Here is a 57,671-nt window from a genome sequence, read left to right as displayed (position 1 = left end):
ACCAGGACAATCTGGTAAGTTTTCCCTACACCGAAGGTGCGATCCGCATCGCAGAGCAGGGGAGGGAAGTGACCAAGCTCCCTGCCAAAATCAACCACCACTGGACCAAGGCGATGACGGCCAGCCCGGACGGTTCGAAGCTCTATGTCGGCATCGGCTCCAACAGCAACGTGGGCGAGCGCGGGATGGATGTCGAAGAAGACCGCGCCGTCATCTGGGAAATCGACCGCGAAACGGGTGCGAGCCGCATTTTCGCCTCTGGTCTGCGCAATCCAACAGCGCTTGCATGCGACCCTTGGAACGAGCGTCTTTGGGCCGTCGTCAATGAACGCGACGAATTGGGACCACAACTCGTTCCGGACTACCTCACTTCGGTGCGCGAGGGAGGCTTCTACGGCTGGCCATACAGTTATTATGGTCGGAACGTCGATCCGCGGATCAAGCCGGCCCGTCCGGACTTGGTAAGGCAAGCGATTATACCAGACTACGCGCTTGGGTCACATGTCGCGGCTCTGGGCGTCGATTTCACGAATGGTGGCGGTCTGGGTGGACAATTTAGCGAAGGCGCGTTTGTCGGGCAGCACGGAAGCTGGAACCGTGCAGACCCTTCTGGTTACAAGGTTGTCTTCGTTCCATTCGCTGGAGGGAGCCCCCGAGGCGAACCAGTAGACCTTGTCACGGGCTTTCTCAAAGATGGCCATGCGCGCGGCCGCCCGGTAGGCGTCACATACGATGCGGCACGCCGAGTGCTCCTGGTTGCTGACGACGTTTCGAACACGGTTTGGCGGATTGCTCCTCGAGCCCAGCTACGTGGGGTTCCAACGCGAGCTAGGCAGGTTCCGGGCCCGGCTCCAACTGAATCCTCCACCGTGCCGAGGAATTAAAGGGGGTGGATCTATTCAAGCGGGCTCCTCCGGCAAGGTCTCTCGTCCGCGCCCTGACTTTGTTCGGGAAGCCTGATTTATCCGGGCTCAACGAACTCATTTTGCCGTGAGGTAGGGACAGGAACAGAGCGATCGATCTTAGTACGGTTCTACTCCTAGCGTTGCTGCCCGTGCTCGGCAGTATGATCGGCGTGGGCTTGGCCGAATGGCGTGAACCGCCCTCTTGGCTGGTAGGCGGAGCGATGCATGCCGCAGCGGGCTTGGCCACTGCGGTGGCGGCAGTTGAACTCGTCCCACGCTCAATCGAGCGAGTGGAAATATGGATCTTGGCGCTGTCGTTAGTCGCAGGCTCCTTGGTCTCTGTCGCCATCGGGCGTAGTTCTCGCTGGCTCGGCAGGCGACTGTCCCGAAAATCGATGCGCGGAACTACGGTTGGTGCGTATGTAGCAATTGGGCTCGATCTATTGAGCGACGGTCTGATGACGGGCAGTGGGGCAGCCGTCGAGGCAAGTTTAGGTATGCTGCTGGCGATGTCACAAATTATCGGCAACCTACCTGGAGGCTTCGCCATCGCTGCTAATTTCCGGACTGCCAGTATTCCACGTGTACAGCGGTTGATAATGCTCTCTTTCTACCCTTTTCTGCCGCCGCTAGGCGCGGCATTGGGGTATTTGGCATTGCGTGGCTCTGGAGATATCACAGTGGGTATAGCTCTAGCTGTCCTTGCCGGCTTGCTGCTAACCGCGACGGTGGAGGAAATCGTACCTGAGGCAGACGAATCTGGCGCTCCCCGCCGCATTTCCAGTCCTGCGTTTGCGGGTGGTTTTGCTCTGTTGCTTCTGATGTCAGCGTACTTGTGAGTTTTTTCTAGGAAAACTCATCTGGGGTCGGCCACGATGCAAAGGCAGACACAGACTATCCGGTTGCTACCGTTAGGAAATCGCGAACCGACGTTTCCGGGCTTGTTCGCGGATAATCGAGCCATACATTGGGTGGAACGGCAAGCCGGCTTTCACAAGCTCTCTACAGCGCAGGGTCGCAAAACGCTGATTGCTTGCCGCTCCACCTGCCGCATAAAAGCAATCGTTTATTGTTGCCCTTAGTAATCGGCGAACGTCTCATTATGGGCCGCGAACTATTGTCGCTCGATTGGGACTAGGAACTTCGACCGCCCTGAGAATTTCATATAACTGCTCCCACCTGCTTAGGCACATCTCCCATACTTGCCTAATTGTCAGACTGTGCTTGTTCCGCTTCCACAGCACTCGCCTTGGCGTTGTTAGCCGACCGGTAGCTTTCGTGTGAAATGTCTGGTCAGCGGTTGGTTAGGTTTCGGGAAGCAGTGTACTGACTTACGAATTTGGTGGAAAGCGGCCACGAACCAACCGCATCCGGCCATTGTGTCTTGCTAGGCTTTTTCCCTGTTCGCTCCGACCGATTTAACCATTTCCTCGCATCTGAAGTAACGTCGCACGCGATTGATGCTAGAAAACGCTCTTCGATTGATCCATGGTAAGGTCATGGATTTTAAGGAAAGTGAGGCGGCTGAGCGGCTGCGGCGGCAGCAAGACGCGCGCTTGCGGGACTAAACAGAGGTAAATTATGAAGAAAACGACCACTCTCGCGGTGCTGGGTTGTGCCGTCATCGCCACGCCTGCGCTTGCCCAGGAAGAAAAGGCTTTTGACGGTCCGCGCGCCGAAGTACTCGCTGGCTACGACCGCTTTGACCTTGACGTCGAGGGCATCGAAGTCGACGGAAACTCGGAAGACGTGTTCTACGGTGCGGCCATCGGCTACGATTTTCAGAGCACCGGCCTGCTCTTCGGCGCCGAAGCCGAAATCGCCAGCTCGGGCAATGGCGGAGAAATCGACATCAACGAGACAGTGGACGGCTCGGTCTATGACGGCACCGTCAGTCTTGAAGATGGGGTCAACTGGTACGTCGGCGGCCGGGTGGGCTCCGTACTCGGCTCGAACCTGTTCTACTTCAAGGCAGGGTTCGCCCATACGACTCTCGATCTTGACGTCGAGGGAACCGTTGATGGCGAGCCGGGCTCTGAAAGCGCCGACTTCAATTTCAGCGGCCTGCGTCTCGGCGGCGGTGTAGAGCGCTCGTTCGGCAACGCATACGGCAAGATCGAGTATCGTTACACCGCGTATTCGGATGGCGACGTTGAGTTCGAAGGCGAGAGCCTCGACCTTGTTGAACTCGGCGAATACGATCTCAATCGTCACCAGATCGTCGCTGGCGTCGGCTTCCGGTTCTAATCGCAATAGCGGGGCGCCCGAATTGGGGCTCCGCAACTGCTACCGGTGACGGGCCGGAATCTGACTGGTCCGTCACCGGACGATTGCAATATGCAGTCCCCGGCCGCGGGGTCCATTAGCTGTCACCGCAAACAGCAGGTGGCCTGCGCCGTCACCTCCGGTTTCGCACAACAAACACCCGGTTTCCGCTGGTATAGTATCACATCTCCCTCCAGTTTACCCTTGGAAGTTGGCAAATAGCCGCTGCGGACCTTGTTCATTGAATTCGGCTTAAATGTCCGGGCATGCGCGATAAAGCCACTTGTCAGGCGAGGTGCACCGCGAGCCACGTCGATTAGCTTCGCGCGGACACACACAACGTGGTATCTCTCCAGATGGGACGGCAGTCTACAGGCGCCCGCGACCCGCGCCGATCTTCCGATAGGGGGAGCGCAGTCTGTCGTCCCACCCAAGCCATCACCGAATTCCGAGCCTCATTTGCCGCTATTCGCAAAGAGAGCGCCGTCCCTATTTCGGTCGATTCTGCTTGGATGCAATCCATCGGAAGGTGTATATTGCGCTACGGAACGGCAGGCTCGCTCGGCGCATCGAGACCCCTTGCGCCCCGTAGCTGTCCCAAGCATGCGCCTGCCGTTCTACGGGGGCAATGAGCGTCACCCGGCGAACCGCTAGATTGCTCTAATGCAATTGGAGTCTGGTTGGGTGATCGCTGGGAACAAGCCGATTGAGCACCCGATCTCTGCTTGGCGGATAGGTCGAGTCAGCTGAGTTATCACGATGGAAATTGGCCTTGGATACGGCGCTTCAGCCTTGGCTTCCTCAAGAATTCTTAAGATTTTTCCGTCACATCCCTTGCATCACCGTACTCAAGCCTTTAGGCACGGCATCAAGGTTATCCCAAGGATATGATTCATGCGTAAATCCCATCTTCTTTCACTGGCTGCGGCACTCTCGCTGGCTTTCGTCTCGATCGGTTTTGCCGATACGGCACTGGCTCAGGAGCGTGGTACCGAGTCGGTTGAAACTACTAGCGAGATGGGTGGCAGCTCAACTCTTCTTATGATCGGCGCGCTGGTTGCAGTTGTGCTGATCGCGGTAGCCGTAGGCGGCGGTGGCGACGATGAAGATCGTCCCGTTAGCCCCTAATTGCCTCTGACTAACGTATTATTCTCCTATGACTTCGAAGCGCCCGGGTTTCCCGGGCGCTTTTTTATTGTCGGTTCCAGATGTGGTCTGCGCCGCTGAGGGCAGTTGCCATCAAAGCCCGCGCAAGGGCGCTTGTAAAATTCCCCGGACAATCGAAGATAACGGTCGCTCTGGGCCAGAGCGACCACATCAAACGGTGGAAGAGTAGAGAAACTCAATTTGAGCGTGGTTAGTGGCCCCCGTCGTGATTTACCAATCCGCTCGCAAGGCTCTTCGGATTAGGATTATGACCAACAAACTTCACTGGAAGGGGCAGGAGCGTCTCGAGAGAGCGGGCCGGTTTAAGCATAAGACAGGCTTCGAGTTGATTAAGCGAAGCTGATTTTCCCAGCTTAGCACGCACCGATTTCTGGATCCGGAGTAGGTCTGACTGTTGTAGTTACCCCCAGTCGCTCGGCAGAAGCTGGTTATCTACCAAAACGGTTGTGGCTGCCTCTTTGCGGCTTGCGGGTTTTCGGATTCAGCATGCAAGGCGTCATCGGTTGAAAACCTTACGGAAACTTCAAGCAGGCCAATTACCAAGCGGAATTAAACATAAAACTCTCGCAGGAATTTCCTGACACGCGTGGGCGTTGTCGTATCAAGCCATTATCCCATTAAGCCGCCCTTTTTTTCTAATCTGATCGGTGCTGACGAAGCTACCTGAGCCGAGCATCGAGCGGAGGCCGAGCAAAACGGCGCCCAGCAGTTCTTTTTCGCGTTGCAAAGAAGGCCCAAGATTGCCGTCCTCGAAGTAGCTCGTCGGATGGTCGCCCAGGTAGCAGCCATTAGGTCGCCGCCAATCCGGTTATGGATAAGTCAGACGAGAGGAGTGGAGTGCGCCGGTTCGTGCTTGCATCTCGAATCGCATTGAATCATGGTAGCGGTATCGAGACCGCGACAGGGTACCACGGCAGGGTGCCACGCGGTGTTGACTCGCAGGGAAACCTGAAGGATTTCAGGTGCTTGGGCTATGTCGAAAAGTGGCTGGGGTGGCAGGGATCGAACCTGCGAATGGCGATACCAAAAACCGCTGCCTTACCACTTGGCTACACCCCAGCAGGTGGGCGCTCCTATAACGCGCCCAGCCACAATGTGAAGAGGGCGCCTACAGCTTTTTACCCTCGAAATCCGCCGCAGAGTGACGTTCGAGCAGCTGCCTATCCTCGTCCCCCCAGGTCTTGTTGACGATCCGTCCGCGTTTCACCGCGGGTCGCGCACCGATTTGCCGAGCCCATCGGCCGACATGCTCGTAATCGTCGATCGAGAGGAAGGTCTTGGCCTCTTCGTATATCGTCCCTTCGACAAAGGGGGCCATCCAGGGCCAGGTGGCAATATCGGCGACGGTATAGTTGTTGCCCCCGAGATATTCGCTCTGCGCCAGCCGCTGGTCTGCGACATCGAACAAGCGTTTCGCTTCCATGGCGTAACGGTTGATCGGATATTCGTATTTTTCCGGGGCGTAGGCGTAGAAATGGCCGAACCCGCCACCGATGAAGGGCGCGCTACCGATCTGCCAGAACAGCCAGCTGAGGACTTCGGCACGGTTATGGTCGGTGGGGAGAAAGGCGCCGAATTTCTCTGCCAGGTGAAGCAGGATTGCGCCGCTTTCGAAAACCCGTACCGGGGCATCGCCGCTGCGGTCCAGTAGGGCAGGGATCTTGCTGTTGGGGTTCACGTCGACAAAGCCGCTGCCGAACTGGTCGCCATCACCGATATTGATGGTGAAGGCATCGTATTCCGCACCCGAATGGCCCGCTTCTAGCAATTCCTCGAACATCACCGTCGCCTTGACGCCGTTGGGCGTGGCGAGCGAATAGAGCTGAAAGTCGTGTTCGCCGGTCGGCAGTTCCTTTTGCTCGCGTGCACCAGCGGTGGGGCGATTGATATTGGCGAACTTCCCCCCGCTGACGGTATCGGCACTCCAGACTTCGGGCGGGGTGTAGGTCGGATCGGGCAATTCTTGTCTCCTGATCGAAAGTGGCCATTGCACACTTCGGTTCGTCGCAAGGTGGGGAACGCAGTTCGCCCTGCCAAGGTTCTTGCCTTCGCAATGACCAAGCTCATCTATGTCGACGACCAGTTGCCCGGAATCACCCGCAAGGGTGCAGGGAAGGGATGGGCCTATTATGATCCCACGGGGAAGCTGATCACCGATCGCTCGGAGAAACAGCGCCTCAGCGCCGTTGCGCTGCCGCCCGCCTATGTCGATGCATGGTTCTGCCCCGCGCCGAATGGCCACATCCTCGCCACCGGGATAGACGCGAAAGGGCGGAAACAATATCGCTATCACCCTGATTTCCGCGCGGAGCGGGAGAGTGAGAAGTTCGATAAATGCCTCGCTTTCGGAACCCTGCTCCCGCTGGTTCGCAAGAAGGTCGAAGAAGATCTGAAGGGACGCAAGCTGACCCGAGAACGCGCTGTTGCCAGCGTGGTGCGGTTGCTGGATCTCGGCGCGGTGCGCGTCGGAAACGAAGGGTATGCGGAACGCAACAAGAGCTACGGTGCCACCACGCTCCGCCGCCGTCACGCCGAGGTGACCGGCAAGACCTTGAAGCTGCGCTACAAGGGCAAATCCGGCCAGATGCGCGAAGTGACACTGACCGATGGCGCCCTGGCACGTCTTGTGCGCAGCATGCAGGATCTGCCCGGGCAGAACGTCTTCAAATACGTCGATGACGATGGCGATGTTCAGGCGGTCGATTCCGGCGATGTGAACGAATATCTTGAAAACTGTATGGGAGAGCGATTTACCGCGAAGAACTTCCGCACATGGCACGCCAGCGTGATGGGCTTCGAATGCCTTCGGGCGGCGGAGGGACGGATGCCGATGAAGGCCCTCCTTGAATGTGTGGCCGGGCAATTGGGCAATACTCCTGCCGTCACGCGCAAGAGCTACATCCATCCGGCGGTGATAAACCTGCTGGAAGAACAGGAAGAATGGCGAGGCTCGCTCCAATTGCCTCGGGCAACGCGCTGGCTCACCCGCGAGGAGCGGGGCTTGCTTGAGATGTTGAAGGATTGTCCGGGCGCGAGAAATTTGCTCGCAGCATGAGAATGGTAAATAAACTAGGCAATACACGCCTTTAGTCCTATGTCGGCCACGGACTGGCTATTCCTGCCCTCCTCAGTGCACGCTCGACGGGGGCTGCCCTGGTCGGATTTTCCGTCGGAATGCGGCCTGATAAATGCAGAGACTTGCGAATTATGATGTCAGCCGCCAGTTCGTCTCGCCAAGCGGCAGGCTAGCGGCGCAGCTTATCTTCGGTTTCCTGTGCGGCGCTGCTATGGTCGGACTTCGCACCATTTTCAACTTGTGGGCCCCGGTGTCTGGTCCGTTCGCGCTCATTTACCCAACCGTTCTGCTCGCCACACTGTATGGCCACTGGCAGGCAGGCATTGTCGCCCTTCTCACCACATTCCTTTGGGCGTGGTTTTTCGTGCTCCCGGAACAACAGTCATTCTTCTTTTCCGATCCTACTGACCCGGCGCGGGTTGTGCTCAACGCATTCAGCGCGATCATCGTCCTGATTTTCGCCGAAGCTTTCCGCCGTGCGGCCCGAAACACGGTAGACCAGATTACGGAATCCGCCGATCGCAGGCTGACCCTGCTGGCCGATCTGGAGCATCGCACGAAGAACAACTTTGCGCTGGTGGCAAGCATGCTGGAAATCCAGAAGCGTCGTATCCCTCAAGTGGAATTGCACGGGCTGCTGGATGATGCCGTCGGAAGGGTCCGCACTTTCGCCGAAGCCTATTCCGCGCTGGCGAGCGAGCAGGACAACGACCAAGGTGTGGCGATGAAGCCCTATCTGGAACAACTTTTGACGAGGCTCGAAAACTCGGCCCTTCCGCGCTCGATCCGATTGGCGCGAGAAGTCGACAAAGCCATTCTTCCCCGTGAGGCCGCAGTCGCCATGGGTCTTTACCTCAACGAGGCAATCGTGAACGCAGCGAAATACGCCTTTCCTAATGGGCGAGCGGGGACGATTTCCGTCTTCTTTCATGCGCGCGACGGAAAATGGCGCCTGACGATCGAAGACGACGGTGTAGGAGCGGATGCGGTGTCGCATTCCCCAGGCGGGATCGGCAGCAAGCTACTCAATGCCTTTGCGCATCAGGCAGGGGCAACGCATCACGCCGGCCCCGTACTCAACGGCTTCCGCACGGAGATGCGGATGAAGGAAGAGGAACTGGCATAGGTTTTTCCGGTTGGTCTGTGACCCTGTTAATTGCTTTGCGCGAACCGACCCATGACCGACACCATTGATCCTATCCTTCCCGAAAATGTTTCGAACCTCGCGGTAGAGGTCTTGAACCTCGCAAAGAAACGGGATGTACAACTGGCGGCCGCAGAGAGTTGCACGGGGGGATTGCTCGCCGCCCTGCTCACTGATGTCACCGGCCTGTCGCACGTCTTCGAACGGGGTTTCGTGACCTATTCGGACCGGGCAAAATGCGAAATGCTGGGCTGCGACAGCGGGGAAATCGAAAACTGTGGCGCGGTCAGCCGGGAAGTCGCCATTGCGATGGCCAAAGGGGGGCTCGCGAAATCCGACGCCGATCTGATCGTTTCGATCACAGGCTTTGCCGGACCCGGCCGCCCGCAGGATGAAGAAGGCCTGGTTCATTTCGCCTGCGTGAGCGAGAAGGGATTGATGAAGCACGAAGAACGGCATTTCGGGCACATTGGGAGGGACGGCGTTCGCCTCGCGGCACTTGAAGTCGCGCTCAGTATGATGAAGGACGCGCTTGAACATGACTGATACTGCCGCGCACCCTTTCTTCGACATGCACTCACACGGCTTTGTCCGGGTGGCAACGGCCACACCGCGCGTGCGAACCGCCGATGTCGCCTATAACGCCGAGGGAATACTGGAACAGGCGCGTAAAGCCGAAGAGGCTGGCGTCGATCTGCTGCTCTATCCCGAACTCTGCCTGTCCTCCTACGCGATCGACGATCTTCACCTTCAGTCCGCCTTGCTCGATGCGGTCGAACGTCATCTGACGGAGATTTGCGAGGCTTCGCAGGCGCTTTCGCCGGTGCTCGTCATCGGTGCCCCGCTTCGACACAACGGGCGGATCTACAATTGCGCACTCGCCATCGCGAGAGGCGAGATTCTCGGTGTGGTCCCGAAGAGCTACCTGCCGAATTACCGCGAATTCTACGAGAAGCGTTGGTTTGCCCACGGCCGGAACATCCAGGGAATGCAACTGGAACTCGGCGGCAAGCCTGTTCCCTTCGGTACGGATATCCTGTTCGAAGCAGCGAACCTGTCGGGTTTCATTTTCGGGATCGAAATCTGCGAGGATTTCTGGGCCCCCCAGCCGCCAGGAACGCTGGCCGCGATGGCGGGGGCGACCATCATCCTGAATCTTTCGGCATCGAACATCACCATCGGCAAGTCCGACGAGCGTCATCTGCTGTGCCGGGCCAGTTCGAACCGGTCACTGTGCGCCTATGCTTATTCCGCCAGCGGTCATGGCGAAAGCACGACCGATCTGGCGTGGGACGGTCAGGGAATGATCTACGAGCTTGGCGATCTTCTCGCTGAAAGCGTGCGCTTCGATCTCGAGCCGGAGCTTTCAGTGGCGGATATCGACACCCGGCGCGTACTGAACGACCGGATGCGGATGCAGACCTTCAACGATGCCGCCGAGGCCGCCGGACGTCCGGAGGATCGATATCGACGGATCAGGTTCGAGCATGAATATCACGCAGGCGATATCGGCCTGATCCGTCCGATCCGCCGCTTCCCATTCGTGCCCAATCGGCGCGAGAAGCTGGACGAGGATTGCTACGAGGCCTTCAACATCCAGGTCGATGCGCTTATGCGGCGGATCGAGGCCACGCGGTCGAAATGTCTTGTGATCGGTATTTCGGGCGGCCTCGACAGCACCCATGCCTTGCTCGTGGCTGCCAAGGCCATGGACCGGCTCGGGCGTCCGCGCAGCGACATTCGCGGTTATACCATGCCTGGCTTCGGGACTTCGGAGGGCACGAAGTCCAACGCCTGGAAGCTGATGGAAGCCATCCACGTCACTGCGGAAGAGATCGACATCAAGCCGACCGCGACGATGATGCTGGAGAACATCGGGCATGCCTTCGCCGACGGCCATCCGGTCTACGACACGACCTTCGAGAACGTGCAAGCGGGGCTGCGGACCGATTACCTGTTCCGGCTGGCGGGACAACATGGGGGCTGGGTCGTCGGGACGGGCGACTTGTCCGAACTTGCGCTAGGGTGGTGCACCTATGGCGTCGGCGACCAGATGAGCCATTACGCCGTAAACGCGGGCGTTCCAAAAACGCTCATTCAGTATTTGATCCGCTGGACGACGACGACCAGCCAGTTCGACGAAGGTGTGGATTCGGTACTCCAGGCCATCCTCGATACTGAAATCAGTCCCGAACTCGTCCCTGCCGGTGAAGATGGCAAAATCCAGAGCACGGAATCGATCATCGGGCCTTACGAACTCAACGACTTCTTCCTCCACCACATCATCCGCTTCGGACAAAGCCCCAGCCATGTCGCCTTTCTGGCGTGGCATGCATGGAAGGACCTGGAAACAGGCCTATGGCCGATCGATTTCCCGCAAGAGATGCGCAATCGGTACGACCTCCCGACCATCGCCAAGTGGTTGGAAAATTTCCTCAAGCGCTTCTTCGGGTTCAGCCAGTTCAAGCGGAGCGCAATTCCGAATGGGCCTAAGGTAAGTGCGGGCGGGGCTCTTTCCCCTCGCGGGGACTGGCGCGCACCCAGCGATGCGGTGGCCGATGTCTGGCTGGGCGAGCTGAAACGCAATCTGCCGGCGAACACCCTTTAGGGCCCCGCCGCAGTGACGCTGCGTGCCATATTCATCCTCCTCGCCTGCAATATCGTGTGGGCGCTCAATGTCGCGGTCAGCAAGATCGCGGTCGACGATCTCTCGGTCCCGCCGCTGTTCTATGCCGCACTGCGCTCGTTCCTGGTGATGGCGGCGCTTTTTCCGATGCTGCGCAAGGTCCCTGCGGACCTCTGGCGGGTCATGCTCGTGGGTCTCGCGATAAGCGGCGGGTCGTTCGGTCTGCTGTTCGTCGGCTTGAAAACGGCCAGCCCTTCGGCGGCTGGCGTCGTCAGTCTGGCGGGCGCGCCGCTCACCGTCCTTTTCGCGATCCTCTTCCTGCGCGAGCAGGTTCGCTGGCGGCGCGCGCTCGGCATCGCGCTGACGCTCGTTGGCGTGGCGATTGCGGTGGGCTCGCCCGCCGGTATGGAAGCGGGGGCGGGGATCGGCTTCGTTTTCGCCTCGGCAGTGGTCGGCGCTCTGGGATCCATATTCTTCAAGCGTATGGAGATCGGCGCGGTCCAGATGCAGGCATGGGCGGGCCTCGCCTCGGTAATCGTGCTTCTCCCGCTGTCGTTCATGCTGGAAACGGATCAGCTGCCGGCCCTTGCCAGCGCTCCGTGGGCGATCGCCGGGTGCCTGCTCTTCGCGTCGATCGTCGTTTCGGTGGGCGCCCATTCGGCCTACTACCGGATGCTGCAGACCCATGATGCCAATGTGGTCGTGCCTTTCACGCTGCTCACGCCGCTGATGACCATCGCGCTCGGCGCGTGGCTGACTGGGGACGAGATCGGTTGGAGGCTACTGCTCGGCGCGGGTATCGCAGTTACGGGTGTCGCGATCATCGTGCTGCGCCCAACGCATAATGTCTTCAAGCCGCTTCTGGTCCGTCCACGCCTCTAACGTACAAGCAAAAGGGTGGCCCGCATGCGCAGACCGCCCCGAGATGGTCCCGGAAAATTATCAGGCAGCCAGCTTTTCCACTTCCTGATGGGCTTCGGCAATTTTCTCCTCGCCGCCTTCGCCCATGATGCCGTCGGCAGCCACCAGTTCGACGTCGGTCATGCCGAGGAAGCCGAGGAAGAACTTGAGCCAAGGCGTCATGAAATCGATTTCGCTACCGATCGGCATCCCCCCTGACGCGATCGTCAGGTAAACCTTCTTGCCCGTCAGCAGGCCTTCCGAACCGTTCTCGGCATAGCGGAACGTCGTTCCCGCCCGAGCAACCAGATCGGCCCATGCCTTAAGCGTTGCAGGTACTGCAAAGTTGTACACCGGCAGGCTGAAGACGATGGTCTCGGCCTCCTGCAATTCGCCGATCAGCTCGTCGGATATCTTTGCCAGTTCGTGCTGCTCGGGCGAGCGTTCGGCGTAGGGTGCAAGATTGGCAGCGAAACGCTCTACATCGATGTAGGGGAGGTCGTTCTTGGCCAGATCGCGCGTGACGACTATTGCTCCCTGATTCTCGGCAAGACGCTCGACCAGCCTGTTACCCAAACTGCGCGAGACGGACTCGTCATTACGAATGCTGGCGGTGATGTGAAGAATGGTGCTCATGTCTGGTCTCCTGTTCAGGCCGCGTCGACGAGGACGAGTTCACTGTCCTCGAGCGCGGTGACGGTGATGCTGTCTTCCTTGGTGATGGCCAGGCCATCGCGGGCTTTCGCCTCGATATTGCCCACGCGGATGCTGCCGGTGGCGGGCACGAGGTAAAGGTGACGATCGGCCTGCGCAGGCGTGTAGGTCACGCTTTCGCCTGCCTTGATCGTCGCGCCCAGCACGCGCGCATCGGTGCGGATCGGCAAAGCCCCCTCATCGCTGGAAGCGTCGTCATTTGCCGCGCCGCTGGCGAGGGTCACGAACTGGCCTGCACGGTCACCCTTGGGGAATTTACGTGCGCCCCAGCCGGGTTCGCCGCCGCGCTGGTCCGGAATGATCCAGATTTGGAATAGCGTGCATTCCTCGTCTTCGAGATTGAATTCCGAATGCGCGACCCCGCGGCCCGCACTCATCACCTGTACGTCGCCGGCCTCGGTGCGTCCTTCATTACCCATGCTGTCACGGTGCGTGATTGCACCGCTGCGGACATAGGTGATGATTTCCATGTCCTGGTGCGGGTGCGTGGGAAAGCCGCTCTTCGGGGCAATCTTGTCATCGTTCCAGACGCGCAGCGCGCCCCAGTTCACACGGCTTGGATCGTGATAACCGGCGAAGGAGAAGTGGTGATGCGCATCGAGCCAGCCGTGGTCGGCGGAACCGATGCTGTCGAAAGGTCTGAGTTCGATCATTGATAAATCTCCCGATGGGAAGCCTTCGTTGGACCAAGAGATAGACATTGCCGCCTGTTCCGATAACTGCGATAAAACACGGCAAGATGTTCATGAAATCGGAACAGTGAAACTCGGCGAGCCAAGTCTCGATCAACTGCGGATCTTCCTCGCAGTGGCTGAAGAGGGCAGCTTCGGCGCCGCTGCACGTCGTATGGGACGCGCAGTATCCGCCGTCAGTTACGGCATATCCCAGTTGGAGAACCAACTCGGGGTGGTGCTGTTTGCCCGCGAAGGTTCGCGAAAGCCGGTACTGACCGAGGAGGGCAGGGGGCTGCTGGTCGAGGCAAAGGCCGTGGCCGACGGGATTGACCACCTCTTGGCCAAGACCCAGAGCCTCCATGCCGGACTCGAAAGCGAAGTCTCGCTGGTCGTCGACGTGATGTTGCCGGGCGAGGTGACCGCAAGCGTGCTGCGCGATTTCCGCGAAATGTTCCCCACCGTCGCGCTACGCCTGCAGGTGGAAGCGCTGGGGGCGGTGGCCGCCTGCCTGCTGGATGGCGGCGCGGACCTCGCGATCGGGGGGCCGGTCCTCGCCGATCATCCCGAACTGGAACGTCAGGCCATCGGCACTGTGGAACTGGTCCCTGTAGCCGCGCCCGATCATCCGCTTTCACGATCCGGTGTCGCACCGGGCGATAGCCGCAAGCATCTCCAGCTTGTCCTCTCCGACCGTTCACCCCTGACCGAGGGCCGCGAATTCTCCGTCCTGTCGCCGCAAAGCTGGCGGCTGGCCGATCTGGGCGCGAAGCACGCGCTACTCAAGGAAGGAATCGGCTGGGGCAATATGCCGCGCCATGTAGTGAGCGGCGATTTGGCCGAAGGGCGGCTGTGCCTGCTCGACCTGCCCGAAAAGCCGGGCGCGAACTACACGCTCAGCGCCCTGTGGCGCCGCGATGCGCGACCCGGACCTGCGACGAGTTGGCTGATCGACGCCATCCGCGAACGGCTGGGCGCGTGCAGCGGGGTGGAACCTTCGGTGAGCGGAGAAGCCTAGAGCTTCGTTACCCAGCCGTGCGTGTCCTCGACGGCGCCCTTCTGGATGCCGACCAGCTTTTCGCGGATCTTGTGGGTCATCTGCCCCGTGCCGCCGCTGCCAATGGTGAACTCGCCGTCCGGACCCAGCACCGTGCCGACCGGCGTAACCACCGCCGCTGTTCCGCAGGCCATGGTCTCCAGGAGCTTGCCGGTGGTCGCATCGGCGCGCCATTGGTCGATGCTGTAGGGTTCCTCGCGTACCTGCAGGCCTTCTTCGCGCAGAAGCTCGATCAGGCTTTTGCGAGTGATGCCGGGCAGGATTGTGCCCGTTAGCGGCGGGGTGATTACCGTGCCATCGTCGAACACGAAGAACAGGTTCATCCCGCCCAGTTCCTCGACCCATTTCTTCTCGACCGCATCGAGGAAGACCACCTGGTCGCAGCCGTTCTCGATTCCTTCGGCCTGCGGAACGAGCGATGCTGCGTAATTGCCACCGGTCTTGGCTGCGCCGGTGCCGCCGGGGGCAGCGCGGGTGTAGTTGCGGCTGACCCAGATCTTCACCGGTTTGGCGCCGCCCTTGAAATAGGGGCCGACGGGGCTCGCGATGAGGATGTACTTGTATTGCCGCGCCGGACGCACGCCGAGGAAGGCTTCGGAAGCGAACATGAAGGGGCGCAGGTAAAGCGAACCGTCGGGGTCGGAAGGCACCCATTCGCGGTCCTTCGCTACCAGCTGGCGGATCGATTCGAGGAACAGCTCTTCGGGCAGGTCGGGCATCGCCATCCGCCGCGCGCTTTCGTTGAAACGGCGCGCGTTCCGTTCGGGGCGGAACAGCGCGAGGCTATCGTCCGCCTGCTTGTAGGCTTTCATGCCTTCGAAGATTTCCTGCGCGTAATGCAGCACCGCCGCCGCCGGATCGAGGCTGATGTGCTCGCGCGGGCCGAGCGTCGCCTTGTGCCATCCGCCCTTATCGGCGTCGTAGTCGATCACGACCATGTGGTCGGTAAACAGCTTGCCGAAGCCGGGGTCCTTGAGCGCCTGCTGGCGGGTCTCGCCGGGGACGGGGGCGGGGTGGGGAAGATGCTCGAAATCCATGCCTGCGCGGTTAAAGCGCAGCAACCTGCAGGGCAAGGTCTGAAGCACAAAATGAGAAGGCCAGCTCCACGCCCGTAGGTGGAACTGGCCTTCGCATGGTCAGCGGCCGGAAGCGCCGCTCACGTTGCCTTACTCGGCGGGAAAACTACCGAATATGCTCCGTAGGGATCTTCACCGACCTCGCTACTGAACCATGAGACATCGGATCACCTCCTTTCAAGCTTGTGAGCTAGAACCCCGCATCACCGGGACCCAAGACCGCGCGTGCCGCCGATCTTGGTTGCCAATTTGTTGCGTAATTCAATTGAAAACAAGGCTTGTAAAAAAGTTTTCCCACGTCAGAATCAGTGTTTGTGGCCCGGAACATCCTCCGGGCCTTTTTCGTGATTCGAACAGCCGCAAATTGCAGGCGGTAGCGGTTAGGTGAATCGCCTTAGCGGCAATCCTCGATCACCCGTGTCACCTCGGCCCACGCCGGCAGGTAAAGCGTCGGCATTCCCGAAGTTTCCACAGCGAATCGTCCTTTGGTCAGGGCCATCGCGTCGAGGATCGGATCGCGGGCCGCCACGAAGGCGATCAATCCATTGCCTCGTTCGAAATTCGTGGGGGCTGCACCAATGGCCCGCGTTGCAGTTTCGGTTCGGACAATAAACTGGTTCTGAGCATCGAAGTCACCCGGACGCATCAGGCCGAGCCGCTTCGTTTGCGAGGCCGGGTCGTCCACCATGCATTGAATGACAAACTTCTCGGTCGTCCCGTCCGAATAGAGGGCCTGAGTGCCAAAACCGAGATCACGATAGGTCCAGTCTCCCGAAGTACGTGCCACGTCCATCCAGTTTTCCGGTGCCGGGGTCGGCATCGGGCTGGGGGCCGGGGCGGGAGGCGGTGCGGTCTGTACCGGGGTGGGGGACGGGGCCGGCGTCGAATCCGGCGCGGGCACGCAGCCTGCGGCGAGCATGGCGCTCGACAGCAAAAGGACACGTGCGATGGCGTTATGCGAGACTTTCATGCCAGACTAATGCCCGCTAGGCGCACTGGTTTCACGGAATAGGGCTGTCATGGCAAAGAAACGTCGCCTCGATCAGATGCTCGTCGACCGCGGACTGGTCGAAAGTCGCACCCGGGCACAGGCGCTGGTGATGGCAGGGCTGGTCTTTTCGGGCGAACAGAAGCTGGCGAAACCGGGGCAGCAACTTGCCGAAGACGCGCCGCTCGATGTGCGCGGGCGCGATCATCCCTGGGTCAGCCGCGGCGGCATCAAACTGGCACACGCCATCGAACATTTCGATCTCGATCCTACCGGCGTCACGGCGATGGATATCGGCAGTTCGACCGGCGGCTTCACCGATGTGTTGCTGCAGGGCGGGGCGAAGCACGTCTTTGCGGTCGACAGCGGCACGAACCAGCTTGCCTGGAAGCTGCGGCAGGACGACCGCGTCACTGTCCTCGAGCAGACCAGCGCAAGGATCCTCACGAGGGAAATGATCGACCGTCCGGCGTCGTGGATCGTCTGCGACGCGAGCTTCATCGGCCTCGCCAAGGTGCTTGAGCGGCCATTCGATCTGGCAGAACGTGATTGCCGTGTCGTTGCGCTGATCAAGCCGCAGTTCGAGGTGGGTCGGGAAGAAGTCGGCAAGGGTGGCGTGGTCCGCGATCCCGCGCTCCATGCCCGCGTATGCGAAGAGGTCCGCCAATGGATGGAAGGGCATGGTTTCAGAGTGCAGGGCATCACCCAGAGCCCGATTACCGGCCCGGAAGGCAATGTCGAATTCCTGATTTCCGCGTTGAGAGAATAGCAAGGCGCGATTGACCTTACGTAGCACTCCGCTCTAGGCGCACCGCAATCGTACCCACGGAGAGAACATGTCCGCCAATATCGCCGAAATGGAACGCCGCCGTGACGCCGCCTGGATGGGCGGCGGACAGAAGCGGATCGACGCTCAGCACGCCAAGGGCAAGCTGACCGCACGCGAACGGCTCGAAGTGCTGCTGGACGAAGGCAGCTTCGAGGAGCTGGACCGCTATGTCGAGCATGACTGCGTCGATTTCGGCATGCAGGACCAGAAGATCCCCGGTGACGGTGTGGTTACCGGAAGTGGCACGATCAACGGCCGTCTGGTCTATGTTTTCTCCCAGGATTTCACCGTCTTCGGCGGATCTCTTTCCAAACGTCATGCAGAGAAAATCTGCAAGGTGATGGACACTGCGATGAAGGTCGGTGCGCCCGTGATCGGCCTCAACGATTCTGGCGGTGCGCGCATCCAGGAAGGCGTGGCATCGCTCGGCGGCTATGCCGAGGTGTTCCAGCGCAATGTGCTGGCAAGCGGGGTAATCCCGCAGATCAGCCTCATCATGGGGCCTTGCGCGGGCGGCGCGGTTTACTCGCCCGCCATGACCGACTTCATCTTCATGGTCGAGGACAGCAGTTACATGTTCGTCACCGGCCCCGACGTGGTGAAGACGGTGACCAACGAGGTCGTCACGCAAGAGGAACTGGGCGGGGCGAAGACGCACACCACCAAGACCTCGGTCGCCGACAACAGCTTCGAAAACGACATCGAGACACTGCTCGCGACGCGCAATTTCTTCGATTACCTGCCGCTGTCGAACCGCGAGGATGTGCCCGAGCGGCCGACCAGCGATGCGTGGGACCGTGAGGAGCACAGCCTCGATACGGTAATCCCCGACAATGCCAACCAGCCTTACGATATGCACGAGGTCATCCGTAAGACGCTGGACGAAGGCGAGTTCTTCGAAATCCAGCCGAACCATGCTGCCAACATCATCTGCGGTTTCGGCCGGGTGGAGGGGCGCACGGTGGGCGTGGTGGCGAACCAGCCCATGGTTCTCGCGGGCGTGCTCGACATCAATTCCAGCAAGAAAGCCGCGCGCTTCGTTCGATTCTGCGATGCCTTCGAGATTCCCATTCTGACTTTCGTCGACGTGCCCGGCTTCCTTCCAGGCACTAGCCAGGAGCATAACGGCATCATCAAGCACGGCGCGAAGCTGCTGTTCGCCTATGCCGAAGCGACCGTGCCCAAGATCACCGTGATCACCCGCAAGGCCTATGGCGGGGCGTATGACGTGATGGCCTCCAAGCACCTGCGCGGTGATCTCAACTATGCCTGGCCCACCGCCGAGATCGCGGTCATGGGCGCGAAGGGCGCGGTGGAGATCATCTTCCGCCAGGACCGCGACGATCCGGAAAAGATCGCCGAGAAGACCAAGGAATACGAAGATCGCTTCGCCAACCCCTTCGTGGCGGCGAGCCGCGGCTATATCGACGAGGTGATCTACCCGCACTCCACGCGCAAGCGGATCGCGCTGGGGCTACGGAAGTTGCGGACCAAGCAGCTCGAAAACCCTTGGAAGAAGCATGACAATATTCCGTTATGAGCCACCCATTGTTTCTCCTCGCGGTTATCGTTTTGTTACCGATTTGGGCTGTGTGGGCATTGCGCAAATCCATGCGAGTAGGAGCGGTCACTTACGAGGGTCGTGCTTCGCATCGCAGGGATGAACCGTTAGCATTCTGGATAAGTCTTGCTGTGATTTTTTTCGGCGGTTTTGTTGCCCCCGTGGTCTTGATCATTGAGGAATACCACCGCCTAGCGGCGTTCTTGGGAGATATATGGTGAAACTCGGCCGTCTCAACCACATCGGCGTCGCCACGCCCTCAATCGAGGAATCGGTGCGCTATTATCGCGATGTCATGGGCGCGACCTCGTTTCACAAGCCCTTCGATCTCGAGGCGCAAGGGGTAAAGGTCTGCTTTGTCGACACGCCCGGTCTCGACGGGACCAAAGGCACGCAGATCGAGCTGATCGAGCCGCTCGGACCCGACAGCCCCATCGCGAAATTTCTCGAGAAGAACCCCGCCGGCGCGCAGCACCATGTCTGCTACGAGGTCGAGGATATCGAGGACGCGCGCAAATGGTTCGAGGAGCTGGGCAAGCGCATCCTCGGCCCCACGCGGATCGGCGCGCATGGCACGCCGATCTTCTTCCTCCACCCCAAGGACATGATGGGCCAGCTTACCGAGATCATGGAAACGCCCAAGGAAAACGCGCACTGGTCGAACTAGGCGCTGACCTCTCACCCCGTTCGTGCTGAGCCTGTCGAAGCACCGTCCTTCTTTGTGGACAACGGGACCGCTAGAAGCAAGGACTGCCCTTCGACAGGCTCAGGGCGAACGGATGTTATGGCTGAAGATAAGACCCCCACTTACGACGACTGGAAATCCCGCGCCGACAAGGAGGTGAAGGGCCGCGACCTCACCTGGCACACGCCCGAGGGGATTGCGGTAAAGCCGCTCTACACCAGCGAGGACACCGAGGGTCTCGATCCTGGCGTTCCCGGCATCGCGCCCTTCACGCGCGGCCCCTATGCCTCGATGTACACCGGCCGTCCGTGGACCATCCGCCAGTACGCAGGCTTCTCCACCGCCGAGGAATCGAACGCCTTCTATCGCCGCAACCTGGCCGCAGGCCAGAAGGGCCTGTCGGTCGCTTTCGACCTCGCCACGCACCGCGGCTATGACAGCGACCACCCGCGCGTGGTCGGCGATGTTGGGAAGGCAGGCGTCGCGATCGACACCGTGCGCGACATGGAAATCCTGTTCGACCAGATCCCGCTCGACACCATGAGCGTTTCCATGACGATGAACGGCGCGGTCATCCCCGTGCTGGCCTTCTACATCGTCGCGGCGGAGCGGCAGGGCGTGAGCCAGGACAAGCTTTCGGGGACCATCCAGAACGACATCCTCAAGGAGTTCATGGTCCGCAATACCTATATATACCCACCCGAACCGAGCATGCGGATCGTCTCCGACATCATCGCATATACCTCGGCCAACATGCCGAAATTCAACAGCATTTCGATCAGTGGCTATCACATGCACGAGGCCGGGGCGACCGCGGTGCAGGAACTCGCCTTCACCATCGCCGACGGCAAGGAATACGCCAAGCGCGCGATGGAAGCGGGCCTCGACATCGATGCTTTCGCGCCGCGCCTGTCCTTCTTCTGGGGCATCGGCATGAACTTCTTCATGGAGATCGCCAAGATGCGCGCTGCCCGCCATCTGTGGCACGATGTCATGGAAGAGCTTGGCGCGCAGAACCCCAAGTCGAAGATGCTCCGCACGCACTGCCAGACGAGCGGTGTCAGTCTGCAGGAGCAGGATCCCTACAACAACGTCATCCGCACCACGATCGAAGCGATGGCGGCGGTGCTAGGCGGCACCCAGTCGCTCCACACCAATGCGCTGGACGAGGCGATCGCGCTGCCGACCGATTTCAGCGCCCGCATCGCGCGCAATACCCAGCTGGTGATCCAGGAAGAGACTGGCATCACCCATGTCGCCGATCCGCTGGGCGGAAGCTACTACATCGAAAGCCTCACCGCCGCGCTGGTGGAACAGGCTAAGGCCATGCTCGATGAGGTCGAGGCAACGGGCGGCATGACCGAATATGTCGCGAGTGGGAAGCCCAAGGCCGCCATCGAAAGCGCCGCCGCCGCCAAGCAGGCCAGCGTGGACCGGGGCGAGACCGTGATCGTGGGCGTCAACAAGTACCGCCGCGACAAGGAAGACCAGATCGACACGCTCGATATCGACAACCATGCCGTACGCCAGAGCCAGATTGCGCGGCTGGAGAAGGTGCGCGCAGGGCGCGACGACATGGCCTGCCGCGCTGCGCTCGACGCGCTGGCTCGCGGAGCGGCGCAGCGTGACGGCAATTTGCTCGCTCTCGCGGTCGAGGCTGCCCGTCATGATGCCACGCTGGGCGAAATCAGCCAGGCGATGGAAGACGCCTATGGCCGCTACGACACGCTGCCCACGCCCGTGCGCGGCATCTATTCCAAGGCCTATGCCGAGGATGATCGCTATGCCCAGGTGGTGGAAGGCGTGAAGGCGGTCGAACGCCGCCTCGGCCGTGCGCCGAAGTTGATGGTCGCCAAGATGGGGCAGGACGGGCATGACCGCGGCGCGAACGTAATCGCCAGCGCCTTCGCCGACATGGGCTTCGAGGTCGTCTCCGGCCCGCTGTTCCAGACCCCTGTGGAAACACGCGACATGGCATTGGAGAAGGATGTCGATGCCATCGGGGCATCGTCGCTGGCTGCCGGACACAAGACGCTGATCCCCGAATTGATCGGCCTGCTGAAAGAGGCCGGTCGCAGCGACATCAAGGTGATCGCCGGCGGCGTGATCCCGCAGAAGGATTACGACTTCCTTCGCGATGCCGGGGTACAGGGGATCTACGGGCCTGGCAGCAACGTGGTCGAATGCGCGGCGGACGTGCTGCGGTTGCTCGGCCACAACATGCCGCCTGCAGGAGAGGATCTGGACGAGGCGGCGGAGTGAGGGCGCACTGATGGTCCTGTTCCTTCGAATAATGGGGTCTGTCGCGTTACTCGCTTCGCTAGTCTTTACTGTGCCTATCGCATTGTGGATCACCGTCGCGGTGGCTGCGCGATTCCTGGATCCGAGCGCAGGTCCGCGTTACTATTGGTGGGCAGACTACCTTGGTTGGGGCGTGATGCTTACGGTAACTGCAATTACCTTTTGGGGCGTCTACCGCGTATGGAAGCCGACTTTATGATGATGAGACTCAATGACTGAAATCCGTAACGACTGGATCCGCGAGGAAATTGCAGGGCTGTTCGACCTTTCCTTTACCGAGCTGCTCTTCCAAGCCGCCACGGTCCACCGCGAGTTCCATCCGCCCGAGCAGGTGCAGCTCTGCACGTTGCTGTCGATCAAGACCGGCGGATGTCCGGAGGATTGCGGCTATTGCTCGCAATCGGTGAAGGCCGATAGCGGCGTCGAGGCGACCAAGCTGATGGAGGTCCAATCGGTCCTCCAGCGGGCGGCGCAGGCGAAGGATGCGGGCAGCCAGCGGTTCTGCATGGGTGCCGCCTGGCGCAACCCCAAGGACCGCGACATGCCGGCGATCGTCGAAATCGTGAAGGGCGTGCGCGCCATGGGGCTCGAAACCTGCATGACGCTGGGCATGCTGACGCCCAAGCAGGCGGACATGCTCAAGGAAGCGGGCCTCGATTACTACAACCATAATGTCGACACCGGCCCGGAATATTACGAACGGGTGATCTCCAGCCGCAAGTACGAGGACCGCCTCGATACGCTGCAGAACGTGCGCGATGCGGGCATCAACGTGTGCAGCGGCGGGATCGTCGGCATGGGCGAGACGCGCAGCGACAGGGTGGGCTTCGTCCACACGCTCGCCACGCTTGAACGCCATCCCGAAAGCGTGCCGGTCAATGCGCTGGTTCCGGTCAAGGGCACGGTGCTGGGGGACATGCTGGCCGATACGCCGCTCGCCAAGATCGACGATATCGAATTCGTCCGCACGGTGGCGGTGGCGCGCATCTGCATGCCCATGAGTATGGTGCGGCTGAGCGCGGGCCGCGAGAGCATGTCCGAAGCCACGCAGGCGCTGTGCTTCATGGCGGGCGCGAACTCGATCTTCACCGGCGACAAGCTGCTCACCGCGCCCAATGCGGGCGACGATAGCGATGCGGCACTGTTTGCGAAGCTCGGGCTAACGCCGCTAGAGCAGGAAGAGCCGATGCGGGCATGCAAGGTGGCGGAACCGGCGGAGTGATTGGCCGGTTTGTCAGGATCGCGAGTCTCGGTTTCTCGTTGTTCTCGGTCCTCTATTGGGGCGCAGCCTCCATGGTTTTCGAAATCGTAAAGTTCACAAATCCAGGTGAGACGCCAGATCCGCCTAGTTATCTGGCTGGCGGTGCAATACCGACAATCATCTATGGCGTCGTGTGCGTGCTATTCCTTCAGTGGTTTGCGCGCGGTATCATCAAGCGGACGCGCGATTGACCCTCGGCTTCTCCGTCGACGAACTCCTGCCCAAGGCCCGGGGCGGGGGCGTGCTCAAGATGGGGCTCGCCAAGCTGGACGAGAGCGAATGGCTCCAGCCCGATCCAGACCTTGCCGCGCGCGCCGAGGGCTTCGCTGCCTATCCTGAGGGTATCCAGCTTTCCCCCGAGGTCGAGGCACCCGGCGCAGAGCTGGCTGCCATCCTGGGCCTCTCCGGCAGCCTGCCCGAAGTGGCGGCTGCGCATCACGAGGATATGTGCCTGCTCACCCTCCGCCCGGGCGACGAGCAATACCGCCTCATCGGCGCAGCGGTGGTTTGGCCGTCCGACTGGGAGCCTGCCGCAAAGCTGGGCCTGCCGCTCCGCGCGCTGCACGCGCCGATCCAGGGCTATGAGGAACAGCTCGGCAGCGGGGTCGACAATTTCATGGCCAAGCTCACGCCGGGTGCGATCTACGGCCGCTGCAACTGGTTCATCGCCGCGACGTGCGAGCGCCGCTGGGCGGCCGAGCCGCCCGAGCGCGCCTTCGCCCATGTCACGCCCGAAAACGCTGGCGAAACGCTGTTCGTCCGTTCCGAACGCCAGACGCTGCGCCGACTGCCGGAGACGGGCGCAATCCTTTTCACCATCGGCATCTATGTTTCCCCGCTGGGCGAGCTATCGAAACCGAATATCACGCGACTCGCAGAGGCCATGCCGCGCCTGCTTGATGGCGAAGGCGACCGCCGCGGCGCGGATTTCTACGCCCACGCCCTGATTCGATATTCGGCAAGCCTCTGAACTGGAACCTGAATCCAGAAAGCTTGACAGGTCGATGAAACAAGCCTCCGATGCGCGGCGCTGGGGGTACATCAGCATTATCAAGAAACCGGATCGCTTCTTAGGGTCGCATTCCTGAATACAGGGGAGAAGACTGCATGAAGAAGCTACTTTTGACCGTTGCCGCACTCGGCATGGGAATGACCGCCGCATCCGCACCTACCGCCGCCAGCGCGCAGGAAATGCGCGAGGTCGACTGGTACAACATCAGCATGATCAAGTGGAAATCCGGCAAGGGCGAACGCGCGCACGAGATCATCGAGATGTACGAAAAGGTCGACGAAGCGCTCGGCCGCAACGATGTGATGGATTTTCACATGCAGACGGGGGAGTGGCACTCGATCGTCGCCTTCAAGATGAAAGACGGACCAGCGGCGATGGCCTGGAAGGAAAATCCCTACGACAAGGAGTGGGAGGCTGAATTCGTGAAGCAGGTCGGCGGCGAGGACAAGGCCAAGGCGCTGTGGGCGGAGTTCAACGATTCTATTCAGGAGGAGCAACGTCACATCGGTCATATCGACGTGGGCGAATGATGCTACCAGCATAACTTGATACCGGGCCTCCGCTGCGGCATGGGCGTTGCAACACGCTTTTTGACCGCCTCCGGAGGCCCGTTTGTTTTCCAAGATCCTGATCGCCAACCGCGGTGAAATTGCCTGCCGCGTCATCAAGACGGCACGCCGCATGGGTATCCAGACCGTCGCGGTCTATTCCGATGCCGATGCTCGCGCTCCATTCGTGAAGATGGCGGACGAAGCGGTGCATATTGGCCCTGCCGCCGCAGCCGAGAGCTATCTGGTTGCCGACAAGATCATCGCGGCCTGCAAGCAGACCGGTGCCGAGGCCGTGCACCCGGGCTACGGCTTCCTGTCCGAACGCGCGAGCTTCGTTGAAGCGCTGGCCAAAGAGAACATCGCCTTTATTGGTCCGCCCGCCAATGCCATCGCCGCGATGGGAGACAAGATCGAGAGCAAGAAGCTGGCCCTTGAGGCGGGCGTCAATGTCGTCCCAGGCTTTGTCGGCGAAATCCGCGATACCGACCATGCGGTCGAGATCAGCAACGATATCGGCTATCCGGTGATGATGAAGGCCAGCGCTGGCGGCGGCGGCAAGGGCATGCGCCTCGCATGGAGCGAGAAGGACGTGCGCGAAGGCTTCGAGGCGACCAAGCGCGAAGGTCTCAACTCCTTCGGCGACGACCGTGTCTTCATCGAGAAATTCATCGAGAACCCGCGCCATATCGAGATCCAGATCCTCGGCGACAAGCACGGCAACGTGATCTACCTCAACGAGCGCGAATGCAGCATCCAGCGCCGGCACCAGAAAGTGGTTGAAGAGGCGCCTTCCCCCTTCGTGACTCCGAAGATGCGCAAGGCGATGGGCGAGCAGTGCGTGGCGCTGTCCAAGGCAGTCGATTATCACAGCGCAGGGACGGTCGAACTGATCGTCTCGGGAGCGGACCCGACGGGCGAGAGCTTCTACTTCCTCGAAATGAACACCCGCCTGCAGGTGGAACATCCCGTCACCGAGGCGATCACGGGCGTCGACTTGGTCGAGCAGATGATCCGCGTCGCGGCGGGCGAAAAGCTCGCGATGACGCAGGACGATGTGACCATCGACGGCTGGGCGATCGAAAACCGTGTCTATGCCGAAGACCCGTATCGCGGTTTCCTGCCCTCGACGGGGCGTTTGGTGCACTACCAGCCGCCGGTCGAACCATGGGCCGACGACGGCGACGCGAACGGCCGCCGCGGCGTCGACGGTATCCGCGTCGATGACGGCGTGTTCGAAGGCGGCGAGGTGTCGATGTTCTACGACCCGATGATCGCCAAGCTGGTCACCTGGGGCGAAACGCGCGACGAAGCCGCGGACCTGCAGGTCGCCGCGCTCGACGCCTTTCGCATCGAGGGGCTGGGCCACAATGTCGATTTCCTCAGTGCCATCATGCAGCACGAGCGTTTCCGGTCGGGTGAACTGACCACGGGCTTTATTGCAGAGGAATATCCAGAAGGCTTCGAAGGAGCCCCGGCAAGCGGTGATCTCACCCGCGTGCTGGCTGCCGTGGGCGGCGTGATCGCCACCGCCGATGCCGATCGTGCGCGGCGGATCGAAGGCCAGCTGTCGGACGATCTCTATGCTCCGGGTGACTGGACTATCCGTATCGGGGAGCGTGAGGAAGCTTCGACCAGCCACGATGTGCGGCTGGAAGAAGACGCGCTGACCGTGGACGGCGAGCAGGTCACGATCGAGATGCAGTACACGCCCGGCGAAAGCATGGTCGATGTCGAACTCTATGGCGATGATACGGGCGAGGACGCCGAACCGATCGACGTCTACACGATCCAGCTGAAGCCCACGCGCACCGGCTATGCCATGACCACGCGCGGTGCCACGCACACGCTTCGGATTCTCCAGACCCGCATCGCCCATCTCGCATCGCACATGATCGAGAAGCAGCCACCGGACCTTTCAAAGATGCTGATCTGTCCGATGCCGGGTCTGCTGGTGAAGCTCCATGTGGCGGAGGGCGAGGAAGTCCAGCCGGGCCAGCCGCTCGCCACGGTCGAGGCGATGAAGATGGAGAACATCCTGCGCGCCGAAAAGCAGGCGGTGGTTGGAAAGATCAACGCTGCCGAGGGGGACAGCTTGGCGGTGGACGAGGTCATCCTCGAACTCGAATAGTAATCAAGCGCTGCGGTTTAACCAAAATCCCGCGCAACAGGTCGTGCGAACGCAAGACAGATTCTTGCGATTTCGGGCCAATCCGGGACGTTCTTGGTAAATCCGCTTTTAACGAATCGTCTTCGCGAGGATACTTGGTGCCTTCGAGTCGCATGTTGAAACGGCATGCAGGAGCAAACGGATGGCACACAGGGGAACGGGGTTTTTCGACACCAAGGGGCATTTCTTCAAGACCCCCAACGACGCGACGGTAAGCGACCTCGCGAGCGTATTGGGCAAGATCGGCGATGGTGAAAGCCTGGCACCGGGCATCGCGCAGATGATCCTGGATCGTCGCAGCGAGATCGAACGGCTCTTCGCCGAACATGACGCGATGATGGCGGACTACCAGCCGCTGAGGGATGGGAAGATCACACGGCTGCAACCACGGGCGAGTTGAACGCCTGGCTTAATTAGTGCGCCTGGAGTTGCTCGTCGAGGAATGAAGCAACGTCCTCAAGTTCGACATCGTGTGCGAGATAGGCGTCGCCAAGTCCTCGCAAGAGGATGAACGGAAGCGTTCCGGCATCCATCTTCTTGTCGTGCAACATGTGATCGGCAAGCTTCCTGCCGGTGCAATCGAGGCCAAGAGCCGAAATTTCTGCGGGGAGACCCGCAACATCCACAGAACGGGTCACACGCGCGGCATGGTCCAGCGACATCTCGCCGCGCCGGGCCGAGTACCGCGCCGCCAGAACCATCCCCAGCGCCACGGCTTCACCGTGCAGCAGCCGGTCGGAAAATCCGGTCTCGGCCTCGAGCGCGTGGCCGAAGGTATGGCCCAAGTTGAGAAGCGCCCGCGCGCCGCTGGTTTCGCGCTCGTCTTGCGCGACGATCCGTGCCTTCGCAGTCACGCTGGTCGCGACCGCCTGTTCCAGCGCGTCGGCTTCGAGAGCCAGTACATGCTCTCCGTGTTCTTCCAGCCAGCGGAAGAAATCCGCATCGCCAAGAACGCCGTATTTGAGCACTTCGGCATAACCTGCGCGCAGCTCGCGCGCGGGGAGTGTGGACAAGCTGTCGAGGTCCGCCAGCACCAGTGATGGCTGGTGGAAGGCGCCGACGAGGTTCTTGCCCGCCGCCGTATTGATCGCGGTCTTGCCACCGACCGAACTGTCCACCTGTGCGAGGAGGGTGGTGGGCAATTGCATGAAACCGCAGCCACGCTTGAGGATGGCGCAGGCAAAACCGGTGAGGTCCCCCACGACGCCGCCGCCCAGAGCAAGAACATGGTCGCCCCGCTCGACGCCTTCGGCAAGCAGCCAGTCGGTCAGCCTTGTCAGGCTTTCCCAGCTTTTCGAACCTTCGCCGGGCTCGACCTCATACCACTGCGGCTCTTTCCCTGCCACTGTCAGGGAACGCTCGATAGCCGCGCCCCAATGCGCTTTGGCATTGGCATCGGCGACGATCGGCACCCGGGTCTTGCGCAGGAATGGAGCCGCCGCGCTGGCAACATCGGCCAGAAACCCGCGCCCCACGCGCACCTCATAGCTGCGCCCGGCAAGTTCGACCGGGATCAGCGCCATGTAGCGAGTTCCTCCAGAATGCGGTTCACCGTCGCCTCGTGCGGGCCGTCATCGGTCACCACGCGGATTTGCGCCTGCGCGTAGGCCGGGCTTCGTTTTTCCTTCAGTCCTTGCAGGATCGCGCGCGGTTCGCCGGATTTGAGCAGCGGCCGCGTATTCTTGCGCGATGTCCGTTCGACCAGCGTCTCGAGATCGCAATCGAGCCAGATCGCAATGCCTTTTTCCAGCACCAGCGCCCGGGTTTCATCGTCGACGAATGCCCCGCCGCCGGTCGCGATGACGCCGTGACCTTCATCCATGAGCCGCGCAATCACGCGCCGCTCCCCGTCGCGGAAATAGGCCTCTCCGTGGGCTTCGAATATCTCGGAAACAATGCGGTCGGCTGCGCGCTCGATCTCCTCGTCGGCATCCACGAAGCTGCGGTCCAACGCATTCGCCAGCCTGCGGCCGATGGTGGATTTTCCCACGCCCATGAGACCCACTAGCACGAGAGGACGGTCGATCCGCCCCGCCGATGCGGCGAGCCCACCGTTGCCGGTCATAGAGTGCGCGTTGCTCATTGCCGCTCGGCCTATAGATGCGCTAGGGCGCGGGCAAGCCATCGGATTATTGCACGAGGATACGAAAAACTTGGCCGTCAAACGTTCAGGCATTCTGTGGGTCGGAGTGCTGGTCATCGTCGGAATTCTTGTCGCTGCGTGGATTGACGGAGGCGAAGAGCCCCTGCGCCCGATCAGCCAGCCGGTCGAAATTCCGGAGGGCACCCTGTGACTCGCGGTTTTCTCCTGGCCGGCGCGGCGCTCGCGCTGTCTTCCACCGTGGTCCTCGCCCAGCGCTCGCCCGAGAGCATCCTGCCGCGGGGGATGGATACTCCCGCGCCCAGTCCATCGCCGACACCCGCACCGGCTCCCGCACCGACATCTTCACCGAATCCGGCCGAACCTGCGCAAAGTGGGGAAGTGGTCCAGCCGTTGCCGAGGGCGGCAAGGCCGGTCGACACTTCGGATGTGGATTTATCGGATATCCCCTCGGTCGCCGAACTCGAGGCGATGACCACCGAGGAACTCGACGATCTCTTCGGACTCAAGCCGCGTTTCGATATACCCCCCGCAGCGCGTCGCTCCACGAGCGAAATCGGAGTGATCGGGCCGGGTGAGGGCGGTTTGCCCACGGCGTCGCTCGCGCGGCAACCGGCATCGATTGTGCAGGCCGCGCTCGGTGCGATGGAAGGTCCGCTGATCTCCCGCTGGGGGCATATCTTGCTGCGGCGGACGCTGGCGAGCCGGCTCAATGCACCGGATGGAATGGACCCGGTGCAATTTGCTGCGCTGAGAGCCAGCACGCTCAATACGATGGGCGAGCATGTCGCCGCACGCGCCCTGGTACAGGATGTCGACACTGCCGATTACAACGGCTCGCTCGTCAATGCGGCGCTCGGGGCCTATCTGGGCACAGCGGATATCGTCGGCGCATGTCCGGTGGTGCGGCTCGACGGAGTCGAAGGTGAAGGTCTCCAGTGGTCTATGCTGGAAGGCATCTGCTCCTCCTATGCGGGAGAGGCTACTTCGGCGCAGAACGATCTGCGCCGCCTACTCAACCAGACCGAGGAAGACCGCATCGATGTCCTGCTGGCACAGCGGTTCGCGGGTGCTGCGGGGCAAGGTCGCCGTGCGGTGACCATCGAATGGGATGGCATCGACGAGATGAACCCTTGGCGCTTCGCCCTGGCGAATGCGCTCGGCGAACCCATTCCCGAGAATATCGCCGAGACGCTCGACCCCTATTATCTGAAGTCCTCGGCGCTGATTCCGGCCCTTCCGCCCATCCAGCGCCTGAACGGGGCCGATGTAGCGGCGGCTTCCGGCATCCTTTCGGCGAAGGCGATGGTGGACTTGTATTCGCAGATTTACGCCAATCGTGGGGCCGAGACCGGTGGGGTCGGTCCGGTCCTCGCGGGAAGATTACGCGATGCCTATGTCGATCCGGCACCGGCCGAAAGGCTCGCTGCGATCACGGATGTCTGGGGTGGTGGCCAAGCGGATTACGGGCGCCTGGTTCTCACCGCCTATGCAGCCGCGCGGCTGACGCCAAGCGACGAATTTGCAGAGGATGCCGATCAGCTCATAGCTTCGATGCTCACCGCAGGGCTCGAGCGCGATGCACTGCGGTGGTCGGAAATAGTTGAAGAGGGCTCGCTCGGCTGGGCACAGCTTGCGCTGGCCGATCCCGAGGGAGCGCAGGTTTCCGATGGCGCGATCGATAGCTTCTTCGACAGTGACGATTCCTCCAGCAAGCGTAAATCCCGCATGTTTGTGGCGGGGCTGGCGGGTCTCGGAAGAACGGATACGGGAAATATCAGCGAGTACAGCGATCGGCTCGGGGTGGACCTCTCGGCTCCGACCGCATGGACCGTGATGATCGACAAGGCGGCCGAAGCGGACAATGCCGCGCTCGTCGCGATCCTCGCTGGGCTGGGCATGCAGGGAACAAGCTGGGAGCAGATGACTTCGCGTCATCTCTTCCATATCGTTTCGGCGCTCAATCGCGTGGGTCTGGAGGCGGAAGCCAGAATGATCGCCGCGGAGGCGGTCGCGCGCGCATAGCGTGAGCAGTATCGACGATTTTCTGGCTATGCTCGCCGCAGAACGCGGGGCGGCGAGGAACACATTGCTCGCCTACGGCCGCGATCTGCATCAGGCAGATGAATTGCTTGGTGGCGATCTGGCAGATGCCAGCGCCGCGCAATTGGCAAAACTTGGTCAAGGCTGGTCGTCTCTGGCGCCGTCCACAGTGGCCCGCAAGATTTCGGCGCTCCGACAATTCTACGGCTTTCTGGTCGACGAGGGCGAGCGGGAGGATGATCCGACACATGCGCTACCGCGCCCCGCGACCCGGCGGCCACTGCCCAAGATACTCACACACGCGCAAGTCGAGGCGCTGTTTTCCCGCGCAGAAGACGAGGCGACGAGTGACAGGCCCGAAGCCGTTCGGCTGCTCGTCATGCTCGAACTCCTCTACGGCTCCGGCCTGCGCGCGACAGAGCTCGTATCGCTTCCGCTCGCCTCCGTCCCGCGCGACGAACCGTTCCTCACGGTTACGGGCAAAGGCGGCCAGGCCCGATTGGTCCCGGTCAGCAGGCGGGCAAGACAGGCGCTTTCCCGCTGGCTCGCGGTCCGCCCTTCGGCTTCGCGCTACCTTTTTCCTTCACGCAGCGGGCACCTGACGCGCATCCGTCTTTACCAGATGCTCAAGGAGCTTGCGGTCCGCGCCGATCTGCCGCCTGAAAAGCTCAGCCCCCACGTCCTGCGACACGCATTCGCAACCCACTTGCTGGAAGGCGGGGCGGATCTTCGCGCCTTGCAGACGCTGCTTGGACATGCCGATATCGCGACGACGCAGATCTATACGCATGTCGATGCCGCAAGGCTGGTGAAGCTCGTCAATGAACGCCACCCGCTTGCGCAGGTGCGCCGCAGCGACTAGCGGACTGGCGATGATTTCCTATCTAGAATTCGAAAAGCCGGTCGCCGAACTCGAAAAGCGCATTGCCGAACTGCGTGCAGCGTCGGAAGGCGATGAAGTCGATATCTCGAACGAGCTGAAGCGGCTCGAAGTAAAGAGCGCGACTTTGCTGGAGAGTACCTACGAATCCCTCACGCCCTGGCAGAAGACGCAGGTTGCGCGGCATCCTTCGCGCCCGCATTTTCGCGACTATGTCGAGCATGCGTTCGAAGAATTCATGCCGCTGGGCGGAGACCGTGCCTTCGGCGAGGACGAAGCGATCATGGGCGGCTTCGCGAAGCTGAATGGACGAAAAATTGTGCTGATCGGGCACGAGAAAGGCAACGATACCGCCAGCCGCATCCGGCACAATTTCGGCATGGGCAAGCCCGAAGGGTACCGCAAGGCAATCCGCTTGATGGAACTGGCAGGACGTTTCGGCCTGCCCGTTGTCACGCTGGTTGATACGTCAGGCGCTTTCCCCGGGGTCGAAGCAGAAGAGCGTGGGCAGGCAGAAGCCATCGCCCGTTCGACCGAAGCTTGTCTTGCCCTTCCTGTCCCCATGGTGGCGAGCATCGTGGGCGAGGGCGGTTCAGGCGGCGCGGTCGCGCTGGCGAGTGCAGAACGCGTGCTGATGTTCGAACATGCCGTCTATTCGGTCATCTCTCCCGAAGGTTGCGCCTCGATCCTCTGGCGCACGGCCGAAAAGGCACCCGATGCTGCCGAAGCGATGAAGATCACCGCCCAGAACCTCGAAAAGCTCGGCGTGATCGACCGTATCGTGAAAGAGCCAGTGGGCGGCGCCCATCGTGATCCTCGGGCAGCAGCCAAGGCGCTTGGCACTGCGATCGGCGAAGAGCTGGATATGCTGTCGCGCAATTCTGCGGACGAGCTCAAGCGTATGCGCGAAGAGCGGTTCCTCCAGATCGCCGGCTAAGCGCCTCTTTTCCGGTGCCGGGAACAAAGCTCCCGCTATTCAGGTTTCCCCTTGCATAGACAGAACTTACGGGCGTGAGGGCGTATCCCTGCGCGTCCATGCAAGGGGAGCTTAAAACAAATGCCCAGCCTGAAATCACTCGCCGCCGCTTCGACCGCCACGCTCTCGCTCGCGCTCGGGGGCTGTGCTGCCCTGCCGGGAGGCGGGAATATTCCCGATTCGTCCGCACCGATCACGCAGAGCGAAGCCCAGATCGGGGCCGAAGCGCACCCCCAGCTTCTCTCTGAATTCGGCGGCGCGATGACAGGTCCGCAGGCGCAGTATGTCCGCGAGATCGGCCAGAACATCGCCGTCCAGTCCGGTCTCGGTAATGCTCGCGAAAGTTTCACGGTCAGCTTGGTGAACAGCCCGGTCAACAACGCCTTCGCGATCCCCGGCGGATACGTTTACACGACGCGCCAGCTCGTCACGCTCATGAACAACGAGGCCGAACTGGCTGGCGTGCTCGGCCACGAAGTCGCCCACGTCGCATTGCGTCACTCGCAGCGTCGTCAGGCTGCCGCCCAGCGAAATACGCTTCTCGGCGCCGCTGGCGCAATCCTGTCGAGCGTGCTTCTTGGCAGCAATCCGCTTGGACAACAGATCGGCCAGGCTGCGTTGCAGGGCTCGCAGATGCTGACACTGAGCTTCTCGCGCGAGCAGGAACTCGAGGCCGACGTGAAGGGCATCGAATATCTCAATTCCGCCGGCTATGATCCCCGTGCGATGGCGACTGTGCTCGCCAGCCTTGCTGCACAGAATGCGCTCGACGCCCGCCTGCAGGGCCGTGACGATGCGCGACTACCGGAATGGGCATCGACCCACCCGGATCCTGCCAGCCGCGTACAGTCCGCCCTCAGCCGTGCGCAGGGCATGACCGGCGTGACCAATCGGGATACCTTCCTGACGCGGATCGATGGGCTGACCTATGGCGACGATCCCGATCAGGGCATCGTCGAGGGCCGCCAGTTCATCCATCCGAACCTGCGATTGTCCTTCCAGGCACCGCAAGGGTTCTACATGGTCAACGGCACGGACGCGGTGACCATCAATGGTCAGAGCGGCAAGGCCCAGTTCTCTCTGGCGCAGTATAACGGCAATTTGCAAACCTATGTGAACAGCATCTTCGCAGGCCTGAGCCAGCAGCAGCAGATCCGTCCGGCCAACATCCAGACGACCACCGTGAACGGACTGCCGGCCGCTTACGGCACGGCGCGGGTCAATGGCGGCAGCGGCCAGGTGGATGTTACCGTCTTCGCCTATGAATTCTCCAACGACCGGGCCTATCACTTCCTCGCCATCACCCCGGCGGGCCAGGCAGGCACGTTCAACCAGATGTTCGCATCGATGCGCCGCATCTCGCAGCAGGAAGCAGCCAATGTGGTGCCTCGCGTCCTGGATGTCGTGACGGTGCAGAGTGGCGACACGGTCAGCTCGCTTGCCCGCCGGATGGCCTATTCGGATGCACAGGAAGAGCGCTTCCGGGTCCTTAACGGTCTCTCGTCCAATCAAGGCGTGAGCGCGGGCCAGAAGGTCAAGATCGTGGTGCGCGGGAGATAACGCGATCACCAGAGTGGTAATGCCTCCCGGTAAGGGAGGCACAAAAAGAAAAGGCGGCGAGGTTTCCCTCGCCGCCTTTCCTCCTAAGTAATGAATATTACTTGTTGTTCGCAGCCGACATCGTGCTCGAAACCGTGTTGAAGGTTTCGGTAAGTTCGTTGCCCAGTGCGCCCATGGCGGTCATTGCAGCAACGGCGATCAGAGCAGCGATCAGGCCGTATTCGATGGCGGTTGCACCTTCTTCGTTCTGGCGCAGCTTGTTGATGAACTTCATATGTAGTCTCCTGGTTCAGTCTTCGGTACCCGACTCTCACCGCGTCCAAACGGCTTGAGCTATCCTCGTTCTGACGCCGACAGGTTGACAATTCGTAACCAGATCGGTGCAATTCTTGGCCAAATGGGAATTAATCTCTTGCCGCTTGGACTTCTGAAGAAATGTTGTTCCACATTTCTATCGTCTCTTGTCCAAAGGCTTCGACTGCTCCCACCAAGGCCAAGAATATCAGCGCGAGGATCAGCCCGTACTCGACAGCGGTGGCACCACGTTCATCGCGTTCCAGTCTTTTTAGAAATTGGACCACTTGACTTGCCCCCATTGTCAATTCGTAGCTGACAATCATGGGGTAATCCGACAGGTCTTAAGAAATTGTTGCCGGAAGAGATCGTTTTGGAAAATAATCCGACATGGATGCCAGTCGTGGCGCTTGCTCTCGAAGACGGCGAGGGGCGCTGGCTGATGCACAAGCGTCCGAAACACAAGCACCATGGCGGGCTCTGGGAATTCCCGGGGGGCAAGGTCGAACTGAACGAAACGCCTACAAATGCGCTGGTCCGGGAGATTGAAGAAGAGCTGGCTGTGGTCCTTCCTCCCGACACGCTGGTCCCCGAAGCGTTCGCCCAGCAAGAACCCGCAAAACATGAATGTCCCATTGTCATCCTTCTTTACAATTGCCGGCTGCCGGGCTGTGATCCCCGGTCGATGGAGGGAGGGGAGGTAGGGTGGTTCACTCCAAAAGAGATAGATGCTCTCGACAAGCCGCCGCTCGATCAAGATTTGGCACGTTCCCTCTTTGCAAAAATGCCGGATTAGGTGTTGCCAAGAACGGAGGCCGTGCCTATGTGCCGCCTCCGACGCGCCAGTAGCTCAGCTGGATAGAGTACCTGACTACGAATCAGGCGGCCGGAGGTTCGAATCCTTCCTGGCGCGCCATTAAAGGCCATCCCTTGCAAGAGGGGTGGCCTTTAATGGTTCTGGCTCCACCAGATTGCTCGATCCGCAGGAATCGCGCTCACGGCGGGAGCGCTGTCCCCCATACGCGTGACAGCAATATACAACACTCAGGATGTTTCCGTCTGCAACGCGGAAGCTTCGCATTGCGGGCGGTTCGCGTCCGGTTACAAAGTCCATCACATCCGCCGGAAACAGCATGGGGAAGAGGCTGCCGCCGGGTGCGAAGGGGACAAACAATGACATATCGGTCGCGAAAGTCGAACAGGTGCGAACTGCAGAACCTGTCACCGTCGAAATCCTGGGAGGCGCAACATGCGAAGTGATCTTCCGCAATCTGCGCCTGTCGATCGCGGGTCCTTCTGGACCTGTCTGGCGAGGCCGGGCCTCGTGGCCGCTCTCGGTTCACATAAAGAGAATGCCGAGCGAGAGCCGAACCGCCCCCGTTAACCCGCGCGTTCTTCCAGCGCGTGCATGTCTTCATCGCTGAAACCGAAATGGTGACCGGCTTCGTGAATGACCACGTGCCGCACGAGATCGTCCATACGCACACCGGTCTCGCGCCACTCGGCGATGAGAGGCTCACGGAATAGCCAGATCCGGGCCGGCATCCGGTGGCTTTGCCAGATCGAACGATCGGGCAGCGCTTCACCTTCGTATAGCCCGGTCAGTTCCCACTTGTTCTCGAGATCGACTGCCCCGAGCTGTTCAGGCGTGGCGAAATCTTCCACCCGCATCACGATTTCGCCCATCTGGGCGCGGAATTCCTCCGGCAGGGAACCGACGACAGCCTCGGCCATCTGTTGCATCTGCGCCTGTGTCGGCCCGATTTCGGAACGCTTCATGCTTCAGATATGAGTGAGCTTGTCCGTCTGTTCAAGCAATGGCGGAACCCGGCGAGGTCCCGCCTGTTCTCATTGCAAAAGGAGAACAGCACCGATGGCTGATGCACAGGAAATTTTCGACCGCCTCAAGAAGGATCACGACCGGCATCGCGAGTTGCTGGACAAGCTGCTCGAAACAAGCGGCGAGAGCGGTGAACGCAAGACCCTGTTCGAGGAACTGACAAAGGAACTCAAGAGCCACGCTGCGGCCGAAGAGCAGGCGCTTTATTCGACCATGCTGCGCAAGCCGCCGACCACCGACGAGACCCGTCACTCGGTTGCCGAGCATCATGAAATCGAAGAAGCGCTCAACGATCTTGCCGCAACCGACATGTCCGAAGGCGGCTGGTTGACGAAATTCAAGACATTCGACCACGATTACCGTCATCACATCGACGAGGAAGAGGAAGATCATTTCCCCGACTTCGCCAAGCACCTGACCGAACAGGACATGGAACACATGCGCTCGGTGTTCGAACGGCGTAAGAAGGAAGAGAAGACCGAAGCCGAAGTCACTCCCGAAAAGAAAGAGGATGCCAAGGAATAGCCATGCTCGAGGAGGGGGCAAACGAACCAGCTGAGGACAAGCCCGACCCGGATCGGGTGTCACGGCTCGAGGATGGCGAATCGCCCAGCGTCTGGCGCTATGCGAAGGTCGAGCGCGCAGCCGTCCTGATCGATGCGGCGAACTATTTCTCCGCGATGCAGGCGGCAATGCTGAACGCGAGGCACCGCATTTTCCTGATCGGCTGGGATTTCGACACGCGTATCCATTTGGCGGATGGCCGGCACTGGTGGCAGCGCAGCTACAAGGACAAATACCCGGCGCGGCTCGGAAGCTTCATCGGCTGGCTGGTTCGGAACCGGCCCACGCTTGAGGTCCGCATCCTGAAATGGAGCTTCGGGATTTTCAAATTCGTGGTGCGCGGATCGATGTGGTGGGATCTGGTTCGCTGGGCCCGGCACCGGCGGATCGACTTCAAGTTCGACAGCGCGCATCCGACCGGGTGCAGCCACCACCAGAAGATCGCCGTCCTCGACAACCGGCTCGCGGTTTGCGGGGGGATCGACATGACCGTCAAGCGCTGGGACACCCGCGAACACAAGGAAACGGAAGAGCACCGCACTACGCCCAATGGACGCATGTACGGGCCGTGGCATGATGCCTCCATGATGATGGAGGGCGAAGTTGCCGATGCGCTGAGCGATCTCGGCCGCGACCGCTGGATCCGCGCCGGGGGCAAGCCGCTGTTGCCCATGCAGCCCAGCAAGGAGAGCCTCTGGCCGAAAGGTCTCGAAGCCAATTTCGAGAATGTCGAAGTGGGCATTGCCCGAACGTGGGCCGCTCACCGGGATTGGGAAGAGGTAAGGGAAATAGAGAAACTCTTCGTCGATCATATCAAGCGCGCGAAGAAACTGATTTACGCGGAAAGCCAGTATTTCGCATCGCGCGCCATCTGCGAGGCAATCTGCGCAAGGGTGGCGGAGGATGATCCGCCCGAGATCGTCATCGTCCATCCACGCCACGCCGATGGCTGGCTCGAACAGCAGGCGATGGATCACGCCCGCGCGGAACTCGTCCGTTCCATCGACGAGGCCGACCACAAGGGCCGCTTCAGCATCTGGAATCCCTATACCGGCACCACGGCAATTTATGTCCATGCCAAGATCATGATCGTAGACGACCGGATATTCCGCATCGGCTCGGCGAACATGAACAACCGGTCCATGGGGCTCGACAGTGAATGCGACGTCTTCATCGACTGCGATCGCGAAGGCAATGAACACGCCTGCGAAGCTATCGGAAAAATCCGCCATTCGCTGCTCGCCGAACATTGCGGGCTGGATGAAGACGAGATCGGCGAGTTGCTCGAGCGGCATGGCTCGATGGCGGCCGTCATCGATCACTCGATCACCGAAGATGGACGTAATCTCGTCCGCTATCACGCGCCCGATCTCAACGGAGCGGAGGAAACCCTCGCCAAGAGCGGGCTGCTCGATCCCGAATGTCCGGGGGACATGTTCGAGCCGTTTGCAAAGGGCGGTCTTTTCCGCAAGGGAAGCCGACTGGAGCGCTTCCGCTCCAGGTTCAGGAGGAAAAACGGCAAGTGAGCAGCCTGGTCGGACCCGACGAAGACGATCCCCGAGGAAAGCCTCCCGTTCCAGAACACGTACAGGCTGCGATCCGTACGCTCATCGAATGGACCGGCGACGATCCGACGCGCGAGGGCCTGCTCGACACCCCCAATCGGGTCGCGCGCGCGTGGAAAGAATATTGCATCGGTTACGATGAAGACCCCGCCATCCACCTCGATCGCGTGTTCGAGGAAGTGGGCGGCTATAACGAGATCGTCCTGCTGAAGGACATTCCCTTCCAGTCGCACTGCGAACATCACATGGCGCCAATTATCGGCAAGGCGGCCATCGCCTATATGCCGAACGACCGCGTGGTGGGCATTTCCAAGCTGGCCCGCGTGCTCCACGGTTTTGCGCGGCGTCTCCAGGTGCAGGAGCGGCTGACCGCCGAAGTGGCCGATTGCATCTGGAAACACCTCAAGCCGCAGGGCGTGGCCGTGGTCATCGATGCCCAGCACAGCTGCATGACCGCGCGCGGCGTACGCACGCCCGGCGTTGGCATGGTCACCAGCCGCATGATGGGCACCTTCCTAGACGATCCGCGCAGCCGCGAGGAAGTGCTCAAGCTGATGGGGTATGGCTGAAAAGGCGGAAAGCGGGACTGATTGCGAACTGTTCGCTTGCGACGCCAAAGCAGCCATGAGAACAGCCTCTTGGGTTCCCGATACCTGCCATCGACTCAGCCTATGCGCTTCAACCATTTTGGGGCCGAGAGGAGACAGTCGTCTGTGGATGGCTCCCGCGTTGCAAGCTTAAAGTGATGATGTGGCCTTGGGTCGGGTGCAGTCGTCTGTCCGGCCTGTTGATGCAGTCGGGTGGGACTGCTGGCCCTGATGGGGTCCGTGAACAAGGTCCTATCGGCTTTGCAGGCTCTAACGCCTAAGACTGTCATCGGGTTATCCTTGCTCCCGGTCCGACCGGTTTCACCATCACATCGCTTCGCTCTCACAACTTCGTGAAGCTGGTCTCCTCAGCTAAATTGTTGACCCACTATGACGCCAGTGCCGGTGCGTGGTTCGCTTGGTAACACTCTCCGCGTGTCATGACCGCCCACGCGACCCGGGCCATCTTGTTGGCCATGGCAACCGAAGCGACCCGAGCTGGCTTTCGGGCGAGCAGCGCAACGAGGCGCGGATCAGCTGTTTCGGGCTTTTCCTTTGCACGCCTGACCAGCGACGTTGCACCGATCACGAGTAACTGCCGTAGATATTTGTCACCCATCTTGGTGATCCGTCCCAAGCGCTCTTTGCCGCCGCTCGAGGTCTGGCGCGGGGTCAGCCCCAGCCAGGCTGCGAACTGCCTGCCCGATCTGAACTGACTGGGATCGGTTACCGAGGCGGCAAGCGCGGTTGCGCCAACAGGCCCGATGCCGGGGATGGTCGCCAAGCGCCGCGCGGTCTCATCGCTACGCTGCAAGGCGGCAAGACGAAGGTCGAGTTTGCGCAACTGGGCGTGGAGCTGAAGGATCTGCTCTGACAGCATAGAGGCGACCCCGACAGCGTCGACCGGAAGATCCAGATCGCTCTCCTGCTCGGCTATCTGCCGCGCCATCTGCAAAGCCCGCTCGAGCCCGACCGGAATGGCAATGCCTTGCTCTGCAAGGACGCTGCGCATCAGATTGACCGATTGCGTGCGCTGCCCGATCAGCAGGCGGCGGGTTCGGTGGAGGGCCAGCGACGCTTGTTGCTCGGGGCTCTTTACCGCGACGAACCGCATGGTGGGCCTGGTCACAGCTTCACAAATGGCTTCGGCATCCGCGGCATCGTTCTTTCCGCGCTTCACATAAGGCTTCACATATACCGGCGGCATCAAGCGGACTTCGTGGCCCAGCTTTCTTAGCTCACGCGCCCAGTGGTGCGATGTCCCACATGCCTCAACGCCAACCAGACACGGCGGCAGCTTCTCAAAGAAAGGAAGCATCTGAACTCGTCGCAAGGTCTTGCGGATAACGACCTCGCCGGCCGGACTCACTGCATGAACCTGAAAAACGTTCTTGGCCAAATCGAGGCCGATCGTGCTAATCTCCATGACGGATGGCTCCTTTGCTCGGGTTTGCATGATAGCAACCCATCTTGGCACCTAGATGCCGTGAGCGGGAGCCATCCACCTCATCCGCTTTCGGTTTGAAAATCTTAGAAGCTGAAACGAACCTAGCGGTGCGCCGATCATAAATCGCAAGAGCTCCCGCAGAGTGCCGCTTGCTATACGGAACCTAAAAGACCGCGTGCTCACCGCGCTCAGCTGTGACCTCGCCCTCGAGCAACTGCTCGTAATAGCCGAAAAGGGTATCAGACCCCGTCGATGGTGTAGCGTCGGCATCATATCGACCATTTGCCGGGTTCAGCACAAGCATGGACTCTGTCGCATAATAACGACCGATGCGCGCGAATTCAGCTTTCGCTCGAAGGGAAGGCACAAACCGCCCCAAGGTCGCAAAAGCGAAGATGAAGACGTCAAGCAAGGCGATAGGAATATGGATGAAGCGCGGGGGGCGTCCGATCAAAGAAAACAGCTCTTCCCCCTGCATCCGTGGTGTGATCGCTTTTCCCGGTCCACCAATCGCCAAGATACGGTTTCGCCGCTCCGGGAGGTCGATGCAATCAGCAAGGTAGGCTGCGAGGTCGTCATCGCTGATCGGCTTGCAGGAGGTGAGCGTGCCATCACCGAACACCATGAAGGGCTTACCTTGCCGGACCCGCTCGACTTGACCTGAAAGGGATTTGTAGAAGGCTGTGGGCCTCACGATCGTGTAGTCGACCTGCGATGCAATGAGCTTGCGTTCAAATGCGAGCTTCGCCTTCTGGAACTCCAGAATGGGTTTCTGAACACAGATGGCAGACAGCAAGATCACGTGCGGAATCTCCGATGCCTTTGCCTGCTGCAGAGCGGCTACATGGCAATCGTGATCGATCGGCCATGCATCGTCAGGCGCCCCTGTCCGAGATGCGAGGCACGAGAGCATCGCATCAAAACGCTCCCCCCTGATGCCTTCATTCGCAATCGAACCGGGGTCGCTCAAATCGCATGGTCGGAGCGTCGCTCCTGCATGAGCGAGTTCGCCAGCCGAACGCGAAAGGCTATCCCCCTGGTTGGAAACCGGCCTGACCAAACAGACAACGCTGTGTCCGCGAGAAAGGAGGGTTCGCACGGTCGCGCGCCCGATAGTCCCGGTTCCACCCAAGACGAGAATGTGGCGTCGTTGTACGCCAACTTGCTGTTCGCTCGCCATCTAGGTTGTTTAGACGATAATATGATCTTTAGTGCGAAACGTTTTGCAAGCGGTCGGGACTGTCGTGACCAAACCGTGTGCCAAGGTTGGCAGGCAGTCCGCGTTCGGAAGAATTAGGCAGAAAGCCGTCTTTCGGCTTACGACGCCATTGCGGACTTAGAAGTTCTGCTCCATTCTCAACGCGAAATCAGTGATTAAGGAAGCCGGCTCATGTCTGCCACAGATAGGCTCGACAATCTCTATAAGTTCCTGATCGGTGCTTCGCTTGCTTTCTTCACTTGCCATTACCTTTGGGGAGTCGAGGAAGCGGCACATGCCGGCATGATTGCCGGTTTGGGTTGGGTTACCCTCTTTTTTTGGTCGCGGCGCTTAAAGAGAGGCGGGAACGCAAACCCAGCGTAGCAGTTCGATTGCGTTCGCGAGCCCAGCTGGCCGTTTTAGCTTGTCCGGTTACCACCCCGTTCTTGCCGCTTTGATCAAGCTAGCGATGTGCCAGGAGCGGACCGACAGTTATCGACGCCGTTGCGGTCGCTCGATTCTTGTGCGAGTTTAATTTTTATGACGTGGCGGCTTCATCTTATAGATTGGCTCGGCGTGAGCGTCGGGCGCACGATCCAGATTGCTTGGGTGTTCTGGACTCTACTCGCAGTTTCGGCGTATTTTGATTGGGGCGGGCAGAAGGGTTGGACCGAATTTTTGGTCCCACTTTCGTGGCTCACACTTGTTGCTTTTGCTGTGATGCTCGCGATCCGGAAGCACGAGCTTTCCAGCGATTTGCATTGACCGCTCTCCACCCCGTAGCTGACAATTCGTCACAGTGCTCAACCGCCCGATTGCAGACTGGCGGCAAAAATTGTTGTGTCGGTCATCCGGTCGGTGGAGTAGACTACAGGCCAGATAACCACGGGGATTATGACATGAAGCAATTGATCTACCGCTCACATCCCTTTGGTTTTGATCACGCCATGCTTGCAGGAATCTTGATGCAAGCCCGGCGTAACAATCGCCTCAACGACATTACCGGCGCGCTGATATGTCGCCACGATCTGTATCTGCAATTGATCGAAGGGCCTCCCGCAGCGATTGATGCTCTCTATGCAAAAATTGTCGAGGATGATCGCCATAGCGAGGTCCGACTGGCGCTTTCCGAAGAGGTCGGCGAGCGAATGTTTCCGGATTGGGAAATGCTGGACGATGAAATGCCAACATTGAGCTGGTCGTCCGAGGAGGTCGCCGCTGGCGCGATCGAGGCGGCCACGCCAGAGGTTCTGCGTGAGGTTTTCGCTCAGGTTGCAGCCAAGGGCCGATTGAGAGCAACTCAGGCTTAGGGAGTTAAGGTCCGGGCGAACGACGAGGCCGTCCGCTGCGGGCGGATCGCCGTCTGCATCCGGCAAGCCCATCTGCTCTGTCCTACACGCGCGCGCTGCCATAATGCAGGGCGAATTCTGGGAGTTTGTTCCCCGCCAGCATTGGCCGAAGTTTCGATCGGCCTGTGTTCCGGGCCATCGCAAACCCTCGAAAATGCAAGACTCAGGACATGGACCGGACCCGTTCTCAATAGTCACACCGCCCGCGCGAAAAACGCCGTCAATATACTGAAAAACAAGGGTATCTCCGAAAGGTCACGGGCCTGGAAACGGCATCGCGCGGTCAATGTGCCGACGGACCCGGCAAGGCCTGAAGAACTTGGATCTGCAAACGAAAAGGGCGGACCGATGCGGCCCGCCCCTCTGCGATCGTCGATAAGATACCCGGTCGGCGGCGAGCCGCGCCGGACAGGCAGCCTACATCTGGCCGAGCATATGCTCTGCGCTGGAGACCGAGAAATCGCCCGGTGCCTCGACATTGAGCTGCTTCACGACGCCGTCTTCGACGAGCATCGAATAACGCTGGCTGCGATGGCCCATGCCGAAGCCGGAAAAATCCGCATCGAGGCCGGTGGCCTTGGCGAATTCGCCGTTACCGTCTGCCAGGACGGTAATGTCCTCGCTGCCGGCCGACTGGTTCCAGGCGCCCATCACGAAGGCATCGTTGACCGCGGTCGCGACGATTTCGTCGACGCCCTTCGCCTTCAGATCGTCTGCTTTCTCGACGAAGCCGGGCAGGTGCCTGGCGGAGCAGGTGGGGGTGAACGCACCCGGCACGCCGAACAGTGCCACGGTCTTGCCCTTGAAATAGTCGGAAGATTGAACCTGCTCGGGCCCGTCGGCGGTGGCCTTGACCAGCTTCACGTCGGGCAGGCGGTCGCCTACAGCGATTGTCATATCCTGGAACTCCTGTGTGTTTGCGTCCTCCCCTCGGACTTAGTGCGATTGCCCATGCTTGCAAGGAGTTCGGTATGGTTAAGTTCAGTTTACTGCGCAGGTTTAAATCCCGGTAAATTCTGCAGTGCATGATCCTTCGGTGGGCACGGGACACTCGCCCTCAGGGAGACCAGGGACATGCATTTCAAGAAGACGATTGCAGCCGCAGCGACGGCTGCTGCACTCATCATGACGCCGACCACCGCGAGCGCGGCGAGCCAGGACGAAGAGGTCCGCAAGCTCGACATCATGCTGATGGTGACCTCGCTGCGCTGCCGGATGGGGGCGGACGACTTCCAGCCGGATTACCGCAAGTTCACCACCGCGCACATCACCTCGCTCAACGCCGCCGCACGCGGCCTCGAAAAAGGTCTGGTGGGGCGCCACGGGCAGAAGGGCGCCAAGCGCGCGCTCGACCGCATCAGCGTCGGCATGGCCAACGAATACGGGCAGGGACACCCGTGGCTCGGCTGTGCGGAACTGAAGGAAATCACCTCCGACCTCGCCCAATCGAAGGATCCGGCAGTGCTTGCCCAGGCGGCAAGCGAGCTGCTCGGACCGGCGCCGCGCAGCGGGGGGCGCTGGGCGCGGCGCTAAGGCCTTTCGGGATCGTACCGGGAGGGCCGGAGGGGTAACTTGCCCTCCCACACACGAAGGGCTAGGGGCGGCGCCATCACGGTGCCGCCTCTTACACATGCGCGGCGCCTTTTTCATGATTGCAAAGGACCGCCCGTGGCCCAGTTCACCGATTACGTCATCAAGGATATCAGCCTCGCCAACTACGGCCGCGAGGAAATCCGCATCGCCGAAACCGAAATGCCGGGCCTGATGGCCACGCGCGAGGAGTATGGCGAAGCGCAGCCGCTCAAGGGCGCGCGCATCGTCGGCTCGCTCCACATGACCATCCAGACCGCCGTGCTGATCGAAACGCTGGTCGCGCTGGGCGCCGAAGTGCGCTGGGCAACCTGCAACATCTATTCCACGCAGGACCATGCCGCTGCCGCCATCGCCGCGCAGGACATCCCGGTCTTCGCGGTGAAGGGTGAAAGCCTGGCCGATTACTGGGACTATGTCGGCAAGATCTTCGACTGGTCCAGCGAGACCGACGAAGATCTCACCGCCAACCTCATCCTCGATGATGGCGGCGATGCGACAGCCTTCGCCCTCTGGGGGGCGCGTATCGAAGCGGGCGAGGAAATGCCCGAGCCGCAAAATGCCGAAGAAATCGAGATGCAACGCGCGCTGAAGGACTTCCTCAAGCGCAAGCCGGGCTACCTGACCAAGTCGGTCAAGGCCATCAAGGGCGTTTCGGAAGAGACGACCACCGGCGTCCACCGCCTCTATCACCTTGCCAAGAAGGGCAAGCTGCCGTTCCCCGCGATCAACGTGAACGACAGCGTCACCAAGTCGAAGTTCGACAACCTTTACGGCTGCCGCGAATCGCTGGTCGACGCGATCCGCCGCGCAACCGACGTGATGCTTTCGGGCAAGGTCGCCTGCGTTGCCGGTTATGGCGATGTCGGCAAGGGTTCGGCCCAGTCGCTCCGCAATGGCGGCGCGCGCGTGCTCGTCACCGAAATCGACCCGATCTGCGCGCTGCAGGCGGCGATGGAAGGCTATGAAGTCGTGACGATGGAAGAGGCCGTGAAGCGGGCCGACATCTTCGTCACCACCACGGGCAATGAAGACGTGATCACCGCCGAGCACATGAAGGCGATGAAGCCCATGAGCATCGTGTGCAACATCGGCCACTTCGACAGCGAGATCCAGATTTCCGCGCTGGACAATTACGAGTGGACTGAGCTGAAGCCAGGCACCGATCTGGTCAAGTTCCCTGACGGCAAGGAAATCATCGTGCTGGCCAAGGGCCGTCTCGTGAACCTCGCCTGCGCCACCGGCCACCCCAGCTTCGTGATGAGCTGTTCCTTCACCAACCAGGTACTGGCCCAGATCGAGCTGTGGAAAAACACCGACTCATACGAGAACGACGTCTACGTGCTCCCCAAGAAGCTCGACGAGAAGGTGGCAGCGCTTCATCTCGACAAGCTCGGCGTCCAGCTTACCAAGCTCAGCAAGGAACAGGCGGATTACATCGGCGTGCCGGTCGAAGGTCCGTTCAAGCCGGAACACTATCGCTATTGATCTACCGGATTTGGCGGCCCTGCCACCGCGGGGCCGCCAGCATTCCGGTTGCATCCATGACGCTGGCGGAATAGCTGGCAGGTAATGGAAATTTCGCCCGTATTCCTGCCTGTCATCGGCCTGCTGCTTGCGCTGTGGACCGGATGGGCAGTCTCGCTGATGTTCAAGGCGAGCCGCGACACCCAGAAGGCCGAGGCGCATCGCAAGGCGGCAAGGCGTCTTTCCCGCATGGTCGAGGAAGGCCCGGCGATTCCTCTGCTGGTACGCGTCGACGGACGGATCGAGGCACCCGATCGGTTCGCTCGCTGGCTCGGTCTCGACAAGGTCCCCGAATACCTCAGCGAACTGGCCGGTCCCGAGGGGATGGGTCTCTCCGAGGAACAGGTCGAACGCCTCTCCGCGCATGTCCGCCGAACGCAGAAGAGCGCAAGGCCGTTCAAGATGGCGCTGCGTCCGCCCGGTTCGGAGAAATCGCTCGCCCTGCGCGGCGCGCTGGCGGATCCGGCCGTATCACCCAGCGGTGCGGCGCTGATCTGGGCATTCGATTTCACCGAAACTGAAGACGAGCTCGCCCGCCTGGGTGAGGAGGCGGCGAGGGCTCGGGACGATTTTGGCGCACTGGTCGGACTGATTGAAGCCGCGCCCATGCCCATGTGGTTCCGCGGCGGCGACATGCAGCTGCGTCTCGTCAACAAGGCCTATGTCGAGGCGGTTGGCGCGCAGAGTGCGGACCAGGTAGTCGCCGAGCAGATCGAACTGGTCGAAAAGGTCGGTGGACGTACTGCCGCGCAGGTCGCGCAGCAGTCTGCCGACCGCCGCCAGCCCATCGAGCGTATCCTGTCCGCCACGATCAACAATGCGCGGCGCACGGTGCGGGTCACCGACTTGCCGCTCATGGGCGAAGGTATCGCCGGATACGCGATCGATATCGAGGAAATGGAAGAGCAGGCGCGTGAATTCCGCGCCTTCCGCGAAGCCCAGCGCTCGATGCTCGATCAGCTTTCCATCGGTGTGGCGCAGTTCGATGCACAGCAACGGATGAGCTTTGCCAACCAGCCGTTTCACCGCGTTTTCTCGCTGCCGCCGGGCGTCGTGTCCGAACGCATCCGCTTCGACCAGATGCTGACGATCGCCCGCGAAAACGGGAAGATCCCCGAGGTCCGTGATTTTCCCGCCTGGCGCAAGGAAATGGCCGAGTGGTTCCTCAAGGACGAGCCGGAGGAGGTCAACTGGCCGCTTCCGGACAGCACTCACCTGCGTATCGTCGCCCAGCCACTGCCAGACGGCGGGCTCGTCGTGATCGCGGAAGACCGCACCGAACAGCTCGCCCTTTCCGCCACGAGGGATACGCTGCTGCGAACCCGCACGGCGACCTTCGACAGCCTGTTCGAAGCTCTCGCGGTTTTCGCGCCCGACGGTCATCTCGAGCTGTGGAACCGCGGTTTCCCGATCGCCTGGGGGCTGGAAAGCGAAGTGCTGGATGGTCACCCGCAGGCGGAACAATTGCTTGCCGAGATCGCCAAGCAGCTTGCCGATCCGAAGGCTATTTCCGAAATCGGGCAGACGATTCGCGCAGCCACACTCGACCGCAAGAAGCGTGACGGGCGGATCGAACTCGCCGATGGCCGCACGCTGACCTATGCTGGCGTGCCGCTGCCGGACGGCAACGGACTGCTCACAGTTCTGGACGTGACCGCTTCGCAGCAGGCCGAGGAGGCTCTGCGCGAACGCAACCGGGCGCTGGAAGAGGCGGATGCGGTGATGACCCGGTTCCTCGCCAACATGAGCTACGAGTTCCGCACACCCCTGACTTCGATCGGTGGGTTCGCGGAATTGCTCTCTCAAGGAATCGCGGGCGATCTGAGTGCGCAGGCCCGGGATTATGTCCAGGCGATCACCACCTCGGTCGGCAAGCTTACCGAACAGGTCGAAAACGTACTAGACCTCTCGCAGTCCGAAGCCGGGCTGATGCCCTTGCGCAAGACGAAGGTCGAACTCCTGCCTTTCATTGAACAGATCGTGCGGAAACGCGAACAGGCTATACTCGACGCAGGCCTTACGCTCGACCTCAACGGCAATGCCAACAAGGTGGTGGAGGCGGATCGGCAGCAATTGCAACGCGCCATCGGTCACCTGCTCGACAACGCCATCACGCATACGCCCCGCGGCGGACGTATCCTGGTAGACATCGCCAAGCGACGCGGCGTCAACCGCATTGCAATTTCGGATAATGGTCAGGGCATGAGCCAGCACGAACTCGCTCGCGCGCTCGAAGGCATCCGCATGAGCAAGGACGGGAAGGGGATTGAGCGTCGCCATGGTCTCGGCATCCCGCTCGCGCGGCAATTGGTCGAGGCGCATGGCGGAACGCTCGAATTCCAGACACGCAAGAACGCCGGAACCACGGCCACGATCACTCTACCATGACGGTCCAGCTTCCCGATCTTTCTGCCATGCGGGAATTCGGCGCGCGCATCGCTGAGAACCTGCAGCCAGGCGATGTGCTTGCGCTTTCCGGTGGCCTCGGTGCCGGAAAAACCACGCTGGCACGCGCGATCATCGCTGCTCTGGGGCACGAAGGCGAAGTGCCGTCCCCGACGTTCACGATCGTCGAAACCTACGATCACCTGCGCGTGCCGTTGGTGCATGCTGATTTCTACCGGCTCGAACATCCGTCCGAGGCCGAGGAAATCGGCCTCGACGACTACCGCGAGGGCGCAGCCCTGATCGCCGAATGGCCGGATCATGCGGGCGGGTTCGAACACGAGCCGACCTGCCTCTCAATTACGCTGGAAACAGTGGGCGAGGGCAGGCAGGCCATTGTGATGCCAGGCGAGGCTTGGCAAAGCCGCATCCCATGAGTGATGCACTGATCGACGATATAAATGCCTTCCTCGGCCATACCGAATGGGAAGGTGCCGAAATCGCACCGCTGGTGGGCGACGCCTCCTTCCGCCGCTACTTTCGGGTGCGACTGGGAGGCAAGAGCGCGATGCTGATGCATGCGCCGCCGCCGCACGAGGATCCGAAGCCTTTCCTTCATGTCGCGCACTGGCTGAACGATAATTCCATGCGTGGTCCCGCAATTCTGGCAGAAGACGCATCCAGCGGATGGGTGCTGACCGAAGATTTCGGCGAGACGCGAATGAAAGAGTGGATCGACGATCATCCGGGCGATGAAAAGAACATCTACGCGCAAGCCATCGATACGCTTGTGAAGCTCCACCGGTTGCCGCCCGGCCCGTTCGAAGCTTACGACATGGCTGTCTACCAGCGCGAGGCGGCCCTGTTCACCGAGTGGTATTGTCCGGCCGTGAACCTGCAGGTGGACGTGGCCGGTTGGAGCCGCGCATGGGAAGAGGCGCTCATCCCGCTGCTGCCGCGGCAACAGCCGGGCGTCACCGTACTGCGCGACTATCACGCCGAAAACATCATGCTGCTCGATGCGGGCAGGCTGGCGGGGGAGCAGGGTCTGATCGATTTCCAGGACGCGTTGGTCGGCCATCCGGCATACGATCTCGTCAGCCTGCTGCAGGACGCGCGCCGCGACGTGTCCCAACAACTCGAACACGACATGCTTTGCCGCTATCGCGCCGCTGCCGACCCCGGCGAGCATTTCGAGGCCGATTACGCGCGGCTCGGTGCACAGCGAAATGCCAAGATCGTCGGCATCTTCACCCGGCTGTACAAGCGTGACGGAAAGCCGCGCTATCTCGACATGATCCCGCGCGTGTGGAAGGCGATGGAGCGGGATCTAGCCCATGAAGCCATGGCCCCGGTGGCACGCTGGTTCGATGCGAATATCCCGCATGCGCTTCGTGATTCGCATGGTGGAGAGATCGTTTGAGCGAGCTGGTTTCCGATACCGCCATGCTGATGGCCGCCGGCCTCGGCAAGCGCATGCGGCCACTAACGGCCTCTACGCCCAAGCCGATGGTCCGCGTGGCCGGGAAGCCGCTGATCGACCGTGCACTCGACCGGCTGGAAGATGCAGGGGTCGAGAAGGCCGTCGTCAACGTCCATTACCTTGCCGAATCCATCGAAGCGCATCTGAAATCCCGGCAGCATCCGGCGGTGACATTCTCGGACGAGCGCGAAGAGCTGCTGGAAACCGGCGGCGGCATGGTCAAAGCCGATAAGGCAGGGCTGCTGCCCGATCCTTTCTTCGCCTGCAATGCGGACAGCGTCTGGCTCGACGGACCGCGCAATGCCTTCGCAGATCTGTCGGATGCCTGGGACCCGGAGAAGATGGACGCGCTGCTGCTGGTGGTGACCCACGCACGCGCGAAGAATTTCGACGGTACGGGCGATTTCTACATGGACGGGGCAGGGCAGCTCACACGCAAGCTGCCGGGCCGCATCGCGCCCTTTATCTACACCGGCATCCAGCTGGTTTCACACCGCCTCTTGCGCGATGCGCCCGAGGGCAAGTTCTCCACCAATGTCCTGTGGGACCGTGCGATCGCGGAAGGCCGCCTTTACGGCGTCGCCTTCACCGGCATGTGGTATGAAGTCGGCACACCCGCACACATCAGGCCGACCGAGGAGGCTTTGACGGGTGGCTGAAGCGCGGCCAGCTTCACCTGCATCTGGGCCGAAAGTCTATTCCATCGCCGCACACCGGGGCTTTGCCGACGCGCTCGTCGCAGGCCTGGTGCCGCGCTATTCCGATCCCGAACTCGGCTTGGCGAGGCTTACCCTGCTCTTGCCGAGCAGCCGCGCGCGGCGCACCGTGTCCGAGGCCTTCATTCGCCATGCCGGAGACGAGGGAAGGGCGGGCCTGCTGATGCCGCGCATGGCGGTGGTGGGGGATCTCGATCTCGACGAGGCACTCGGGCCGCTGCTCGATCCGCTAGGGGCCAGCGAAATTCCGCCCGCCATCGACCCGCAGCGCCGCATGTTCGCGCTTGCCCGCCTGATCGCGGAGGAGATGGACGAGGATGCTCCCAAGGGCGCGACATTACTGCGGTTGGCGCGCGAAGCTGGGGCGACCATGGACCGCCTGCTGGTCGAGGATGTGGGTCCCGAACAACTGGTTGACGAGAAGGTCGTCAATATCTTCCCCGACCTATCGGCGCATTGGCAGGACTCGATCCGGCTGTTCGCCAACGTCCAGATTAAATGGCTCACATGGCTGGGCGAGAATGGCGTGCTCGACGCCGCCGCGCGTCGCAACCGCCTGTTCGACAAGGCGCGCGAGGCGTGGAAGGCGAACCCTCCTGCATCGCCTATCGTCGCAGCCGGTGTGACGAGTGCCGCGCCCGCGCTCGCCAAGTTGCTGCGGATAGTGAGCGAACTGCCGCAAGGCGCGGTAATCCTGCCCGATTTCGATCTCACGATGGATGCTGCTGTCTGGGACGAGCTCGGCCGTGCAGGCGATCGCCCGACACCGGAAGACACCGCCTTCGCGCGTGAGGACGCGGTGACGCATCCTCAGTACCACCTCAAGCTGCTCCTGAATCGCATGGGGGTGGCGCGCGAGGAAGTGCAGCCGTGGCACCGCAAGGGCATGACCGCCGCGCCGCCCGAGCGTAGCCATGCGATTTCGGCGCTGTTCCTCCCTCCCGAGGCGAGCAAGGTCTGGGTTGATCTGCCATCCGAGAAGCGCCGCATTGCGGGCGTGCGCATCATGGAAGCCGCCAATCCCGAGGAGGAGGCGCAGGCGATCGCGCTGCTGGTGCGCAAGGCGCTGGTCGAGCCGGAAAGACGCGTCGCGGTGGTCACGCCCGATCGCCCGCTCGCGCGGCGTGTCGTGCATCACCTAGCGCGCTGGAACATCGTTGCCGACGACTCTGCTGGCCGCCCGCTTTCACACACCGCCGCGGGCCGTGCTTTCCTGCTCGCTGCCGAAGTGATGGCCGAGGGCGCGCGCGCGGTGCCTCTGATGGCGCTTCTCGGTCATCCGCTGGTCGATGGCGGGATGGAGCGCGGCGTCTGGCTGCGGCGGCTGCGCAGGCTGGAGCGCGAATTGCGCGGGCCGCGTCTCACGCCCGGGCTCGAACCGGTACGCACGGAAATCGCCAGACTCTCCCGGCGTCACCCCGAAATGGCCGAATGGTGGGCGATTGCCGAAGAGCGGCTGGCGCCGCTGGTCGAGATCGACCGCGAAACGCCCGTCAGTCTCGCCGACTTGATCGACACGCTCGCAGCGTGCGCGGAGGCGCTGTGCGGCGACAAACTGTGGGCGCAGGAAGATGGCCGGACGCTCGCCGGATTCGTCGAGGAATTCCGTCTCCACGCCCGAGAATCCGGTTTTGCCGTTGCCCCCCGCGATGTCGCCGCCGTGCTTGCCGACGCGATGGAAGAGCGTGCGGTGCGACCGCCCTACGGCGGCCATGCGCGGGTGCAGGTGCTGGGCTTGCTCGAAGCGCGGATGAACCGTGCGGATCTCGTGATCTGTGCTGGCCTGAACGAAGGCGTATGGCCCGCGCGTGGGAGTATCGATGCCTTGCTCGCTGCTCCGGTACTACGCGCGCTGGGTGTGCCGGGCGGCGATTTCCGCATCGGCCTTTCCGCGCACGACCTGGCGGGTGCGATGGGCGCGCCCGAAGTGGTCCTGAGCCGATCGAACCGCGATGAGGGCGGCCCCGCGATCCCCAGCCGTTTCCTCCTGCGCGTGCAAGCGCTGCTCGGCGACCTCCTGCCCCGCCATCAGGACAGCGAAACCATTGCGCTCGCTCGCGTCATGACCCGCGCCGAGCCGGCTCCCGACTACCCGCGCCCCATGCCCAGGCCCACACCGCAGCAGCGCGACGTCGACATCTCCGCCACCGCGCTCGATAGACTGCTGGGCGACCCATACCAGTTCTTCGCGCAGAAGATCATGGGCCTGTCCGATCTGGACGCGCTCGATGCCGATCCGAACCCGCTGTGGCAGGGCAATATCGCGCATGAGATCCTCGAGCGCTGGCACAATGCGCAGAAGGCCGATCCATCCGCGCGCATCGCCCCGATTATGGAGCAGGTGCTCGACGAGGAGAATGCCGATCCGCTGGTGCGAGGCCTGTGGCAGCCGCGCCTGCAGAAGGCCCTCGAATGGGTCGAGGAAACGGTCGGCAGTTACACCACTCGGAAAGTGCTGGCGGTCGAAGCCACGGGTTCGATGCGTTTCGACGAGGTCCTTGTCCACGGCCGCGCCGACCGGATCGACTGGCTGGAGGACGGCAGCCTCGCCATCGTGGATTACAAGACCGGTAAGCCGTCCAGCGCGGCCATGGTGGAGCAGGGCTTCGCGCTCCAGCTCGGCATCCTCGGGCTGATAGCCGAACAGGATGGCTTCACGGAGGCGTCAGGGCAGCCGGGTGCCTATGAATACTGGTCGCTCGGTCGCGCCAAGGACGATAACCCGCACGGCTTCGGCTATGTCGAGGTGCCGCTCAAGGTGGGCAAGAAGCGTAGCGGCATCGAGCCGGAAGAATTCCTCCCACTGACTCGCGCCAAGCTGGGCGAGGTGATCGGTAAATACATCAAGGGCGATGCGCCGTTCACCGCGCGCGAGAATCCGGATTATCCGGCCTACGACACGTTCGACCAGCTGATGCGGCTCGAGGAATGGCTCCCGCGCCAGGCCGATGAGGGAGACGCCCCATGAGCGGCAAGGTCTATCCTCTCGAAGGCGCGCAAGGCCTCAGCGTGAACCCGCTGGAAAGCGTCTGGCTCTCGGCCAGCGCCGGAACGGGCAAGACGCAGGTCCTCTCCGCACGTGTGTTGCGGCTGCTGCTCCAGCCGGGGGCCGATCCCTCGCAGATCCTCTGCCTCACCTTCACCAAGGCGGGCGCAGCGGAGATGGCGGTGCGCGTCAACGCGGTGCTCGCGCGCTGGGTACGCATGGACGCGGGCAAGCTGGCGCAGGAACTGGGCCATCTTGGCGCGCCCATCGATCCTGCTACGCAGGCGCGCGCCCGCTCGCTCTTCGCCCGCGTGCTCGATTGCCCGGGCGGCGGCCTGCGTATCGATACGATTCACGCTTTCGCCCAATATCTCCTCGGCGCCTTCCCGAGCGAGGCGGGCGTGCTCCCCGGCAGCCAGCCGATGGAAGACCGCGACCGCGACCTGCTCAGCCGCGACGTGCTTTCCGACCTGCTGGCCGAGGGCGATGTGCAAGTCCGCGAGGCGATAGCCGAAATGAGCCGCCGCAAGGGCCCAGATGCGGTCCTCGGCTGGCTCATGCGCTGTGCGCGTCACAAGGAACTGTGGGACCAGCCGGGGTGGCAGCATAGCCTCGATCAGCCGGTGCGCCGTGTGCTGGACATTCCGGTCGATGCGGACGCAGGCTGGGTGGCGGAAGCCTGTTCGGATGACGTCTTTCCTGTCTCCGACCTGCTTGCCTGCAGCCGGACCAATGCGGATTGGGGCAGCAAGACGGGTCTCGACAATGCCGATTTCGCTTCCGGGTGGCTGGCCGCGAGCGAGGGCGAACGCCTTGCGCGGATCGACCAGTTCCTCGTCACGCTGCTGACCAAGAAGGGCGAGCCGAGCCGTCTGTCGAATCTCGAAAAGGTCGATCCCTCCTACGGCCTCCACATCGCCCGCGTGATGGAGGGAGTCGAACAGGTGCGCGAACGCGCCTCCCTGCTCGATCTCGCCGCCTTCCTCGCCCCGCAATTGACCGTCGGCCGCGCCTTCGCCCGGCGCTGGGAAGAGGCCAAGGCACGCGAAGGCCTCGTCGATTTCGACGATCTCATCCACCGCGCCGCGCGCCTGCTCTCGTCCAGCCAGATGGCCGACTGGATCCGCTACAAGCTCGACCGGAGCTTCGATCATATCCTCGTCGATGAAGCGCAGGATACCAACCGGGCGCAATGGGCCATCGTGAAGGCGCTGACGGACGATTATTTCGACGGGCTGGGCGCACATGGGAATGCCGTGCGGACCATCTTCACCGTCGGCGATTACAAGCAGGCGATCTTCGGTTTCCAGGGCACCAGCCCGGAGAACTTCCGCGAGGCGCGCGACTATTTCAAGGGCAAGATGGAAGCCGCGGCCAGCGCCGCCGAACAGGCGCGCACCAATGCCAGTGCGGGGCGGCTGGAAGAATACGACCTCGGCCGCAGCTACCGGACCAACCAGACCGTGCTCGGCTTCGTCGACCGCGCAATGGAGGGTATCGGATATGAAGGCTTCGGCCTCGAAGAGCCCTCACCGCCGCACAAGGGGGCCGACGCGCCCGGTCTCGTCACGCTGTGGAAGGATGTCCGCGTTGCGGAGGGCGAGGATGACGATGGCGAGCAGGAGAACGGCTGGCTCGCCCGGCACGACCGGCTGATAGCGGATCGGATCGCGCGGCAGGTCGCCGAATGGCTCGATCCCAGGGGCGAAGGCTTTACGCTGGTCAAGGGTGACAGGCCCCGCCGCGCTGGCGCGGGCGATGTCATGGTGCTGGTGCAGAAGCGGCGCGAGCTTGCTTCGCTGATCGTCGCCCGGCTCTATGCGCATGGCGTGCCGGTGGCGGGCGTCGACCGGCTCAGGCTCGGCAACCCGCTGGCGGTAAAGGATTTGATGGCGGCGATCCGCTTCGCCGCGCAACCGCTGGACGATCTCACCCTTGCCAATCTGCTCGTCTCGCCGCTGATCGGCTGGAGCCAGGAAGATCTGCTCGCCTATGGCTGGCGTGAAAAGGGCATCCGGTTGTGGGAGCATCTCCGCGGTTCGGGCGAACCCTTCGTCGCGCAGACGGTCCACACTTTGCGTGAAGTGCTTCGCCGCGCCGATTACGACAGCCCGCAGCAATTGCTGCACTGGATACTCGTCGGCCCTATGGATGGGCGTCGCGCTCTGGTCGCGCGGTTGGGGCGCGAGGCGAACGATCCGATCGACGAACTGCTCAACGCGGCCAATGCCTATGCCAGCAGCCATGTGGCGAGCCTGCAGGGCTTCATCCGCTGGTTCGACGCGGGCGATGGCGAGCTGAAGCGCGAAGCGGGCGAGGGCGGAGACCAGGTCCGCGTCATGACCGTCCACGGCTCGAAAGGATTGCAGGCGCCGATCGTAATCCTCGCCGATGCGGCGATCCGCCCGGATGCCTCGGGCGATTTGTCGCTGGAGGAAACATCGCTGGGCTCGGCCGAGAGCAACGTCATCCCACTGCCTTCGCTGACGAAGGAGGAGAAGGTCGGTCCGGTACGCGCGGTGGAGGAGGAGAATGCAGCACGCTCGATGCAGGAACATTGGCGATTGCTCTATGTCGCCATGACCCGCGCAGAGGAAGCGCTGTTCATCGGCGGCTCGCTCGGGCCGCGCGATGCGAAGAACGGTCCACATGAAGACAGCTGGTATGCGCGGCTGGCAGCGCTGTTCGATGCCGATGCGGCGCTTGAAGACCCGATCTGGGGTGCGCGCTGGGAAGTGGGCGAACGCGCGCCTTCGGTTTCGCCGTCGGAGAAGTCCGCTACCGCGCCCCTTGCCGAACTTCCCGAATGGGCCCGTCAGCCCGTCGGCCCCGAACCGCGACCGCCGCGTCCGCTTGCCCCATCGGGACTGGGCGAAGTCGAAGGCAGCGATCCGCCGCTTCCGCCCGAAGTGGCGGCAGGGGCTGCGCGGCGCGGCGTGTTGATCCACGCGCTGCTCGAGCGCCTGCCCGAAGTGGCAAGCGACAAGCGCGAAGATCGGGCGCGAGGCTGGCTAGCCCATCAGGCGCCCGATCTGGCGGAGGAAGAGCGGGAGGAATTGCTCGCCCGCGCGCTCGCCGTGCTTGCCGAACCCGGCTTCGCGGAGATTTTCGGCGCCGGTGCGCTGGCGGAAATCCCGCTTGCCGCTACGGTCGAAGGGCAGGTCGTCATGGGTACGGCCGACCGGTTGCTGGTAACCAGCGAGAAAGTGGTGGTGGTCGATTTCAAGACCGCCCGTCGCCCGCCGACCTCGCTCGGCACCATACCCGGCAGCACGATGCGCCAGATGGCGGCCTATGTCGCGGCGCTGGAAGCGATCTATCCCGGTCGCACCGTCGAGGCCGCCGTGCTCTATACCCAGACGCCGCAACTCATCGCCTTGCCTGCCGATAAAATCGCCGCTTACAAGGCCGCGTTTGCGGATCGGCAGGAAAGCTTTTCCGCGCATAGCGTTGAGTAATTGACCCCCGCGCCCATATGAACGGGCAAGACATCAGACTATCCAGGAGTATCCCATGGCCACCATCAACGTCACCGACGAAGGCTTCCAGAAAGACGTTCTCGACAGCGACAAGCCCGTCCTCGTGGATTTCTGGGCCGAATGGTGCGGGCCGTGCAAGATGATC

Annotated in this window: 51 protein-coding genes and 2 tRNA genes (2 of these 53 running past the window's edge); 39 read left to right on the top strand and 14 right to left on the bottom strand. The window is 61.5% G+C overall.

From position 1 onward, the window contains the following. From GRI69_RS12945 to GRI69_RS12930, 4 genes are all read left to right on the top strand, one after another. Positions 1-884, top strand: the 3' portion of a protein-coding gene (locus tag GRI69_RS12945) for a PQQ-dependent sugar dehydrogenase (protein ID WP_160728695.1). It extends 490 nt beyond the left edge of the window; the window shows 884 of its 1,374 coding nt (coding positions 491-1,374); the start codon falls outside the window, past its left edge; the stop codon is at positions 882-884. A gap of 464 nt (positions 885-1,348) precedes the next feature. Beyond that, complete coding sequence (locus GRI69_RS12940) at positions 1,349-1,744, top strand: ZIP family metal transporter (RefSeq protein WP_237453102.1); 396 nt, start codon at positions 1,349-1,351, stop codon at positions 1,742-1,744. Between the two features lie 742 nt (positions 1,745-2,486). Next, on the top strand, positions 2,487-3,152 hold the full coding sequence (locus GRI69_RS12935; protein ID WP_160728693.1) for an outer membrane protein: 666 nt from the start codon (positions 2,487-2,489) through the stop codon (positions 3,150-3,152). A gap of 912 nt (positions 3,153-4,064) precedes the next feature. Next, complete coding sequence (locus tag GRI69_RS12930; protein ID WP_160728692.1) at positions 4,065-4,298, top strand: hypothetical protein; 234 nt, start codon at positions 4,065-4,067, stop codon at positions 4,296-4,298. A gap of 1,023 nt (positions 4,299-5,321) precedes the next feature. Here GRI69_RS12930 and GRI69_RS12925 read toward each other — a convergent pair. After that, positions 5,322-5,396 (bottom strand) — tRNA-Gln (locus GRI69_RS12925). 49 nt (positions 5,397-5,445) lie between these two features. After that, positions 5,446-6,297, bottom strand: coding sequence for a glutathione-dependent disulfide-bond oxidoreductase (gene yghU / locus GRI69_RS12920; RefSeq protein ID WP_160728691.1), 852 nt, complete (start codon positions 6,295-6,297; stop codon positions 5,446-5,448). A 93-nt stretch (positions 6,298-6,390) separates the two neighbouring features. On the opposite strand from yghU, the gene GRI69_RS12915 reads away from it, so the two are divergent. The 5 genes from GRI69_RS12915 (at position 6,391) to GRI69_RS12895 (ending at position 12,065) form a co-directional block, all read left to right on the top strand. Beyond that, entirely contained in the window at positions 6,391-7,392 is a 1,002-nt protein-coding gene (locus GRI69_RS12915; protein ID WP_160728690.1) for a DNA topoisomerase IB, read from the top strand. Between the two features lie 133 nt (positions 7,393-7,525). Further along, the gene (locus GRI69_RS12910; protein ID WP_160728689.1) at positions 7,526-8,539 is read left to right on the top strand and encodes a sensor histidine kinase; all 1,014 of its coding nucleotides are present in this window, start codon (positions 7,526-7,528) and stop codon (positions 8,537-8,539) included. 51 nt (positions 8,540-8,590) lie between these two features. Further along, positions 8,591-9,103 (top strand): CinA family protein, encoded by a 513-nt coding sequence (locus GRI69_RS12905; protein WP_160728688.1) that lies wholly within the window; start codon positions 8,591-8,593, stop codon positions 9,101-9,103. Further along, positions 9,096-11,165, top strand: a complete 2,070-nt coding sequence (locus GRI69_RS12900; protein WP_160728687.1) for an NAD(+) synthase — start codon at positions 9,096-9,098, stop codon at positions 11,163-11,165. The genes GRI69_RS12905 and GRI69_RS12900 overlap by 8 nt, the downstream gene beginning before the upstream one ends. Positions 11,166-11,177: 12 nt before the next feature. Further along, positions 11,178-12,065: an EamA family transporter gene (locus GRI69_RS12895; RefSeq protein WP_160728686.1), complete on the top strand. Its 888-nt coding sequence runs from the start codon at positions 11,178-11,180 to the stop codon at positions 12,063-12,065. 60 nt (positions 12,066-12,125) lie between these two features. On the opposite strand, the gene GRI69_RS12890 is transcribed toward GRI69_RS12895, so the two are convergent. Then, on the bottom strand, positions 12,126-12,719 hold the full coding sequence (locus GRI69_RS12890) for an FMN-dependent NADH-azoreductase (RefSeq protein ID WP_160728685.1): 594 nt from the start codon (positions 12,717-12,719) through the stop codon (positions 12,126-12,128). A 14-nt stretch (positions 12,720-12,733) separates the two neighbouring features. Beyond that, positions 12,734-13,450, bottom strand: coding sequence for a pirin family protein (locus GRI69_RS12885; RefSeq protein ID WP_160728684.1), 717 nt, complete (start codon positions 13,448-13,450; stop codon positions 12,734-12,736). A gap of 106 nt (positions 13,451-13,556) precedes the next feature. On the opposite strand from GRI69_RS12885, the gene GRI69_RS12880 reads away from it, so the two are divergent. Further along, positions 13,557-14,486, top strand: coding sequence for a LysR substrate-binding domain-containing protein (locus GRI69_RS12880; RefSeq protein WP_160728683.1), 930 nt, complete (start codon positions 13,557-13,559; stop codon positions 14,484-14,486). Here GRI69_RS12880 and GRI69_RS12875 read toward each other — a convergent pair. Then, positions 14,483-15,562 carry a branched-chain amino acid aminotransferase gene (locus GRI69_RS12875; protein WP_160728682.1) on the bottom strand — a complete coding sequence of 360 codons (1,080 nt, stop codon included), beginning with the start codon at positions 15,560-15,562 and terminating at the stop codon, positions 14,483-14,485. The two genes, GRI69_RS12880 and GRI69_RS12875, sit on opposite strands and share 4 nt — an antisense overlap. A 433-nt stretch (positions 15,563-15,995) precedes the next feature. Continuing rightward, entirely contained in the window at positions 15,996-16,571 is a 576-nt protein-coding gene (locus tag GRI69_RS12870) for a hypothetical protein (protein ID WP_160728681.1), read from the bottom strand. Between the two features lie 49 nt (positions 16,572-16,620). On the opposite strand from GRI69_RS12870, the gene GRI69_RS12865 reads away from it, so the two are divergent. The 9 genes from GRI69_RS12865 to GRI69_RS12820 all read left to right on the top strand — a co-directional run bounded on the left by GRI69_RS12865 (position 16,621) and on the right by GRI69_RS12820 (position 27,356). After that, positions 16,621-17,358: a TlyA family RNA methyltransferase gene (locus tag GRI69_RS12865; RefSeq protein WP_160728680.1), complete on the top strand. Its 738-nt coding sequence runs from the start codon at positions 16,621-16,623 to the stop codon at positions 17,356-17,358. 67 nt (positions 17,359-17,425) lie between these two features. Further along, positions 17,426-18,958 (top strand): acyl-CoA carboxylase subunit beta, encoded by a 1,533-nt coding sequence (locus GRI69_RS12860; protein ID WP_160728679.1) that lies wholly within the window; start codon positions 17,426-17,428, stop codon positions 18,956-18,958. Between the two features lie 238 nt (positions 18,959-19,196). Next, positions 19,197-19,646, top strand: coding sequence for a methylmalonyl-CoA epimerase (gene mce, locus GRI69_RS12855; RefSeq protein WP_160728707.1), 450 nt, complete (start codon positions 19,197-19,199; stop codon positions 19,644-19,646). 117 nt (positions 19,647-19,763) lie between these two features. Then, positions 19,764-21,926 (top strand): methylmalonyl-CoA mutase, encoded by a 2,163-nt coding sequence (gene scpA, locus GRI69_RS12850; protein ID WP_160728678.1) that lies wholly within the window; start codon positions 19,764-19,766, stop codon positions 21,924-21,926. A 250-nt stretch (positions 21,927-22,176) separates the two neighbouring features. Continuing rightward, entirely contained in the window at positions 22,177-23,187 is a 1,011-nt protein-coding gene (gene bioB, locus GRI69_RS12845; protein WP_160728677.1) for a biotin synthase BioB, read from the top strand. Positions 23,188-23,413: 226 nt separating this feature from the next. Then, a complete protein-coding gene (locus tag GRI69_RS12835; protein WP_160728675.1) occupies positions 23,414-24,196 on the top strand; it encodes a heme-dependent oxidative N-demethylase family protein in 783 nt (260 codons plus the stop codon). Between the two features lie 137 nt (positions 24,197-24,333). Then, positions 24,334-24,768, top strand: coding sequence for a hypothetical protein (locus GRI69_RS12830; protein ID WP_160728674.1), 435 nt, complete (start codon positions 24,334-24,336; stop codon positions 24,766-24,768). 82 nt (positions 24,769-24,850) lie between these two features. Beyond that, positions 24,851-26,917: an acetyl-CoA carboxylase biotin carboxylase subunit gene (locus tag GRI69_RS12825; RefSeq protein WP_160728673.1), complete on the top strand. Its 2,067-nt coding sequence runs from the start codon at positions 24,851-24,853 to the stop codon at positions 26,915-26,917. A gap of 181 nt (positions 26,918-27,098) precedes the next feature. After that, positions 27,099-27,356, top strand: coding sequence for a hypothetical protein (locus GRI69_RS12820; protein ID WP_160728672.1), 258 nt, complete (start codon positions 27,099-27,101; stop codon positions 27,354-27,356). Between the two features lie 13 nt (positions 27,357-27,369). Here the strand turns inward: GRI69_RS12820 and aroB are convergent, their stop codons facing one another. Continuing rightward, positions 27,370-28,479: a 3-dehydroquinate synthase gene (gene aroB / locus GRI69_RS12815; protein ID WP_160728671.1), complete on the bottom strand. Its 1,110-nt coding sequence runs from the start codon at positions 28,477-28,479 to the stop codon at positions 27,370-27,372. Then, positions 28,470-29,021, bottom strand: a complete 552-nt coding sequence (locus GRI69_RS12810) for a shikimate kinase (RefSeq protein ID WP_237453101.1) — start codon at positions 29,019-29,021, stop codon at positions 28,470-28,472. The genes aroB and GRI69_RS12810 overlap by 10 nt, the downstream gene beginning before the upstream one ends. A gap of 88 nt (positions 29,022-29,109) precedes the next feature. Here GRI69_RS12810 and GRI69_RS12805 point away from each other — a divergent pair, with 88 nt between their 5' ends. The 5 genes from GRI69_RS12805 (at position 29,110) to GRI69_RS12785 (ending at position 34,516) form a co-directional block, all read left to right on the top strand. After that, positions 29,110-29,250 (top strand): hypothetical protein, encoded by a 141-nt coding sequence (locus GRI69_RS12805; RefSeq protein ID WP_160728669.1) that lies wholly within the window; start codon positions 29,110-29,112, stop codon positions 29,248-29,250. Then, positions 29,247-31,082 carry a hypothetical protein gene (locus GRI69_RS12800; protein ID WP_160728668.1) on the top strand — a complete coding sequence of 612 codons (1,836 nt, stop codon included), beginning with the start codon at positions 29,247-29,249 and terminating at the stop codon, positions 31,080-31,082. The genes GRI69_RS12805 and GRI69_RS12800 overlap by 4 nt, the downstream gene beginning before the upstream one ends. A gap of 1 nt (position 31,083) precedes the next feature. Further along, complete coding sequence (locus GRI69_RS12795) at positions 31,084-31,962, top strand: tyrosine recombinase (RefSeq protein ID WP_160728667.1); 879 nt, start codon at positions 31,084-31,086, stop codon at positions 31,960-31,962. Between the two features lie 10 nt (positions 31,963-31,972). Beyond that, positions 31,973-32,917, top strand: a complete 945-nt coding sequence (locus GRI69_RS12790) for an acetyl-CoA carboxylase carboxyltransferase subunit alpha (protein WP_160728666.1) — start codon at positions 31,973-31,975, stop codon at positions 32,915-32,917. A 120-nt stretch (positions 32,918-33,037) separates the two neighbouring features. Then, positions 33,038-34,516, top strand: a complete 1,479-nt coding sequence (locus GRI69_RS12785; RefSeq protein WP_160728665.1) for a M48 family metalloprotease — start codon at positions 33,038-33,040, stop codon at positions 34,514-34,516. A gap of 97 nt (positions 34,517-34,613) precedes the next feature. On the opposite strand, the gene GRI69_RS12780 is transcribed toward GRI69_RS12785, so the two are convergent. Both GRI69_RS12780 and GRI69_RS12775 read right to left on the bottom strand, forming a co-directional pair. Continuing rightward, positions 34,614-34,790: a Flp family type IVb pilin gene (locus GRI69_RS12780; protein WP_160728664.1), complete on the bottom strand. Its 177-nt coding sequence runs from the start codon at positions 34,788-34,790 to the stop codon at positions 34,614-34,616. 130 nt (positions 34,791-34,920) lie between these two features. After that, positions 34,921-35,112, bottom strand: coding sequence for a Flp family type IVb pilin (locus tag GRI69_RS12775; protein ID WP_160728706.1), 192 nt, complete (start codon positions 35,110-35,112; stop codon positions 34,921-34,923). 53 nt (positions 35,113-35,165) lie between these two features. Here GRI69_RS12775 and GRI69_RS12770 point away from each other — a divergent pair, with 53 nt between their 5' ends. Both GRI69_RS12770 and GRI69_RS12765 read left to right on the top strand, forming a co-directional pair. Further along, complete coding sequence (locus tag GRI69_RS12770; protein ID WP_337191074.1) at positions 35,166-35,606, top strand: (deoxy)nucleoside triphosphate pyrophosphohydrolase; 441 nt, start codon at positions 35,166-35,168, stop codon at positions 35,604-35,606. Between the two features lie 43 nt (positions 35,607-35,649). Next, positions 35,650-35,726, top strand: a tRNA-Arg gene (locus tag GRI69_RS12765). 464 nt (positions 35,727-36,190) lie between these two features. Here GRI69_RS12765 and GRI69_RS12760 read toward each other — a convergent pair. Next, the gene (locus GRI69_RS12760) at positions 36,191-36,589 is read right to left on the bottom strand and encodes a metallopeptidase family protein (RefSeq protein WP_160728663.1); all 399 of its coding nucleotides are present in this window, start codon (positions 36,587-36,589) and stop codon (positions 36,191-36,193) included. 94 nt (positions 36,590-36,683) lie between these two features. Between GRI69_RS12760 and GRI69_RS12755 the strand changes: the two genes are divergently transcribed. Genes GRI69_RS12755 through folE form a run of 3 tightly spaced genes read left to right on the top strand, consistent with a single transcriptional unit; the run spans position 36,684 to position 39,348 of the window. Continuing rightward, a complete protein-coding gene (locus GRI69_RS12755) occupies positions 36,684-37,175 on the top strand; it encodes a hemerythrin domain-containing protein (protein ID WP_160728662.1) in 492 nt (163 codons plus the stop codon). Between the two features lie 2 nt (positions 37,176-37,177). Further along, positions 37,178-38,740 carry a phospholipase D-like domain-containing protein gene (locus tag GRI69_RS12750; RefSeq protein WP_160728661.1) on the top strand — a complete coding sequence of 521 codons (1,563 nt, stop codon included), beginning with the start codon at positions 37,178-37,180 and terminating at the stop codon, positions 38,738-38,740. Further along, on the top strand, positions 38,737-39,348 hold the full coding sequence (folE, locus tag GRI69_RS12745; RefSeq protein ID WP_160728660.1) for a GTP cyclohydrolase I FolE: 612 nt from the start codon (positions 38,737-38,739) through the stop codon (positions 39,346-39,348). The genes GRI69_RS12750 and folE overlap by 4 nt, the downstream gene beginning before the upstream one ends. 406 nt (positions 39,349-39,754) lie before the next feature. Here the strand turns inward: folE and GRI69_RS12740 are convergent, their stop codons facing one another. Next, on the bottom strand, positions 39,755-40,792 hold the full coding sequence (locus GRI69_RS12740; protein ID WP_160728659.1) for an IS110 family RNA-guided transposase: 1,038 nt from the start codon (positions 40,790-40,792) through the stop codon (positions 39,755-39,757). A 184-nt stretch (positions 40,793-40,976) separates the two neighbouring features. After that, entirely contained in the window at positions 40,977-41,993 is a 1,017-nt protein-coding gene (locus tag GRI69_RS12735) for an NAD(P)H-binding protein (RefSeq protein WP_160728658.1), read from the bottom strand. Positions 41,994-42,910: 917 nt separating this feature from the next. On the opposite strand from GRI69_RS12735, the gene GRI69_RS12725 reads away from it, so the two are divergent. Beyond that, positions 42,911-43,321: a BLUF domain-containing protein gene (locus GRI69_RS12725; RefSeq protein ID WP_160728656.1), complete on the top strand. Its 411-nt coding sequence runs from the start codon at positions 42,911-42,913 to the stop codon at positions 43,319-43,321. Between the two features lie 456 nt (positions 43,322-43,777). On the opposite strand, the gene GRI69_RS12720 is transcribed toward GRI69_RS12725, so the two are convergent. Further along, positions 43,778-44,257: a peroxiredoxin gene (locus GRI69_RS12720; RefSeq protein ID WP_160728655.1), complete on the bottom strand. Its 480-nt coding sequence runs from the start codon at positions 44,255-44,257 to the stop codon at positions 43,778-43,780. A gap of 177 nt (positions 44,258-44,434) precedes the next feature. On the opposite strand from GRI69_RS12720, the gene GRI69_RS12715 reads away from it, so the two are divergent. The 9 genes from GRI69_RS12715 to trxA form a co-directional block, all read left to right on the top strand. Next, a complete protein-coding gene (locus GRI69_RS12715; RefSeq protein ID WP_160728654.1) occupies positions 44,435-44,893 on the top strand; it encodes an S-adenosyl-L-homocysteine hydrolase in 459 nt (152 codons plus the stop codon). 135 nt (positions 44,894-45,028) lie between these two features. Further along, positions 45,029-46,438, top strand: coding sequence for an adenosylhomocysteinase (ahcY, locus tag GRI69_RS12710; RefSeq protein ID WP_160728653.1), 1,410 nt, complete (start codon positions 45,029-45,031; stop codon positions 46,436-46,438). A gap of 84 nt (positions 46,439-46,522) precedes the next feature. Further along, positions 46,523-48,865, top strand: coding sequence for a sensor histidine kinase (locus GRI69_RS12705; protein ID WP_160728652.1), 2,343 nt, complete (start codon positions 46,523-46,525; stop codon positions 48,863-48,865). Further along, entirely contained in the window at positions 48,862-49,299 is a 438-nt protein-coding gene (tsaE, locus tag GRI69_RS12700) for a tRNA (adenosine(37)-N6)-threonylcarbamoyltransferase complex ATPase subunit type 1 TsaE (RefSeq protein ID WP_160728651.1), read from the top strand. Before GRI69_RS12705 ends, tsaE begins: the two co-directional genes overlap by 4 nt. Further along, positions 49,296-50,285: an aminoglycoside phosphotransferase family protein gene (locus tag GRI69_RS12695; RefSeq protein WP_160728650.1), complete on the top strand. Its 990-nt coding sequence runs from the start codon at positions 49,296-49,298 to the stop codon at positions 50,283-50,285. The genes tsaE and GRI69_RS12695 overlap by 4 nt, the downstream gene beginning before the upstream one ends. Further along, positions 50,282-51,004: a nucleotidyltransferase family protein gene (locus GRI69_RS12690; RefSeq protein ID WP_202392013.1), complete on the top strand. Its 723-nt coding sequence runs from the start codon at positions 50,282-50,284 to the stop codon at positions 51,002-51,004. The genes GRI69_RS12695 and GRI69_RS12690 overlap by 4 nt, the downstream gene beginning before the upstream one ends. Next, positions 50,997-54,029: a double-strand break repair protein AddB gene (addB, locus tag GRI69_RS12685; RefSeq protein WP_160728649.1), complete on the top strand. Its 3,033-nt coding sequence runs from the start codon at positions 50,997-50,999 to the stop codon at positions 54,027-54,029. Before GRI69_RS12690 ends, addB begins: the two co-directional genes overlap by 8 nt. After that, entirely contained in the window at positions 54,026-57,505 is a 3,480-nt protein-coding gene (addA, locus tag GRI69_RS12680; RefSeq protein ID WP_160728648.1) for a double-strand break repair helicase AddA, read from the top strand. Before addB ends, addA begins: the two co-directional genes overlap by 4 nt. Positions 57,506-57,560: 55 nt before the next feature. Beyond that, a protein-coding gene (trxA, locus tag GRI69_RS12675; RefSeq protein ID WP_160728647.1) for a thioredoxin crosses the window boundary here: on the top strand, positions 57,561-57,671 show its beginning. 210 nt of this gene lie beyond the right edge of the window; the window shows 111 of its 321 coding nt (coding positions 1-111); its start codon is at positions 57,561-57,563; the stop codon falls past the right edge of the window.

This window comes from Qipengyuania vulgaris, assembly GCF_009827325.1.
GTDB lineage: Bacteria > Pseudomonadota > Alphaproteobacteria > Sphingomonadales > Sphingomonadaceae > Qipengyuania > Qipengyuania vulgaris.
Note: the sequence above shows the minus strand (reverse complement) of the source record. Positions and strands in the feature narration are given on the sequence as shown.

Excerpts from the sequence above, each read along its gene's own strand:
- GRI69_RS12875 (WP_160728682.1), bottom strand. The coding sequence starts at position 15,562 with ATGGATTTCGAGCATCTTCCCCACCCCGCCCCCGTCCCCGGCGAGACC.
- GRI69_RS12910 (WP_160728689.1), top strand. The coding sequence starts at position 7,526 with ATGCAGAGACTTGCGAATTATGATGTCAGCCGCCAGTTCGTCTCGCCA.
- tsaE (WP_160728651.1), top strand. The coding sequence starts at position 48,862 with ATGACGGTCCAGCTTCCCGATCTTTCTGCCATGCGGGAATTCGGCGCG.
- GRI69_RS12865 (WP_160728680.1), top strand. The coding sequence starts at position 16,621 with ATGGCAAAGAAACGTCGCCTCGATCAGATGCTCGTCGACCGCGGACTG.
- scpA (WP_160728678.1), top strand. The coding sequence starts at position 19,764 with ATGGCTGAAGATAAGACCCCCACTTACGACGACTGGAAATCCCGCGCC.
- GRI69_RS12820 (WP_160728672.1), top strand. The coding sequence starts at position 27,099 with ATGGCACACAGGGGAACGGGGTTTTTCGACACCAAGGGGCATTTCTTC.
- GRI69_RS12715 (WP_160728654.1), top strand. The coding sequence starts at position 44,435 with ATGCATTTCAAGAAGACGATTGCAGCCGCAGCGACGGCTGCTGCACTC.
- GRI69_RS12870 (WP_160728681.1), bottom strand. The coding sequence starts at position 16,571 with ATGAAAGTCTCGCATAACGCCATCGCACGTGTCCTTTTGCTGTCGAGC.
- GRI69_RS12735 (WP_160728658.1), bottom strand. The coding sequence starts at position 41,993 with ATGGCGAGCGAACAGCAAGTTGGCGTACAACGACGCCACATTCTCGTC.
- bioB (WP_160728677.1), top strand. The coding sequence starts at position 22,177 with ATGACTGAAATCCGTAACGACTGGATCCGCGAGGAAATTGCAGGGCTG.
- GRI69_RS12905 (WP_160728688.1), top strand. The coding sequence starts at position 8,591 with ATGACCGACACCATTGATCCTATCCTTCCCGAAAATGTTTCGAACCTC.
- addA (WP_160728648.1), top strand. The coding sequence starts at position 54,026 with ATGAGCGGCAAGGTCTATCCTCTCGAAGGCGCGCAAGGCCTCAGCGTG.
- GRI69_RS12810 (WP_237453101.1), bottom strand. The coding sequence starts at position 29,021 with ATGACCGGCAACGGTGGGCTCGCCGCATCGGCGGGGCGGATCGACCGT.
- GRI69_RS12695 (WP_160728650.1), top strand. The coding sequence starts at position 49,296 with ATGAGTGATGCACTGATCGACGATATAAATGCCTTCCTCGGCCATACC.
- GRI69_RS12890 (WP_160728685.1), bottom strand. The coding sequence starts at position 12,719 with ATGAGCACCATTCTTCACATCACCGCCAGCATTCGTAATGACGAGTCC.
- GRI69_RS12720 (WP_160728655.1), bottom strand. The coding sequence starts at position 44,257 with ATGACAATCGCTGTAGGCGACCGCCTGCCCGACGTGAAGCTGGTCAAG.
- GRI69_RS12780 (WP_160728664.1), bottom strand. The coding sequence starts at position 34,790 with ATGAAGTTCATCAACAAGCTGCGCCAGAACGAAGAAGGTGCAACCGCC.
- GRI69_RS12860 (WP_160728679.1), top strand. The coding sequence starts at position 17,426 with ATGTCCGCCAATATCGCCGAAATGGAACGCCGCCGTGACGCCGCCTGG.
- GRI69_RS12885 (WP_160728684.1), bottom strand. The coding sequence starts at position 13,450 with ATGATCGAACTCAGACCTTTCGACAGCATCGGTTCCGCCGACCACGGC.
- GRI69_RS12705 (WP_160728652.1), top strand. The coding sequence starts at position 46,523 with ATGGAAATTTCGCCCGTATTCCTGCCTGTCATCGGCCTGCTGCTTGCG.
- GRI69_RS12785 (WP_160728665.1), top strand. The coding sequence starts at position 33,038 with ATGCCCAGCCTGAAATCACTCGCCGCCGCTTCGACCGCCACGCTCTCG.
- GRI69_RS12755 (WP_160728662.1), top strand. The coding sequence starts at position 36,684 with ATGGCTGATGCACAGGAAATTTTCGACCGCCTCAAGAAGGATCACGAC.
- GRI69_RS12775 (WP_160728706.1), bottom strand. The coding sequence starts at position 35,112 with ATGGGGGCAAGTCAAGTGGTCCAATTTCTAAAAAGACTGGAACGCGAT.
- GRI69_RS12935 (WP_160728693.1), top strand. The coding sequence starts at position 2,487 with ATGAAGAAAACGACCACTCTCGCGGTGCTGGGTTGTGCCGTCATCGCC.
- GRI69_RS12725 (WP_160728656.1), top strand. The coding sequence starts at position 42,911 with ATGAAGCAATTGATCTACCGCTCACATCCCTTTGGTTTTGATCACGCC.
- GRI69_RS12790 (WP_160728666.1), top strand. The coding sequence starts at position 31,973 with ATGATTTCCTATCTAGAATTCGAAAAGCCGGTCGCCGAACTCGAAAAG.
- GRI69_RS12830 (WP_160728674.1), top strand. The coding sequence starts at position 24,334 with ATGAAGAAGCTACTTTTGACCGTTGCCGCACTCGGCATGGGAATGACC.
- GRI69_RS12750 (WP_160728661.1), top strand. The coding sequence starts at position 37,178 with ATGCTCGAGGAGGGGGCAAACGAACCAGCTGAGGACAAGCCCGACCCG.
- GRI69_RS12760 (WP_160728663.1), bottom strand. The coding sequence starts at position 36,589 with ATGAAGCGTTCCGAAATCGGGCCGACACAGGCGCAGATGCAACAGATG.
- GRI69_RS12740 (WP_160728659.1), bottom strand. The coding sequence starts at position 40,792 with ATGGAGATTAGCACGATCGGCCTCGATTTGGCCAAGAACGTTTTTCAG.
- GRI69_RS12930 (WP_160728692.1), top strand. The coding sequence starts at position 4,065 with ATGCGTAAATCCCATCTTCTTTCACTGGCTGCGGCACTCTCGCTGGCT.
- aroB (WP_160728671.1), bottom strand. The coding sequence starts at position 28,479 with ATGGCGCTGATCCCGGTCGAACTTGCCGGGCGCAGCTATGAGGTGCGC.
- GRI69_RS12900 (WP_160728687.1), top strand. The coding sequence starts at position 9,096 with ATGACTGATACTGCCGCGCACCCTTTCTTCGACATGCACTCACACGGC.
- GRI69_RS12915 (WP_160728690.1), top strand. The coding sequence starts at position 6,391 with ATGACCAAGCTCATCTATGTCGACGACCAGTTGCCCGGAATCACCCGC.